The 56,337-nt window shown below is 72.1% G+C and carries 52 protein-coding genes; 14 read left to right on the top strand and 38 right to left on the bottom strand.

Translation table 11 applies throughout. The annotated features are described in order from the left end of the window. Positions 1–71: 71 nt before the first annotated feature. The 3 genes from E0F75_RS38410 to E0F75_RS38400 form a co-directional block, all read right to left on the bottom strand. Positions 72–1,793, bottom strand: a complete 1,722-nt coding sequence (locus E0F75_RS38410) for a bifunctional 3-(3-hydroxy-phenyl)propionate/3-hydroxycinnamic acid hydroxylase (protein WP_229315650.1) — start codon at positions 1,791–1,793, stop codon at positions 72–74. A gap of 105 nt (positions 1,794–1,898) precedes the next feature. Continuing rightward, positions 1,899–2,939, bottom strand: coding sequence for a 3-dehydroquinate synthase (locus E0F75_RS38405; protein WP_229315649.1), 1,041 nt, complete (start codon positions 2,937–2,939; stop codon positions 1,899–1,901). A gap of 5 nt (positions 2,940–2,944) precedes the next feature. Continuing rightward, positions 2,945–3,721, bottom strand: coding sequence for a thioesterase II family protein (locus E0F75_RS38400; protein WP_229315648.1), 777 nt, complete (start codon positions 3,719–3,721; stop codon positions 2,945–2,947). Between the two features lie 424 nt (positions 3,722–4,145). On the opposite strand from E0F75_RS38400, the gene E0F75_RS38395 reads away from it, so the two are divergent. Further along, positions 4,146–4,631: a type II 3-dehydroquinate dehydratase gene (locus E0F75_RS38395; protein WP_229315647.1), complete on the top strand. Its 486-nt coding sequence runs from the start codon at positions 4,146–4,148 to the stop codon at positions 4,629–4,631. Then, positions 4,628–5,971: an FAD-binding oxidoreductase gene (locus tag E0F75_RS38390; RefSeq protein ID WP_229315646.1), complete on the top strand. Its 1,344-nt coding sequence runs from the start codon at positions 4,628–4,630 to the stop codon at positions 5,969–5,971. Before E0F75_RS38395 ends, E0F75_RS38390 begins: the two co-directional genes overlap by 4 nt. A 40-nt stretch (positions 5,972–6,011) precedes the next feature. Here E0F75_RS38390 and E0F75_RS40540 read toward each other — a convergent pair whose 3' ends face one another. From E0F75_RS40540 to E0F75_RS38375, 3 genes are read right to left on the bottom strand one after another with little or no spacing between them, the layout of a single operon-like run. Continuing rightward, the gene (locus E0F75_RS40540; RefSeq protein ID WP_229315645.1) at positions 6,012–7,337 is read right to left on the bottom strand and encodes a helix-turn-helix transcriptional regulator; all 1,326 of its coding nucleotides are present in this window, start codon (positions 7,335–7,337) and stop codon (positions 6,012–6,014) included. A gap of 34 nt (positions 7,338–7,371) precedes the next feature. Continuing rightward, on the bottom strand, positions 7,372–7,683 hold the full coding sequence (locus E0F75_RS38380) for a hypothetical protein (RefSeq protein WP_229315644.1): 312 nt from the start codon (positions 7,681–7,683) through the stop codon (positions 7,372–7,374). Positions 7,684–7,687: 4 nt separating this feature from the next. Further along, the gene (locus tag E0F75_RS38375; RefSeq protein WP_229315643.1) at positions 7,688–7,852 is read right to left on the bottom strand and encodes a hypothetical protein; all 165 of its coding nucleotides are present in this window, start codon (positions 7,850–7,852) and stop codon (positions 7,688–7,690) included. Between the two features lie 280 nt (positions 7,853–8,132). Between E0F75_RS38375 and E0F75_RS38370 the strand changes: the two genes are divergently transcribed. Beyond that, positions 8,133–9,116 carry a helix-turn-helix transcriptional regulator gene (locus tag E0F75_RS38370; protein ID WP_229315642.1) on the top strand — a complete coding sequence of 328 codons (984 nt, stop codon included), beginning with the start codon at positions 8,133–8,135 and terminating at the stop codon, positions 9,114–9,116. A 102-nt stretch (positions 9,117–9,218) separates the two neighbouring features. On the opposite strand, the gene E0F75_RS38365 is transcribed toward E0F75_RS38370, so the two are convergent. The 4 genes from E0F75_RS38365 to E0F75_RS38350 all read right to left on the bottom strand — a co-directional run bounded on the left by E0F75_RS38365 (position 9,219) and on the right by E0F75_RS38350 (position 15,427). Beyond that, entirely contained in the window at positions 9,219–10,277 is a 1,059-nt protein-coding gene (locus E0F75_RS38365) for a methyltransferase (RefSeq protein ID WP_229315641.1), read from the bottom strand. A gap of 76 nt (positions 10,278–10,353) precedes the next feature. After that, positions 10,354–11,328 (bottom strand): isopenicillin N synthase family oxygenase, encoded by a 975-nt coding sequence (locus tag E0F75_RS38360; protein WP_229315640.1) that lies wholly within the window; start codon positions 11,326–11,328, stop codon positions 10,354–10,356. Positions 11,329–11,906: 578 nt separating this feature from the next. Further along, positions 11,907–13,235, bottom strand: a complete 1,329-nt coding sequence (locus E0F75_RS38355; protein ID WP_229315639.1) for a class I SAM-dependent RNA methyltransferase — start codon at positions 13,233–13,235, stop codon at positions 11,907–11,909. A gap of 140 nt (positions 13,236–13,375) precedes the next feature. Further along, a complete protein-coding gene (locus E0F75_RS38350; RefSeq protein WP_229315638.1) occupies positions 13,376–15,427 on the bottom strand; it encodes an APC family permease in 2,052 nt (683 codons plus the stop codon). A gap of 234 nt (positions 15,428–15,661) precedes the next feature. Between E0F75_RS38350 and E0F75_RS38345 the strand changes: the two genes are divergently transcribed. Together E0F75_RS38345 and E0F75_RS38340 are read left to right on the top strand one after the other, a co-directional pair. Beyond that, on the top strand, positions 15,662–16,330 hold the full coding sequence (locus E0F75_RS38345) for a TrkA family potassium uptake protein (RefSeq protein WP_030321520.1): 669 nt from the start codon (positions 15,662–15,664) through the stop codon (positions 16,328–16,330). Next, positions 16,330–17,007 (top strand): TrkA family potassium uptake protein, encoded by a 678-nt coding sequence (locus tag E0F75_RS38340; RefSeq protein WP_030321521.1) that lies wholly within the window; start codon positions 16,330–16,332, stop codon positions 17,005–17,007. The genes E0F75_RS38345 and E0F75_RS38340 overlap by 1 nt, the downstream gene beginning before the upstream one ends. A 213-nt stretch (positions 17,008–17,220) precedes the next feature. Here E0F75_RS38340 and E0F75_RS38335 read toward each other — a convergent pair whose 3' ends face one another. The 8 genes from E0F75_RS38335 to E0F75_RS38300 all read right to left on the bottom strand — a co-directional run bounded on the left by E0F75_RS38335 (position 17,221) and on the right by E0F75_RS38300 (position 24,699). After that, positions 17,221–17,961 carry a DUF3159 domain-containing protein gene (locus tag E0F75_RS38335; protein ID WP_229315637.1) on the bottom strand — a complete coding sequence of 247 codons (741 nt, stop codon included), beginning with the start codon at positions 17,959–17,961 and terminating at the stop codon, positions 17,221–17,223. 3 nt (positions 17,962–17,964) lie between these two features. Next, on the bottom strand, positions 17,965–18,363 hold the full coding sequence (locus E0F75_RS38330) for an OB-fold nucleic acid binding domain-containing protein (RefSeq protein WP_073906407.1): 399 nt from the start codon (positions 18,361–18,363) through the stop codon (positions 17,965–17,967). Between the two features lie 57 nt (positions 18,364–18,420). Further along, complete coding sequence (locus tag E0F75_RS38325; protein ID WP_229315636.1) at positions 18,421–19,107, bottom strand: response regulator; 687 nt, start codon at positions 19,105–19,107, stop codon at positions 18,421–18,423. Positions 19,108–19,249: 142 nt separating this feature from the next. Continuing rightward, positions 19,250–21,796, bottom strand: coding sequence for a sensor histidine kinase KdpD (locus tag E0F75_RS38320; protein WP_229315635.1), 2,547 nt, complete (start codon positions 21,794–21,796; stop codon positions 19,250–19,252). 122 nt (positions 21,797–21,918) lie between these two features. Beyond that, positions 21,919–22,671: an ABC transporter ATP-binding protein gene (locus E0F75_RS38315; RefSeq protein WP_030321529.1), complete on the bottom strand. Its 753-nt coding sequence runs from the start codon at positions 22,669–22,671 to the stop codon at positions 21,919–21,921. Between the two features lie 165 nt (positions 22,672–22,836). Further along, positions 22,837–23,601, bottom strand: a complete 765-nt coding sequence (locus E0F75_RS38310; RefSeq protein WP_229315634.1) for a DUF3710 domain-containing protein — start codon at positions 23,599–23,601, stop codon at positions 22,837–22,839. 1 nt (position 23,602) lies between these two features. Beyond that, entirely contained in the window at positions 23,603–24,115 is a 513-nt protein-coding gene (gene dut / locus E0F75_RS38305; RefSeq protein WP_055601374.1) for a dUTP diphosphatase, read from the bottom strand. Continuing rightward, positions 24,115–24,699 (bottom strand): PaaI family thioesterase, encoded by a 585-nt coding sequence (locus E0F75_RS38300; protein ID WP_229315633.1) that lies wholly within the window; start codon positions 24,697–24,699, stop codon positions 24,115–24,117. Before E0F75_RS38300 ends, dut begins: the two co-directional genes overlap by 1 nt. Positions 24,700–24,757: 58 nt before the next feature. On the opposite strand from E0F75_RS38300, the gene E0F75_RS38295 reads away from it, so the two are divergent. Continuing rightward, positions 24,758–25,261, top strand: a complete 504-nt coding sequence (locus tag E0F75_RS38295; RefSeq protein WP_229315632.1) for a DUF3093 domain-containing protein — start codon at positions 24,758–24,760, stop codon at positions 25,259–25,261. Between the two features lie 22 nt (positions 25,262–25,283). Here E0F75_RS38295 and E0F75_RS38290 read toward each other — a convergent pair whose 3' ends face one another. The 4 genes from E0F75_RS38290 to E0F75_RS38275 all read right to left on the bottom strand — a co-directional run bounded on the left by E0F75_RS38290 (position 25,284) and on the right by E0F75_RS38275 (position 28,947). Further along, the gene (locus E0F75_RS38290; protein WP_229315631.1) at positions 25,284–26,345 is read right to left on the bottom strand and encodes a hypothetical protein; all 1,062 of its coding nucleotides are present in this window, start codon (positions 26,343–26,345) and stop codon (positions 25,284–25,286) included. A gap of 11 nt (positions 26,346–26,356) precedes the next feature. Next, entirely contained in the window at positions 26,357–26,653 is a 297-nt protein-coding gene (locus E0F75_RS38285) for a DUF4193 domain-containing protein (RefSeq protein WP_003955561.1), read from the bottom strand. Positions 26,654–27,049: 396 nt separating this feature from the next. Next, positions 27,050–28,288, bottom strand: coding sequence for a cell wall metabolism sensor histidine kinase WalK (locus E0F75_RS38280; protein WP_229315630.1), 1,239 nt, complete (start codon positions 28,286–28,288; stop codon positions 27,050–27,052). A gap of 5 nt (positions 28,289–28,293) precedes the next feature. Continuing rightward, a complete protein-coding gene (locus tag E0F75_RS38275) occupies positions 28,294–28,947 on the bottom strand; it encodes a response regulator transcription factor (protein ID WP_030146958.1) in 654 nt (217 codons plus the stop codon). 374 nt (positions 28,948–29,321) lie between these two features. Here E0F75_RS38275 and E0F75_RS38270 point away from each other — a divergent pair, with 374 nt between their 5' ends. Beyond that, on the top strand, positions 29,322–29,495 hold the full coding sequence (locus E0F75_RS38270; protein WP_169749507.1) for a hypothetical protein: 174 nt from the start codon (positions 29,322–29,324) through the stop codon (positions 29,493–29,495). A gap of 156 nt (positions 29,496–29,651) precedes the next feature. Here the strand turns inward: E0F75_RS38270 and E0F75_RS38265 are convergent, their stop codons facing one another. Continuing rightward, positions 29,652–30,470 (bottom strand): inositol monophosphatase family protein, encoded by an 819-nt coding sequence (locus E0F75_RS38265; protein ID WP_229315658.1) that lies wholly within the window; start codon positions 30,468–30,470, stop codon positions 29,652–29,654. 48 nt (positions 30,471–30,518) lie between these two features. Further along, a complete protein-coding gene (locus E0F75_RS38260; RefSeq protein ID WP_229315629.1) occupies positions 30,519–31,646 on the bottom strand; it encodes a ferrochelatase in 1,128 nt (375 codons plus the stop codon). Between the two features lie 245 nt (positions 31,647–31,891). On the opposite strand from E0F75_RS38260, the gene E0F75_RS38255 reads away from it, so the two are divergent. Further along, positions 31,892–33,154 (top strand): MFS transporter, encoded by a 1,263-nt coding sequence (locus E0F75_RS38255; RefSeq protein WP_229315628.1) that lies wholly within the window; start codon positions 31,892–31,894, stop codon positions 33,152–33,154. Beyond that, positions 33,093–34,433, top strand: coding sequence for a D-arabinono-1,4-lactone oxidase (locus tag E0F75_RS38250; protein WP_229315627.1), 1,341 nt, complete (start codon positions 33,093–33,095; stop codon positions 34,431–34,433). The genes E0F75_RS38255 and E0F75_RS38250 overlap by 62 nt, the downstream gene beginning before the upstream one ends. A 3-nt stretch (positions 34,434–34,436) precedes the next feature. On the opposite strand, the gene E0F75_RS38245 is transcribed toward E0F75_RS38250, so the two are convergent. Beyond that, positions 34,437–35,267 carry a hypothetical protein gene (locus E0F75_RS38245; RefSeq protein WP_374115511.1) on the bottom strand — a complete coding sequence of 277 codons (831 nt, stop codon included), beginning with the start codon at positions 35,265–35,267 and terminating at the stop codon, positions 34,437–34,439. A gap of 572 nt (positions 35,268–35,839) precedes the next feature. Between E0F75_RS38245 and sepH the strand changes: the two genes are divergently transcribed. Then, a complete protein-coding gene (sepH, locus tag E0F75_RS38240) occupies positions 35,840–36,874 on the top strand; it encodes a septation protein SepH (protein ID WP_229315626.1) in 1,035 nt (344 codons plus the stop codon). 153 nt (positions 36,875–37,027) lie between these two features. Here sepH and E0F75_RS38235 read toward each other — a convergent pair whose 3' ends face one another. Further along, positions 37,028–37,855 (bottom strand): sulfurtransferase, encoded by an 828-nt coding sequence (locus tag E0F75_RS38235; protein ID WP_229315625.1) that lies wholly within the window; start codon positions 37,853–37,855, stop codon positions 37,028–37,030. Positions 37,856–38,028: 173 nt separating this feature from the next. Here E0F75_RS38235 and E0F75_RS38230 point away from each other — a divergent pair, with 173 nt between their 5' ends. Continuing rightward, positions 38,029–38,802, top strand: coding sequence for a VOC family protein (locus E0F75_RS38230; RefSeq protein WP_229315624.1), 774 nt, complete (start codon positions 38,029–38,031; stop codon positions 38,800–38,802). Between the two features lie 118 nt (positions 38,803–38,920). Here the strand turns inward: E0F75_RS38230 and E0F75_RS38225 are convergent, their stop codons facing one another. The 5 genes from E0F75_RS38225 to E0F75_RS38205 all read right to left on the bottom strand — a co-directional run bounded on the left by E0F75_RS38225 (position 38,921) and on the right by E0F75_RS38205 (position 45,843). Beyond that, the gene (locus E0F75_RS38225) at positions 38,921–40,315 is read right to left on the bottom strand and encodes an alpha-2,8-polysialyltransferase family protein (RefSeq protein WP_229315623.1); all 1,395 of its coding nucleotides are present in this window, start codon (positions 40,313–40,315) and stop codon (positions 38,921–38,923) included. Between the two features lie 3 nt (positions 40,316–40,318). Further along, on the bottom strand, positions 40,319–41,284 hold the full coding sequence (locus E0F75_RS38220; protein ID WP_229315622.1) for a glycosyltransferase family 2 protein: 966 nt from the start codon (positions 41,282–41,284) through the stop codon (positions 40,319–40,321). Between the two features lie 142 nt (positions 41,285–41,426). After that, the gene (locus E0F75_RS38215) at positions 41,427–44,045 is read right to left on the bottom strand and encodes a YfhO family protein (RefSeq protein WP_229315621.1); all 2,619 of its coding nucleotides are present in this window, start codon (positions 44,043–44,045) and stop codon (positions 41,427–41,429) included. Positions 44,046–44,308: 263 nt separating this feature from the next. Beyond that, entirely contained in the window at positions 44,309–44,911 is a 603-nt protein-coding gene (locus E0F75_RS38210) for an isochorismatase family protein (protein ID WP_229315620.1), read from the bottom strand. A gap of 41 nt (positions 44,912–44,952) precedes the next feature. After that, positions 44,953–45,843 carry an MBL fold metallo-hydrolase gene (locus E0F75_RS38205; protein ID WP_229315619.1) on the bottom strand — a complete coding sequence of 297 codons (891 nt, stop codon included), beginning with the start codon at positions 45,841–45,843 and terminating at the stop codon, positions 44,953–44,955. A gap of 136 nt (positions 45,844–45,979) precedes the next feature. Between E0F75_RS38205 and E0F75_RS38200 the strand changes: the two genes are divergently transcribed. The 3 genes from E0F75_RS38200 to E0F75_RS38190 all read left to right on the top strand — a co-directional run bounded on the left by E0F75_RS38200 (position 45,980) and on the right by E0F75_RS38190 (position 47,572). Then, entirely contained in the window at positions 45,980–46,669 is a 690-nt protein-coding gene (locus E0F75_RS38200; RefSeq protein ID WP_229315618.1) for a TetR/AcrR family transcriptional regulator, read from the top strand. A 167-nt stretch (positions 46,670–46,836) separates the two neighbouring features. Further along, entirely contained in the window at positions 46,837–47,091 is a 255-nt protein-coding gene (locus E0F75_RS38195; protein ID WP_229315617.1) for a hypothetical protein, read from the top strand. 7 nt (positions 47,092–47,098) lie between these two features. Then, the gene (locus E0F75_RS38190) at positions 47,099–47,572 is read left to right on the top strand and encodes a hypothetical protein (protein WP_229315616.1); all 474 of its coding nucleotides are present in this window, start codon (positions 47,099–47,101) and stop codon (positions 47,570–47,572) included. A 96-nt stretch (positions 47,573–47,668) separates the two neighbouring features. Here E0F75_RS38190 and E0F75_RS40535 read toward each other — a convergent pair whose 3' ends face one another. From E0F75_RS40535 to E0F75_RS38155, 7 genes are all read right to left on the bottom strand, one after another. Then, on the bottom strand, positions 47,669–48,469 hold the full coding sequence (locus E0F75_RS40535; protein WP_229315615.1) for a 4'-phosphopantetheinyl transferase superfamily protein: 801 nt from the start codon (positions 48,467–48,469) through the stop codon (positions 47,669–47,671). Between the two features lie 55 nt (positions 48,470–48,524). After that, positions 48,525–49,940 (bottom strand): MFS transporter, encoded by a 1,416-nt coding sequence (locus E0F75_RS38180; protein ID WP_229315614.1) that lies wholly within the window; start codon positions 49,938–49,940, stop codon positions 48,525–48,527. Further along, the gene (gene argH, locus E0F75_RS38175; RefSeq protein WP_229315613.1) at positions 49,937–51,487 is read right to left on the bottom strand and encodes an argininosuccinate lyase; all 1,551 of its coding nucleotides are present in this window, start codon (positions 51,485–51,487) and stop codon (positions 49,937–49,939) included. Before argH ends, E0F75_RS38180 begins: the two co-directional genes overlap by 4 nt. Then, on the bottom strand, positions 51,484–52,821 hold the full coding sequence (locus E0F75_RS38170) for an ATP-grasp domain-containing protein (RefSeq protein ID WP_229315612.1): 1,338 nt from the start codon (positions 52,819–52,821) through the stop codon (positions 51,484–51,486). The genes argH and E0F75_RS38170 overlap by 4 nt, the downstream gene beginning before the upstream one ends. Then, a complete protein-coding gene (locus E0F75_RS38165) occupies positions 52,818–53,975 on the bottom strand; it encodes a PLP-dependent cysteine synthase family protein (protein ID WP_229315611.1) in 1,158 nt (385 codons plus the stop codon). Before E0F75_RS38165 ends, E0F75_RS38170 begins: the two co-directional genes overlap by 4 nt. Position 53,976: 1 nt before the next feature. Beyond that, positions 53,977–54,894 (bottom strand): kinase, encoded by a 918-nt coding sequence (locus E0F75_RS38160; protein WP_229315610.1) that lies wholly within the window; start codon positions 54,892–54,894, stop codon positions 53,977–53,979. A gap of 297 nt (positions 54,895–55,191) precedes the next feature. Next, positions 55,192–56,337: alpha/beta fold hydrolase (locus tag E0F75_RS38155; RefSeq protein WP_229315609.1), on the bottom strand; the 1,146-nt coding region annotated here is incomplete at its 5' end.

Here is a 56,337-nt window from a genome sequence, read left to right as displayed (position 1 = left end):
CCACGAGGAACGAGAGAAGAGGGGGAAGGGAGAGTCGGAATCGGTACGGGGAGCAGGGCGGGGAACGGAGCTCAGATCCCGAGCCGGGACCGGGGAGCCCGCACCGCTCCGGTGAGCTGGGCCCGCAGGTCGTCGACGAGCGTCGCCGCCTCCGCGGCCCCCTTCGCGGCTCCGAAGACGTGGTAATCGGGCCGGACGAGCAGGGTCGTACCGTCGCAGCGCCGCAGATACGAGAGGTACACGCCGTCCAGATCGGCCGCATCGGCTTCAGCGTCGGCATAGGCATCGGCACCGGTTTCGGTTTCGGCACCACTTCCGGCATCGTCACCGGCACCGGTTTCGGCATCGTCACCGGCACCGGTTTCGGCACCGGCACCGGTTTCGGCACCGGACGGCGAAACGAGGCGGACCACATGGGCGCCCAGGCCCATGAGGAAGGTGAGCCGTTCCTCGCCGAGGGCGACGAGCGGGTCCTCGGTGGTGAGCAGGGCGAAGCCGCGCCCCACCGCCTCGTCGAACAGGCCCGTACGGCCCCGGTACCGGACCCGGCCCTGCGGTACGACGTCACCGGCCGGCGGTTCGGTCACGCCGGTGAAGCGCTGGTAGAGCAGCCCACCGGAGAGCGGCGGCGCCGGCTCGGGCCGGGTACTCGAACCTGACGGGACCCTCGCGAGCATCGCGGCGTCCCGGTCGGCCGCGGCGCCCGGATCGGACACGCAGATGACCTTGCCGAGCTTCACCGAGGAGCGGATCGACTCCTCCACCTGCTTCCGGCGTTCCACGGTGTAGCTGTCGAGCACGGAGGCGTCGGCCAGGCCGCGCGCCGCGAGGTCGAGCTTCCACGCCAGGTTGGCGACGTCCCGGATGCCGGAGCACATGCCCTGGCCCGCGAAGGGCGGCATGAGGTGCGCGGCGTCGCCGGCCAGCAGGACCCTGCCCACCCGCCACCGGTCCGCCCAGCGCGCCTGGAAGGTGTAGGTGGCCGTGCGCAGCAGCGTCGCGTTGGCGGGGGTGACGTCGAAGGGCGCGAGCAGCCGCCATGCCGTCTCGGGCCGCTCCAGTTCCGCGTTGGTCTCGCCGGGCAGGCGCATGAACTCCCAGCGGCGGTGGCCCGGGCCGCTGGCGACCAGGGTCGTCGGGCGGGCCGGGTCGCAGATCTGCACGTTGCTGGGAGTGAAGGTGCGGGGCTCGGCGAGTTCGACGTCGCAGAGGAGCCAGTCGTAGGAGAACCCGAGGTCGGTGACGGGAACACCGAGCGCCTCACGGACGAAGCTGCGGGCGCCGTCACAGCCGACGACCCAGCGGGCGGTGAGGGCGTGCGTCGCACCGTCGAGGCCGGTGGTGGTCACCTCGACGCGCTCCCCGTGGTCGGCGAGGCCGACGACCCGCTCCCCGCGCCTGATGTCCACGCCGGGGAGGGCGGACAGCCGGGCGGCGAGACGGGCTTCGAGGGTGGGCTGGTGCATGGTGTTGGCGTCGGGCCAGCCGTACGGGCCGACGGCCGCGAAGTCGATGTCCAGCAGGGCCTGCCCGGCCGCGTTCTGCCAGCGGTATCCGTCGGCCGGTTCGGTGAACTCGCCGATCTGGGGGCCGATCCCGGTTCCGGCGATGAGACGGGCGGTCTCGCCGTCGAAGCTGGTGGCGCGCGGGAGGAGGTAGGGGCGCGCGCGTTGTTCGAGCACGGTCACGCGCCAGCCGCGCTGGGCGAGCAGGATGGACAGCACCCCGCCGACCGGCCCGTATCCGACGACGACGACGTCCGTGTCGGTGTCGGTGTCGGTGTCCCTGAGCATGCTGGCTGGCCTCCACGGCATCGAAGGAGAAGGAGCGGAAGGAGCGGAGCGAAAGGAAGAGGAGCGGACGGAGAGGGTGAGGGAGTACGGGGAACCCGTCGCCGATCAGCGGCCGTCGCGGGGCATCGCGCGGAGACAGTCCAGGACGGCCGCCTCGTCGATGTCACGGACCAGTTCCGCCCCGGCCGGTCCGTCCAGGACGAAGGCCAGGCCGGAGGTCGCCTTCTTGTCCCGCCGCATCAGCTCGACGAGTTCTCCGGCGTCCACCGCTTCCGGCAGGCGGGTCGGCAGGCCGTAGTGGCCGACGACCTCCAGGTGCTCGGCGACACGCTCCGCGCCGATGCGGCCCAGCGCTCCGGCGAGCCGTCCGGCGAACACCGTTCCGATGGCGACGGCTTCGCCGTGCCGCAGCGCGAAGTCGGTCGCCCGCTCCAGGGCGTGCCCGAGGGTGTGGCCGTAGTTGAGGATGTGGCGCAGGCCGGTGTCGCGCTCGTCGGCGGCCACCACCTCGGCCTTACGGGCCACACTGGCGGCGATCTGTTCGTGCAGGGGCAGCCACCGCAGGTCCCCGGCGCCGATGAAGTGGCAACGGGCGATCTCCCCGTAGCCGTTCAGCCGTTCGCGCGGGGGCAGGGTGTCGAGGTAGTCGGTGTCGCAGAGCACCGCCCGCGGCTGCCAGTAGGCGCCGACGAGGTTCTTGCCCGTGGGGAGGTTGACGCCCGTCTTGCCGCCGATGCTGGCGTCCACCTGTGCGAGGAGCGACGTCGGCAGATGGATGACCCGCGTACCCCGGTGGTACAGGGACGCGGCGAGGCCGACCATGTCGGTGGTGGTGCCGCCACCGCAGGAGACGATGACATCGTCCCTGGTCAGCCCGGACTCGGCGAACGACCGGCAGAGCCCCTCGACGGAGGCCAGGCTCTTGTGCTCCTCGCCGTCCGCGACCTCCACCACGTGGAAGGGGACGCCTGGGTCGGGAACCGCCCCGGGCCCGCGCGCGGTCACGACCACGGCGCGGCGCGCGCCGGTGGCGGACACCTCGCCGGCCAGCAGCATGCGTACGCCGGGCCCGATGTGCACGGCGTACGAGCGCTCGCCGAGCTCGACGTCGATCCTCCGTGAGGACTCCGTGACGCCCTCGGTCACGGCGCTCAACCCGCCACGCCGGAAACGGCGTTCGCGGTCAGCCGGTCGGCGACCAGGGAGACGACGTCCGCGGCGCGGTCGGCGAGGAAGAAGTGGCCGCCGGGGAAGACATGGACGTCCGTCTCACCGGTGGTCTGCTCGCGCCACAGGTCCGCCTCGGCGGGGGTGACCCGTGGGTCCTCGTCTCCGGTCAGCACGGTGACGGGGCAGCTCAGCGGCGTGCCGGACGCGAACCGGTAGGTCTCGACGGCCCGGTAGTCGCTGCGAATCGCCGGCATGATCATGTCGAGGACGTCGGGGTCGTTCAGCATGGACTCGTCCGTGCCGTGCAGGGCCTTCAGTTCATTCAGGATTCCCGCGTCCGAGCGCAGCCGGATGTCCTCGTCGCGGCGGCAGGAGGGGGCGCGCCGGCCGGACACGAAGAGCCGTACCGGGTCGGGCAGCCCCGCGCGCCGCATCCGCAGGGCCAGTTCGTGGGCGAGGACCGCTCCCATGCTGTGGCCGAAGAGGGCGAGTGGCCGGTCCATGAACGGCTGGAGCGCGTCGAAGATCCGGTCCGCCAGCTCCGGCAGGGACTCGATGCCCGGCTCGGCGAGGCGGTCCTGACGGCCGGGGTACTGGATCGCGAGCACCTCGACGGCGGGCGACAGCGCCTTGGAGACCGGGAAGTAGAAGGTCGACGAGCCGCCCGCGTGCGGCAGGCACACCAGACGCATCGGGCTGTCGGGCGCCGAGTGGTAGCGGCGAACCCACAGATCCTCGCGCGTGGACGCTTGCGTCATGGCCGACGACTCTCCTTCTTCGACTTGCTCGACTTGCTCGACTTGCTCGACTTATTCGACTTATTCGACTTGCTCGATGTCTTCGACTGGTCCGACTGGTTCAACTCGTTCAACTGAACCGACTGAACCGACTGGACCGGCCTTTCCGACAGGCCGGGAACGGACCAAGAGTCGTCCGCTGAATTCGGGTGGTCGGGCCGGACCCCCGGACGTGCCTGTGGCGACGCTCCGACAGTAGCGAGCACGCTGTCGGCGCGGCATCCCTCAGCCTGACAGTTCCACCGGGTGGGCGGGCGTGCACTGTCAACCTGCGCGATGTCGAACTCGCCGCACATCACGCAGGATTGCGCGTACATGCGTATGCGGCACAGGCTGCCTGGCGCGCTCCTCGTCGCACGCGCTCTTCCGATACAAGAGGTGGCCCTTGAGCGCAATTCTTCTTCTGAATGGTCCCAATCTCGGGATTCTCGGTGAACGCGAACCGGATGTGTACGGCACGGACACCCTGGCGGACATCGCGGCCGCCGTGGGCGACGAGCTTGCGGAGCGCGGGTGGAAAGTCCATTCGGTGCAGCACGAATCCGAGGGCGATCTGGTCCGGGCCGTGCACGAGCACCGGGCGAACACCGTGGGCGCCATCGTCAATCCGGGTGCCCTGATGATCGCCGGCTGGAGTCTGCGCGACGCGCTCGCCGCGTACCCCCGCCCCTGGATCGAGGTGCACCTCAGCAACGTGTGGGCGCGCGAGAAGTTCCGCCACGAGTCCGTGATGGCGCCGCTGGCCGACGGCGTGGTGGTCGGTCTCGGCGCGTTCGGCTACCGGCTGGCCGCCAGGGCCCTGATGCATCTCAACCCCGTCCAGCACCCCGAAGACACCGAAGGCACCACCCGCTTGGAGCGGAGCTCATGAACAACGAGGCTTTCAACGCACTGGCCGAGGACCTCTCCGGCGAGGTCGTCCTGCCCGGTGACGAGACGTACGAAGAGCACCGCCATGTGTTCTCCCGCAAGGGCGAGCCGGCGGCCGTCGTGCGCTGCCACGGCACGGACGACGTCCGCAGAGCCGTCCTGTTCGCGCGCGAGCAGGGGCTGGAGGTCTCCGTCCGCAGCGGCAAGCACAGCCTGGCCGGCTTCGGCACCAGCAGGGGCGGTCTCGTCATCGACCTGTCGCCGATGAACGCGGTCGAGCTCCTCGACGCCGAGCACCACCGGGTGCGCGTCGCACCGGGCGCGGTGTGGAGCGAGGTCGCGGCGTTCCTGCAGGGCCACGGCCTGGCGTTCTCCTCCGGGGACACGGCGTCGGTGGGCGTCGGCGGGCTGCTGCTCGGCGGCGGCATCGGCTGGACGGCCCGCGCCGACGGCCTGGCCCTCGACAACATGACCGCCGCCGAGCTGGTCACCGCCGACGGACGTGTCCTGCGGGCCAGCGCCGGTGAGAACCCCGAGCTGTTCTGGGCGCTCCGCGGCGGCGGCGGCAACTTCGGGATCGTGACGTCCTTCGAGATCACCGCGCGCCCGCTGGCACGCGTCCGGTACGGCAAGGCCGTCTACCCCGGCGCCGAGGCCGCGCAGGTGCTCAAGGGCTGGGCGCGGCACATGCGGGGGGCGCCCGACGCGCTCATGTCCCATGTGACGCTCTTCCCCACACGCGGCGACACCCCGGCCCCGATCACCGTGATCTTCTGCTACGCGGGGGAGGACGGCGACGAGGCGATCGCACCGCTGCTGGAACTGGGCACGGTCGAGAGCAAGACCGTGGACCTGGTGCCGGTCCCGCAGGTGCTCGCGCCGTCCGGTGGGCTCCCCCCGGGCTGGGAGCCGACGGTGCGCAGCCGGTTCGTCCCCGAGTGCGGCGACGCCTTCATCGACGCCGCACTGGAGGGGGCGGCTGCCTTCCGCACGCTGTTCCTGGAGTTCCGCAGTCTCGGTGGCGCCGTGAACCGTGTGCCGGAGGACGCCACGGCCTTCGCGCACCGAGGCTCCGAGGCTCTGATGAACACGATCAACATGGGGACGCGGGAGGAGAACGAGGCGGCCGCTCCGGCGCTCGCCGCGTTCTGGGAGTCGCTCGCGCCGTACGTGCGGGGTGCGTACAGCAACTTCCTCAGCGAAGCGGACGAGGAGGACATCGCCGCCGCCTATCCGCCGGCGACGTACGCGAGGCTGCGGGCCGTGAAGCGGGCCTACGACCCGGAGAACGTGTTCTCGCGCAATCCCAACGTGAAGCCCGGTCCCGCCGAACAGGTCTGACCGGGCCGGAGTCCGGCCGGCGAGAGGATGGGACGTCAGGTCATATTCCCTCGCCGGCGGCGCCGTCGACGTCCAGGAAGCTCCACTCCCGGGCGAGTTCGACGCGCGAGCAGACACCGACCTTGCGGAAGATCTTGCGCAGGTGGAAGGCGACCGTGTGTCTGGAAAGGAACAGCTGGTCGGCTGCCTGGCCGTTGGTGAATCCCTGCGCGGCGAGTTTGGCGACCGCGTACTCGGTGTCCGTCAGGCTCGGCACACCGCTGCGCGGCCGGCCCGGGTCGCGGGGGTTGGGGTTCGCGTTGATCGAACGCAGGCGGCTCCTGACGCGCGAGGAGTCCCGCAGGGAGCCCGTGTCGAGATAGATCCGCATGGCCTCCTCGTACGTCTCGGCGGCCTCGGCGCGGCCGGACTCCGTACGGGCCAACGCTATGGCGAGGTCTTCGATCGCCGAGGCCCGGGCCCAGGGATCGACGTGCAGCTCCGCGGCCCTCCGGAGTTTCACGACGTCGTTCTCCAGCAGCCCGGCGGCGTGCAGGGCGGCCGAGGCGACCGAGTGCACCCCGGGGTTGCGCTCCGCGAGCCGCGTGGCCGCGCGAACGCCCTCTGCGGCCAGCGCCGTGTCCCCGGCGCTCAGGACGAGCCGTACGAGCCAGGGGGCGGCGGCCGGTTCGGCGATGAAGAGCTGGCGGGTGACGGATCCCGACAGCAGGAGCTCCGCGGCGAGCCGAGCGGTCTTCTCCCGGCCCCGGTCGGCCTCGGCGACCTGGACCACGGCCCATGCCGACTGACCCGCCGGCAGCATCTCGCGGCCGAACACGGCGTCTTCCTGGAGCTGGCGTGCGTACCGGATCGCGGTCGCCAGCTCGCCCTGGCGCAGCGCGGCCGAGGCGAGGACGAAGTGGCCCACCGGGATCCACGCCCGCAGGCCGGCGTCCTCCGCGGCGCCCAGTCCGGCCTTGGCGAGGTCCACGGCCTTCGCCAGGTCTCCGGAGGCCGCGGTCACCTGCGCCCTGACCAGGGTGGAGACGGCGGACTTCCGCCCGTCCTCCCCCATGGCACCGCCGGCACCGCCGGCACCGACAGCGCCGACAGCACCGACGGCGTCGAGGGCCTCCCACGCCTGGTCGAACCTGCGGATCTGGGAGAGGAGAAGCGCCAGCTTCATGTGGGCGTGGAACACACACTCGTGCGTCGGCGCGTCGCACGCGATGCGGGTGGCCGTGCCCGCGAGGGTGATCCCGTCCTCCAGTCGGCCGTCGCGCCAGGCCTCGTCGGACAGGGCCAGCAGACGTGCCGTGTCACATACCCCCGACGCGCAGGGCGAGGGAAACGTCGCGCATCGGTCGATCACTGCGGTTGCTTCCACGAAACGATCAGAGCCCACTTCTCGGTCAAGCCTTTCAACTGGCGTCGGCCCGCGGCCTGTCGAGGTCGGGGTCGCCGGGCGCCTGGTACTTCGACGGCAGGGTTCCCGAAGCGCTGTAGCACCCTCGGATCAAGGCAGCTGCCTGGCGCAAGGGGTCGGGGTGCGATCCCTCCAGGAGGAACATGATGAGATCGACGCGGTCCGCCGCCTGCGCACGGACCAGGACGTGTTCCAGGCCGTCCTCCTGTGCGGCGTGCGCCCACAGGCTGTCGGCCAGTTCGTTCGCGTCGTCCGGTCCGACGACCACCCCGGGCAAGGCGGTCAGGGACGCGTAGACGGCGTGCACCGCGTCAGCCCCAGGACAGGTCGTTCTGAACCTGGACGACCGGAACGTTCACGTCGCTCGCGGACCATCCCCGCACACCCGTCCCCGTGCTCGACTGAGCGGCCAGGAGGGCGGTGAGCGCGGCGGTGCAGGCCGCGACGGAGAGGACGAGACGAGACGAGAACGTCATGAGGGAAACCCTTAATCAAGTGTCGGTAATGAATGTGCAAATTGCGAAGCCGTGTTCTGGCGGTTTATGCCGTCCGGCCTGAGACCCACTCTGGACGCCATCGGGCCGTGGAGGGAAGGCACATCGGGCGACATCATCAGGTCTGACAGCTTGCTGCCAGACGGCAACCTCGCCCCACCCGGCACATACCGCCTGACCTTGAATCATTCAGCCTCTGCTGCCATGATCCTCAGCGCAGGAGACCCCCTACGGGGGCTTCACATCAAGGGGGAACACCAGGGTGCTCGAGACGCTTGGGCTGTCAGTGGAGGCCGACTCGATCTATCGGGTCATGCTGGAGCAGCCCCAGTCGGGCGTCGCAGAGTTGGCAGTTGCAACGTTACTGACCGAGAATCAGGTACGCGCGGCGCTGGACGAGCTCGGCCGGCTGATGCTCGTACGCGTCTCCCGCGACCACCCAGGCGATCTCTGCGTCGTCAGCCCGCAGATCGGCCTCACGAACATACTCCGTCAGCAGGAGGCGGAGCTGGCCCGACGGCAGGCGGATCTGGCGGCCTCGCGCGCCGTCGTCACCGAGCTTTTCGCAGCTCACGCCGACGGCGCACAGACCCACGGAGCCCACGGGGAACGACTCCTGGGGCTGGACGCGATCCAGAGCCGCCTTGAGATCATGGGCCGCACCATGACCGGGGAGTGCATGGGCGTGCACCCCGGCCGCGCCCAGCGCGCCGAGGACCTGCTCGCCAGTCGGCAGCCCAACGCCGAGGCGTTGGCCCGCGGGGTCACGTTCCGCACGCTTTACCAGGACTGCGTACGCAACGACGCCGCCACCGTCGAGCACGCCAACTGGCTTCTGAAGCACGGCGGCGAGGTCCGCACGGCCCCGGTGGTCCCGCAGCGCATGGTGATCACCGACCGCAGCCACGCCCTGGTCCCGCTCGACCCGGCGGACAGCCGCAAGGGCGCGCTCTACATCACCGAACCGGGCATCGTCCTCTCCCTGGTGACCCTGTTCGAGCAGTCCTGGTCGCTGGCGGAGCCCCTCGGCGCGTGCACCCGCCGCGACCCCGAGACCGGCCTCAACCCCGTCGAGCGCCAGCTGCTGCGCCTGTTGGCGTCCGGCCTGACCGACGAGGCCGCGGGTCAGCGCCTCGGGATCTCGGTTCGTACGGTCCGCCGTCAGATGGCGTCCATCATGGAACGCCTCGGCGCGACGAGCCGGTTCGAGGCCGGCCTCAAGGCGGCCCAGCGCTCCTGGCTGTGACGGCCGCCGGGGAGAACGGCGACCTCACCGCCGGCTCCCCGGGGGAACGCGACGAGGTCACAGCCATGCCGCTGTGACCTCGTCACCAGCCCGTCTATGCGATCACTGTGCCCGACTCTGGAACTCCAGAAGGGAGTTGCCGTCCGCGCCCAGCGAGGTCACCGAGACGAGCCGCAGGCCGGCCTCCTCGCCGAGCGCCTCGAACTCGGCGGCGGTGCGTTCCTGGCCGCCGACCATGACCAGCATGCAGAGGTCGCGCTGCGTGCTGATGAACGGCGCCGGATGTCCCTCGAGGTCGACGACCTGGTCCACGACGAGCACCTTGCCGGTGGTCCCCGCCGCCTCGGCGCAGCCCCGCAGGATCTTCGACGCCTCGCCGGTCGGCCAGTTGTGCAGGACGTGGACGAGGAGATAGGCGTCGGCGCCGGCCGGCAGGGGCTCGAAGAAGCTCCGGCCGACGACGTCGGCCCGCTCGGACACACCGGCCGCCTCGAAGATCTCGGCCGCCCGGCCCACGGTGTCGGGCAGATCGACGACTGTGCCCTTCACGTGGGCATGCTCGCGGAGGATGTTGGCCAGCAGCTGGCCACTGCCGCCGCCGACGTCGACGACGCTGTCGACCGCGGCCCACTCCCGGGTCTCGGCCAGTCGCCGGCCCAGGATGTCGGCGTGCTGGGACATGGTCCGGTCGAAGGACGTCGACAGGGCTTCGTCAGCCGCCAGGCTCTCCCAGAGGTTCTTCTCGAAGACGCTCTCCCAGGCCGCGCCACCCGTGCGGATGGAGTCGACCATGGCGGGGATGACCGCGTCGTTGGACCGGATGAACGCGTCGCCCTGGTCGAGGAAGTGAGCCATCTTCGCCGGGTGGGACGAGCGGAGCACCTCGCCCAGGTCGGTCAACCGCAGGCCGTCCGGCCCGACTTCCTCGAACAGGCCCAGGTTGGCCAGGTGCCGGGTGAGCCGGCGCAGGGCATCGGTGTCCGTTCCCGACCGCTTCCCCAGTTCCTCGATGCCGACGACCCCCTCCGGTCCCTCGGCGATCAGGTCGGGAAGCCCCAGTGTCACCGCGGTCCGCAGCGACCACGGCGTGTAGAGGTTCGACATCTCGGCGAGACGTCGAACCTCCGATCTGCCGGCCCCCACTGCTGCTTCTTCCTTCATGAGTCCCCCTCGTGCTTCATGTGTACAACGTCGTGCGATGTGTAGAGCGAGCTGCGCAGACCGCCCGGAATCCGGGCTAGTGCTTCGCCTTCGGGGCGATGGAGGCCAGCCTCGACCGCAGGTACTCGTGCGAGAGGACCGACGGGAAGCCGGTGCGGCCGACGGGCGGCTCCATCGACTCGATGAGAGCGTTGTGGTTCGTCTCGTAGAAGTAGACGAGCGAGATCAGGTCGTCCTCGGGAGCGACCGCCTGCGGAGGCAGGACGCGGTGCCGGGTCGCGTGCCAGCGGTCGCCGGTCCAACGGGCCAGCAGGTCGCCGATGTTCACCGTCAGGGCGTCGGGGTGGTACGGCGCGTCGACCCAGGTGCCTTCGGAGGTGAAGACCTGAAGGCCACCGGGGCCGGGCTCGCGGTCCAGCACGGTGATGGTGCCGAAGTCGGTGTGCGGCGCGACGTTGAACTGCCCGGGCGCCGGCGGCCTGGTGGGATCGACCGGCGGGTAGCGGTTGAAGTTGAACCCGTACGTGGGGTGGTCGAGGTACGGGGCGAAGAACTCCGCACCGAGCCCGAGGGCGACGGCGCACAGCGACATCAGCTCGTCGGACAGTGCGTGCATGCGCTCGATGTACTCACTGACCACCGGGCGCATCTCCGGCACCTCGGCGGGCCAGGTGTTGGGCCGGAACCAACGGGCGTCGACGGCGTCGTCGCCGGTCGCCTTGTCGGCGCCGAAGGAGAACGACTCCTTGAGGTCGGGCGCCATCTCGGCGGTCCCCTCGTACCCCTCCGCCGAGGCGTAGCGGGGCGCGATCCAACCCCGGCCTCCGAAGGCGATGGAGGAACGGGCCTTGACGTCGGCGGGCAGCTTGAAGAACTCCCGCGCCACCGCCCGCGTCTCGGCCCGCAGCCCCACGGGCACCCGGTGCCCGGTGACCAGCAGAATCCCCGATGTACGCAGGGCCTCGTCGACCTGCTCCGCGACCTTGGACCGCGCGTCATGGTCGCCTTCGAACCAGGGCGTGAGGTCGATGACGGGAAAGATTTCCGGCATACGTGAGTCCTTCTCGTTTCTGGTGCCGATCAGCACGCCCGCCAGTCTGCAATGAGCCAAATTGCCTGCCCATCCTCAGAGTTGACGGTCCGTGGGCAAATGGGCGGAACGGGTGAGCGCCAATCCCCGACCGACACCTCCCCCGAACCAACAGAACCGCAGGTCAGACGGCCCCTACAGGGCCACGCCGACGAAGGCGGAGAACAGCCTGCCCGGTCAAGGATTACGGCAGACGACGGGGCCCCTCTCCCGCCCACCACCGAACAATTCCGGACGGTCTCCTTCCGCAACGACGACGGGACGCGGAGACGACGCACTGCCGTCGCGACGGCCCCACACATCCCCGCGAGACCATCGCGACGCACGAATCACCCGCCCGAACCGCGCCTCCAACACGAGACCAGGACTACTCCAGACCGGCCACCACCACCACGGAACGACCTCACGCGCTGCCACATGATGACCCGTCAGAACTGCGCCGCTCGCACGTCAAGCGTGCGCCACGCGCGCCGAACAAGCGTCGAGCCACCGCACCTGGCGCATACGACGCCCATCAAGCACACCCGGAGAACAGCAGGTCAGGCGTCCTTCTTCACCGGCTCCAGGATCGCCACGCACTCCACGTGATGCGTCATCGGGAACAGGTCGAAAGCCCGCAGCGTGCGTACCTTGTAGCCGCGTTCCGCGAAGTACGCGATGTCTCGGGCCAGGGCTGCCGGGTCGCAGGCCACGTAGGCGATGCGGCGGGCGCCGAGGCCTGCCAGGTGGTGGACCGTCTGCTTGCCGGCGCCGGCGCGCGGGGGGTCCAGGACGATGAGGTCGACCTCCGTGATGCCGGTGCGCGGGAGGACCGACTCGACCTTGCCCTGTTCGATGCGGACGCGCGGGAAGGCGGCCAGGTTGTGGCGGGCGTCCTCGACGGCGCGCTTGCCGGACTCGATGCCGAGGACCGCGCCCTGGTCGCCGACGCGGTCGGCGATGGCGCCCGCGAAGAGGCCGACGCCGCAGTAGAGGTCGAGGGCCGTCTCGCCCTTGCGGGGGGTGAGGCCCTGCATGACGGCGAGCATGAGGGTCTGGGCGGCCTTCGGGTGGACCTGCCAGAAGCCGCCGTTGCCGACGCGGTAGGTGCGGTCGTCGGCGCGCTCGCGGACGAAGGCGCGGCCGTGGACGCGGTGGACTCCGCCGTCCTTCTCGTCGACGCGGAGGACGGAGACCGGCTTGTCCAGCTCGACCAGGGGGAGGCGGCCGCCGGGCTTCGGGGTCAGGATGACCTGGCGGTCGCCCGAGCCGGAGGCGGCGATGGCCTCGACCGAGGCCATGTTCTCCCAGTCGTGCTTCTCGATGCCCAGTTCCGAGACGCCCGGCGCCGCGATCATGCAGTGGTCGATCACCTCGACCTCGTGCGAGCGGTGCTTACGCAGGCCCGCGTTGCCGTCCGCGTCGATCGCGTACTGGACGCGGGTCCGCCACTGCGGGACCTCGCCCTGCGGGAGCTTGTCGCCCTCGGCCGGCATGACCGTGCCGTCCCAGCCGGCCTCCTCGGGGGTCAGGCCGGCGAGCCGCAGGAGCTGCTCGGCGATGACCTCGCCCTTGAGGCGGCGCTGGGCGCCGGGCTTGGCGTGCTGCCAGTCGCAACCGCCGCACTTGCCCGGGCCCGCGAAGGGACAGGGGGCCTCGACGCGGTCCTTGGAGGGGTCGAGGATCGTGATCGCGTCCGCGCGCAGGAAGCGGGAGGTCTCCTCGCCCTCGGTCACGCGGGCGACGATCCTCTCCCCGGGCAGCGCGTGGCGGACGAAGAGGACGCGGCCCGCCTCGGTACGGGCGATGCAGTGGCCGCCGTGCGCGACCGGACCGACCTCGACCTCGTACTCTTCCCCGACCAACGACGAAACAGGGGTGTTCTGCATGGTGGGGAAGCTCCAAGGGGACGCGATGGTGGGCTGCCGTTTGGACGGCAGCCCACCAGTCTAGTTGTTCTTTTTGAGATGTTCTTTGCGCCCGGGGTTCCCGGCGCGGGCCCGGCGCGCGGGGCGCGGGCCCGACGGCTCTAGTTGTTCCTCGCCGCCGGTTCCTTGTGGCCCTTCTCCACCGGGCCGCGGCGGACCGAGCCCGGCGCGGTCCACTCCTGGCGCTTCCTGGCCCGCTTCTTCGCGGCCTCGGAGGACTGGAGCTGGTACGGGACGGAGGTCACCATGACGCCGGGGGTGAAGAGCAGCCTGCCCTTGAGGCGGAGTGCGGACTGGTTGTGGAGCAGGTGCTCGTACCAGTGCCCGACGACGTACTCCGGGATGTAGACGGAGACGGCGTCGCGCGGGCTCTCGCGGCGGATGCTCTTGACGTACTCGATCACCGGGCGGGTGATCTCGCGGTACGGCGAGTCGAGGATCTTGAGCGGGACGTTGATGCCGCGCCGCTCCCACTCCTCCCTGAGCGCCTTCGTCTCGGCCGGGTCGACGTTGACTGTCAGCGCCTCCAGCTCGTTCGCGTGCATGAGCTTGGCGTAGGCCAGGGCGCGGAGGGTGGGCTTGTGGAGCTTGGAGACGAGGACGATGGAGCGGACCCGGGAGGGGCGTACGTACTCGTCGGGGCGTTCCTCGGCGGCGGCGATCTCGGCCGCGACCGAGTCGTAGTGCCGGCGGATCGCGGACATCGTCCCGTAGAAGATCACCATGCCGAGCAGGGCGACCCAGGCGCCGTGGGTGAACTTGGTGGCGAGGACGACGACGAGGACGAGGCCGGTGAAGAAGGCGCCGAAGGCGTTGATCGCGCGGGAGCGGATCATGTGGCGGCGCTTGGCGGGGTCGCGCTCCGTCGTCAGGTGCCGGTTCCAGTGCCGGACCATGCCGATCTGGCTGAGGGTGAAGGAGACGAAGACGCCGACGATGTACAGCTGGATCAGCCGGGTCGAGTCGGCTCCGTAGACCCAGACGAGGAGGGCGGCGGCGCCGGCGAGGAGCACGATGCCGTTGGAGAAGGTGAGGCGGTCGCCGCGGGTGTGCAGCTGGCGCGGCAGGTAGCGGTCCTGGGCGAGGATCGAGCCGAGGAGCGGGAAGCCGTTGTACGCGGTGTTGGCGGCGAGGAAGAGGACGAGCGCGGTGGCCGCGGCGAGGAGCACGAAGAAGAACGTTCCGTCGCCGAAGACGGCGGCCGCGACCTGCGAGATCACCGGGTCCTGGACGTAGCTCGCGCCGACCGGGACGCCGTTGACCAGCAGGTCCTCGGCGGGCTTCTCGGCCATCCGGACGTCGGTGGCCATGGCCAGGAAGATGATGCCGCAGAACATGGTGACGGCCAGGCCGCCCATGAGGGCGAGCGTGGTGGCGGCGTTCTTCGACTTGGGCTTGCGGAAGGCGGGGACACCGTTGGAGATGGCCTCGACACCGGTGAGCGCGGCACAGCCGGAGGAGAACGCGCGCAGCAGCAGGAAGACGAGCGCGAAGCCGGCAAGCCCCTGGTGCTCCGGCTTGATCTCGAAGTCGGCGGTGGGCGCCTTCATGGTCTCGTCGAGGACGATGCCCTTGTACGCGCCCCAGGCGATCATGATGAAGACGCCGGCGACGAAGACGTACGTCGGGATCGCGAAGAGCGAGCCCGACTCCTTCACTCCGCGCAGGTTCATCACGGTGAGCAGCACGATCACGCCGACCGCGCAGGCCACCTTGTGCTCGACGACGAAGGGGACGGCCGAGCCGAGGTTCTCGATGCCCGAGGAGATCGACACGGCGACGGTCAGGACGTAGTCGACGAGCAGGGCGCTCGCGACGGTCAGTCCGGCCTTCGGCCCGAGATTGGTGTTGGCGACCTCGTAGTCGCCGCCGCCGCTCGGGTACGCGTGGACGTTCTGCCGGTACGAGGCGACGACCGTGAACATCAGGACGACGACGGCGAGCGCGATCCACGGGCTGAAGTGGTAGGCCGACAGACCGGCCACGGACAGAACGAGCAGCACCTCGCCCGGTGCGTACGCCACCGAGGACAGCGGGTCGGAGGCGAAGACGGGGAGGGCGATCCGCTTGGAGAGGAGAGTCTCTCCGAGCTTGTCGCTGCGCAGGGCCCGCCCGATCAGGATCCGTTTGGGAAGGTCGGTCAGTTTGGACACGGAGAGGATCGTAAGCGTTCGAAAACAGCCACGTGCACCGGCACCCCCGATAGGCACGGAATCTCCCTGAGTACCACCTCGGATGCGGTCCCGGCCAGCGTTGCCGCTTAAGCTCGGACCGGGTGACCCGGCAGGGTGTTACCCGCCGCGACCCGGGCGCATCGGGTGAGGAAAGTTGTGAGCAGGGTGTTTTCGCAGGTCAGTAAGACGATCAGGAGTGCGGGGTAAGGGGACGTGCACATCGTCATCATGGGCTGCGGGCGAGTGGGAGCCGCTCTCGCGCAGACCCTGGAGCAGCAGGGGCACACCGTCGCGGTCGTGGACCAGGACCCGACGGCCTTCCGTCGTCTGGGGTCGGGTTTCGGCGGTCGGCGCGTCACGGGAGTGGGCTTCGACCAGGACACGCTGCGTGAGGCCGGCATCGAGGACGCGGGGGCCTTCGCCGCGGTGAGCAGCGGCGACAACTCGAACATCATCGCGGCGCGGGTCGCCCGCGAGATGTTCGGCATCGAGAACGTGGCGGCGCGGATCTACGACCCGCGGCGCGCCGAGGTCTACCAGCGCCTCGGCATCCCGACGGTCGCGACGGTCCGCTGGACCGCCGACCAGATGCTGCGGCGGCTGCTGCCCTCGGGCGCGGAGCCGCTGTGGCGGGACCCGAGCGGTGGCGTGCAGCTCGCGGAGGTGCACACCTCCCCGGCCTGGATCGGCCACAAGGTGAGCCGGCTCCAGGAGGAGACCGGCGTGCGTGTCGCCTTCCTCACCCGGCTGGGCGAAGCGATTCTGCCCACCTCGCAGACGGTGCTCCAGGAAGGTGATCTGGTGCACGTGATGATGCGTACGGACGAGATCGCGAAGGTCGAGGAGGCCTTCGCCGAGGGTCCAGAGGAGGGCGGTCACTGATGCGTGTCGCTATTGCGGGCGCGGGTGCGGTGGGCCGTTCCATCGCGGGCGAGCTCCTGGAGAACGGTCACGAGGTCCTGCTCATCGACAAGGCGCCGACCGCCATCTCGGTGGAGCGGGTGCCGCAGGCGGAGTGGCTGCTTGCCGACGCCTGTGAGATCACCTCGCTCGACGAGGCGGCGCTCCAGCGCTGCAACGTGGTGATCGCGGCGACCGGCGACGACAAGGTGAACCTGGTCGTCTCGCTGCTCGCCAAGACCGAGTACGGCGTGCCGCGGGTCGTCGCCCGGGTGAACAACCCGAAGAACGAGTGGCTGTTCAACGAGGCCTGGGGCGTGGACGTGGCCGTCTCGACCCCGCGTCTCATGTCGGCCCTGGTGGAGGAGGCGGTGAGCGTCGGCGACCTCGTCCGGCTGCTGCGCTTCAGCCACGGCGACGCGAACCTGGTCGAGCTGACGCTCCCGCCGGAGTCGGCGGTCGCCGGCACCGCGGTCGGGGACGTGGCCTGGCCGCAGGACACCTCGCTCGTGACGATCATCCGCGGTTCGCGGGTGCTCACGCCGAGCGCCGAGGAGACCCTGGAGGCCGGTGACGAGCTGCTGTTCGTGGCCGCGCAGGCCCGCGAGGAGCAGCTGGAGGACCTGCTGCAGGTCCGCCGCGAGCCGACGGAGTCCTGAACACCGGTCGTACGAGGACCTGAGCGCGGTCGTACGAGGGCCTGAGCACCGGTCGTACGAGGACCCTGAGCGCGCTCGTCGTACGAGGACCTGAACGCTGGTCGTACGAGGGCCTGCCTGAGCACCGACGGCTATGTGCCAGGGCCTGAGCACCGGGTGTACGAAGAAGGGCCCGGACCTGTTCGTCAGGTCCGGGCCCTTCCTCGTGCCGTCTCAGGCCTCCGGGTGGGTCTGCGCCGCGGCGGCGGCCGCCTTGCGCTCCTTCTCCGCGAGCTCCTCGGCCTCCATCTCGGCGAAGACGTCGATCGGCGGCGGAGCCTTCGCGAGGAACACCCAGGTGAGGTAGACCGCGAGCAGGAACGGCGGGATCTTCAGCGCCACGAGCACCCAGCCGAACTTGGTCGTGTCGGCCCACCAGTACATCGGGAAGAGGATCGCGCACTTGCCGAGCAGGATCAGGCCCCAGGCCAGGCTCGCCTTCGTGTACGCCTTCTTGCGGCCCGGGTTACGGGTCCGCCAGGAGAGGTTCTCCTTGAAGACCGGGCCCAGGATCAGGCCGATCAGCGGGACCCCGGCGAGCGCGGTGATGAGGTACGCGAGGGCGAGGCCCAGGGTGTACAGCATGCCCGGCAGGTAGAAGTCCTTGGCGTTGCCCGTCATCATCGCGAAGACGACGCCGAAGGCGACGCCGAAGACGCCGCTGAACGCGTGCTTGACGGTGTCCCGCCGGATGAGCCGGACGGCGACCAGGACCAGCGACACCGCGAGGGCGGCGATCGCCGAGATCTGCAGGTTCTTGTTGATCGTGAAGATCGTGACGAACAACAGGCCCGGCACGACCGTCTCGATCATGCCCCGCAGGCCGCCGAAGGCCTCGAACAGCGCGGCCTCGGTGACCTCCTTCGATGCCCGGGCGTCCTGGTCCGTGGTGGTCGGCTTGTCGAGGGACGTCACCGGCTACTCCTGTCCGAGCGGTCGGAGCTCGTATTTGGGGTTGAAGAGGACCCGCCGGCCGTGGCTCATGGAGATCCGGCCGGAGGCGATCAGCTTGCGGCCCGGCTCGATGCCCACGATGGAGCGCCGGCCGAGCCACACGACGTCGAGCGGTGCCGTGCCGTCGAAGAGTTCGGCCTCCAGCGCGGGCACACCGGCCCGGGGACGCAGCGTGACCGTGCGCAAGGTACCAGTCACCTTGACTATCTGTCGGTCGGAGCAGTCGCAGATACGCGTGCACCCCGACGCCTCGGCGTCCTCCTGGAGCTCCTCCGACTCCAGGTCCTCCGGCGAGGAGGAGAGCCGGTCGAGCATCCGGCGGAACCTACCGGCCGGCTTCTCTGTACGCGGTGCAGCACTCATACAGAAAGCGTACCGGCCACCGCCGTCCCCGGGACCTGCCCCCGAACGGGCACTGGATCAGCGTTCGAAGCGGTAGCCCATGCCCGGTTCGGTGACGAAGTGCCGCGGGTGCGAGGGGTCGCTCTCCAGCTTGCGGCGGAGCTGCGCCATGTACACCCGGAGGTAGTTGGTCTCCGTGCCGTACGAGGGTCCCCAGACCTCCTGGAGCAGCTGCTTCTGGCTGACCAGACGGCCGCTGTTGCGGACCAGGACTTCGAGCAGGTGCCACTCGGTGGGGGTGAGCCGGACGTCCCGGCCGTCGCGGTGGACCTTCTTCGCCGCGAGGTCGACGGTGAAGCCCTCGGTCTCGACGACCACCACCCCGTCCTCGGCGCCGCCGACCGGCTCGGCGCGGCGCACGGCGGCGCGCAGCCGGGCGAGCAGCTCGTCCATGCCGAAGGGCTTGGTGACGTAGTCGTCGGCGCCGGCGTCGAGCGCCTCGACCTTCTCGTCGGAGGTCTGCCGGGCCGAGAGGACCAGGATCGGCACCCGGGTCCAGCCGCGCAGGCCCTTGATGACCTCGACGCCGTCCATGTCGGGGAGGCCGAGGTCGAGCACGACGACGTCGGGGTGGCGTTCGGCGGCGAGCCGGAGGGCGGTGGCACCGTCGGGTGCGGCGTCGACCTCGTACTTCCGCGCCTTGAGGTTGATCACCAGGGCGCGGACGATCTGAGGCTCGTCGTCGACCACGAGAACCCGGGTCATGGAGGGGGACCTTCCTTCTTCGGTCGCCCGTGCGGGCGGGAGCAAGACAGTACGGGAACGAACGGGGCGCGCGCCTCGGGACGGCGGCGGTGGTGCTTCGGGACGGAGTCGGAGGCCGCTCCGGCGTTCCGGGACGCCGGCGTCAGGTCACGGCGTGCGCCGGCAGGTCGGGGGCCTGCGCCGGCGGGCCGCCCCGTGCGGCCTTGAGGGTGAGCACCATCGTCAGGCCGCCGCCCGGGGTGTCCTCGGCGCCGAGCGTCCCGCCCATGGCCTCGACGAAGCCGCGGGCGACCGCCAGGCCCAGGCCGACGCCGGAGCCGCGCGGGGCGTCGCCGAAGCGCTGGAAGGGCTCGAAGATGCCGTCCTTGGCCTCGTCGGGGACGCCGGGGCCGCAGTCCACGACCCGGAGCTCGACGCGGTCGCCGAGGGTGCTGGCGGCGACGGCCACGGGCACGCCCTCGGGGCTGTACTTGACGGCGTTCTCGACGATGTTGGCCACCGCCCGCTCCAGGAGGCCCTTGTCGACGTCGACCATGGGCAGCGTCTCGGGGATGTCGAGCTCGGCGCTTCCGTCGGGCACTCCCCCGAGGGCCATCGGGACGACCTCGTCGAGGTCGACGGTACGGATCAGCGGGGTGACGGTGCCGGTCTGGAGGCGGGACATGTCGAGGAGGTTGCCGACGAGGTGGTCGAGGCGGTCGGCGCCGGCCTCGATGCCCTCCAGGAGTTCGGCGCGGTCCTGCTCGGACCATTCGACGTCGTCGGAGCGGAGGGAGGAGACGGAGGCCTTGATGCCGGCGAGCGGGGTCCGCAGGTCGTGGCTGACGGCGGCGAGCAGGGAGGTGCGGATCTTGTTGCCCTCGGCCTGCTTGCGGGCCTCCTCGGCCTCGCCCACGAGCCGCTGGCGGTCGAGCACGACCGCGGCCTGGGCGGCGAAGGCGCCGAGGACGCGCCGGTCCTCGGCGGGCAGCACCCGGCCGGACAGGGCGAGGGCCAGATGGTCGCCGACCGGCATGTCCACGTCCGCGTCCTCGGGCCGGGCCGCCGGGTGGGGGCCGACGCTCGCGGCCCGGGTCCAGGGCTCGACGTCGTCCACCCGCTCCAGAAGGGCGACGGACTCCATGGAGAAGGTCTCGCGGACCCGTTCGAGGAGGGCGTCGAGGCTCGTCTCGCCGCGCAGCACGCTGCCGGCGAGGTAGGAGAGCACCTCGGACTCGGCGCGCAGCCGGGCGGCCTGATGGGTGCGCCGGGCGGCCAGGTCGACCACGGAGGCGACCGACATGGCGACGCCGAGGAAGACGGCGATCGCCACGATGTTCTTGGGGTCGGCGATGGTGAGCCGGTGGACGGGCGGGGTGAAGAACCAGTTGAGGAGGAGGGAGCCGGCCGCGGCGGAGGCGAGCGCCGGCAGGAATCCGCCGAGCAGGGCCGCCGCGACGGTCAGGGCCAGGAAGAGCAGCATGTCGTTGGCGAGACCGAGGTCGGCGTCGACATGGGTGAGGAGCAGCGCGAGGAGGACGGGTCCGGCGACGCCGACCACCCAGCCGCCGATGATCCGGGAGCGGCCGAGGCGGGCGCCCCGGGCGACCGGGAGGCCGCGGCCCTTGGCGACCTCGCCGTGGGTGACGATGTGGACGTCGAGGTCGGGCCCGGATTCACGGGCCACGGTCTGGCCGACGCCGGGGCCGAGGATGTACTGCCAGGTGCGGCGGCGGCTGGAGCCGAGGACGATCTGGGTGGCGTTGACCCCGCGGGCGAACTCCAGGAGCGCGGAGGGGATGTCGTCGCCGATGACATGGTGGAACGTTCCGCCCAGGTCCTCGACCAGGGTGCGCTGGACGGCCAGCTCCTTGGGCGAGGCGGCGGTGAGGCCGTCGCTGCGGGCGATGTAGACGGCGAGGACCTCGCCTCCGGCGCCCTTCTCGGCCAGCCGGGTGGCGCGCCGTATGAGGGTGCGGCCCTCGGGACCGCCGGTCAGACCGACGACGATGCGCTCACGGGCCTGCCAGGTGGAGCGGATGTTGTGCTCGCCCCGGTACTGCTGGAGGTACTCGTCGACCCGGTCGGCGGTCCAGAGCAGGGCCAGCTCGCGCAGGGCGGTGAGGTTGCCGGGGCGGAAGTAGTTGGAGAGGGCCGCGTCGACCTTGTCCGAGGTGTAGACGTTGCCGTGGGCCATCCGGCGGCGCAGTGCCTCCGGAGACATGTCGACCAGCTCGATCTGGTCGGCCCGGCGGACCACCTCGTCGGGGACGGTCTCCCGCTGGCGTACGCCGGTGATCGCCTCGACCACGTCGCCCAGCGACTCCAGGTGCTGGATGTTGACGGTCGATATGACGTCGATGCCGGCCGCGAGCAGCTCGGCGACGTCCTGCCACCGCTTGGGGTTGCGGGAGCCGGGCACGTTCGTGTGGGCGAGCTCGTCGACGAGCGCGACGGCGGGACGCCGCTCCAGGACGGCGTCGATGTCCATCTCGGTGAAGGTGCTCCCCCGGTACTCCAGGATGCGGCGCGGCACCTGCTCGAGGCCGTGCAGCATGACCTCGGTGCGCGGCCGTCCGTGGTGCTCCACGAACGCCACGACGCAGTCCGTGCCGCGCTCCACCCGCCGGTGCCCCTCGGAGAGCATCGCGTAGGTCTTGCCGACGCCCGGCGCAGCGCCGAGGTATATCCGAAGCTTGCCGCGTCCCATGGGACGACCATACGTCCAGCCAATCGGACATTCCGTACGCGCAGAGTGGGCCGGAGCGGTCTTGACGTGTTTCTGATGTCGGGACCGCGCCGGCCTCCGCGGTGGGGACCGGCCGGGCCGCGTCAGTGCTCGATGATCTCGCCGTCGCTGAGTTCGAGGACCCGGTCGGCCAGGCCCAGGAGCTGCGGGTCGTGGGTGGCGACCAGGGCCGTACAGCCCTCGCTGCGCACGACCGCGCGCAGCAGCTGCATGACGGCGAGGCCGGTCTCCTGGTCCAGCTGGCCCGTCGGCTCGTCGGCTATGAGCAGCGCCGGCTTGTTGGCGAGGGCGCGGGCGATGGCGACGCGCTGCTGCTGCCCGCCGGAGAGCTCGCCGGGCCGCTGGTTCGCGTGGTCGGCGAGGCCCACCAGGCCGAGGAGCAGGGCCACCCGCTCCTCCCGCTCCTTCGGGTCGGCCTTGCGCAGCCGCATGGGTACGCCGACGTTCTCGGCGGCGGAGAGGATCGGGAGCAGTCCGAAGGACTGGAAGATGAAGCCGATCCGGTCGCGGCGCAGCTCCAGGAGCCCGTTCTCACCGAGGGTGGCGAGGTCGACGCCGTCGATGACGATCGAGCCGCCGTCCGCGCTGTCGAGGCCGCCCACCAGGTTGAGCAGCGTCGTCTTGCCGGAGCCGGAGCGGCCCTTGAGCGCGACGAGCTCGCCGCGCGGGATGTCGAAGGAGACCCCGCGCAGGGCGTGGACGGCTGCTTCCCCGGTGCCGTACGAACGGCGCAGGTTCTCCACGCGGACCATCGGCAGGCCGGCCGGGTCCTCGGCGACGGCCGTCGCGGACCGCGTGCTGCTCTCACTCACCCTGTGCTCCCCCTCCTCGAACATGTGCCCGCCAGTATGGTCCGCGGCCGGGTCCGAGGGCCAGAGCCCGCGGGCGGAACCTGTGGAAAACGACCGATGGGCCGCTTCCCGTACGTGTCGTACGGAAAGCGGCCCATCGGCCCAGGCGGATACGCGGCGGACCCGGAGGCCCACCGGTCAGAGCGCGGACTAGCGGATCTCGGAGATCTCCGGACCGCGCTGGAGCTGGCCCATGCCGCCGGAGAAGCGGGAGTTCTCCTGCTCCTCCTGCTGCACGCCGTCCGGCACCATCTGCGCGTCGTTCGGCAGCTTGAGGACGATCGGGTCGCGCGGGGCCATCGGGCCGTCGCCGCGGACGACCACGGTGTCCCGGACGATCTGCTCCAGGAGACCGGCCGCCTCGGGCTGGACCGCGCCCTGCCCGGAGATCACTCCGCGCAGGAACCAGCGGGGTCCGTCGACACCCACGAAGCGGACCAGCTGCACACCGCGGTTGCCGTCCGGCAGCTGCACGGGGACCTGCGCGCGCAGCTCCCAGCCCAGCGGGCCCTCGACCTCGTCGATGACCCCGCCCTGCTGGACGATGCCCGTGGCGATCTCGTCGCGGACCTCGCCCCAGATGCCCTCGTTCTTGGGGGCGGCGAAGGCCTGCAGCTGCACGGCGCTGTCGCGCAGGACGACGGTGGCCGCGACGATCGCGTCGCCCGCCACCTCCACCCGCAGCTCCATGCCCTCGACCCCGGGGACGAAGACGCCACCCAGGTCGACACGGCCGTCCTCGGGCTTGCCGACCTCGGAGATGTCCCAGGGTCCGTCGGGCCGGGGCGCCGGCGGAAGGTTCACACGGCGCGGGGCCGCGTCGTCCGCGTCCTCGCCGTCCACCGCGTCGACGACCTGCTCGGCCTCGCCCGCCGCGTCCTCTGCGGCACCGCTCTTCTTGCGACGTCCGAACACGTCACTGTCCTTCCCGGTCGGATACGACCGAAGCGTATCGATTCCCACCCGTTGTGCCGTCCACGGCGGCATGACCGCCGGTGGACCCGAAGCCCCCCTCGGCCCGCGCCGAGCCGGGAAGCTCCGCCACCTCGTGGAAGCGCACCTTCTCGACCTGTTGGACGACAAGTTGGGCAATCCGGTCGAATCGTTCGAACCGCACACTCTCGCGCGGGTCGAGATTGACCACGATCACCTTGATCTCTCCACGGTACCCGGCATCCACCGTCCCCGGGGCATTCACGAGTGCCACTCCGCAGCGGGCGGCGAGCCCGGAGCGGGGGTGCACGAAGGCCGCGTACCCGTCCGGGAGCGCGATGGAGATCCCGGTGGGCAGCACGGCGCGCTCCCCGGGGGCCAGCACGGCGGCCTCCGTGGTGACCAGGTCCGCCCCGGCGTCACCGGGGTGGCCGTAGGCCGGGATCGGCACGTCCGGGTCCACACGCCGGATCAGTACGTCTACAGGGTTGCTCATCAGGGGTTCACCTCGAAGGCGCGAGCGCGCCGGACCTGGTCGGGGTCGGACATGGCGGCCTGGATCTCCTCCGGGCGGCCGTTGTCGATGAAGTGGTCGACCTTGACCTCTATGAAGAGTGCCTCGGCGCGGACGGCGACGCGGCCCTCGGGCCCGCCGATCCGGCCGACGGCGGTCGAGAAGATCTTGCGGCCGTGCACGGCGGTGACCGCGGCCTCCAGATGGAGCACGGTGCCCACCGGGACGGGCCGGACGAAGTCGGTCTCGAGCCGTCCGGTCACGGCGATGACCCGCAGCAGCCAGTTCAGGGAGCCGAGGGTCTCGTCGAGCGCGGTGGCGAGCACGCCGCCGTGCGCGAGGCCGGGGGCGCCCTGGTGGTCGGGGGTCACCGTGAACTCGGCGGTGACGGTCACGCCCTCGCCCGCGCGCGCCTCCAGGTGGAGGCCGTGGGACTGCCCGCCGCCGCACCCGAAGCAGTACTCGTAGTGCGAACCGAGCAGCTCGCCGGGGGCCGGCGCGTCGGGGTGGCGTACCGGCGGTATGGCGTCGGCCGGCGGGGTGAGGGCGGCAGATGTTCCAGTCACAGCCGCAGACCTTACCCGCGCGGATGGCCGCAGGTCGCGCCGTGCCAAGCTTGGACGTATGCAGCCTTCCGCATCGTCCCCCGCCCCCTCCCCCGTGCCCTCCGCCGCACCGCTCTTCGACGAGCGGCTGACGGCGCCCCGCTCCTGGTGGTTCATCGCGGGTCTGCTCGGTCTCTCCGGCGGCCTGATCATGGTCCCGCTGGGTACGGTCCCGATGATGGGCGGTCTGATCGTGGTGGCGGTGCTCGCCGGTGCGGCGGTCTCCTCGTACGGCTCCGCCCGGATCCGGGTGGTGGCCGGTTCGCTCGTGGCGGGCGACGCGCGGATCCCGGTCTCGGCTCTGGGCGAGGCCGAGGCGCTCGACGCGGAGGAGGCGCGCGCGTGGCGCACGTACAAGGCCGACCCGCGCGCGTTCATGCTGATGCGCGGCTATGTGACCCGGGCGGTGCGGATCGAGGTGACGGACCCGTCGGACCCGACGCCGTACGTGTACCTCTCAAGCCGTGAGCCGGAGGCGCTGGTGGCGGCCCTGGACGCCGTCCGTACGGACGCCCAGGACTGAGCGGGCCGGGGAGGGAGGCCGGCTAGAACCCGAGCTCCTTCGGGTTCTCCGGCTGTTCCAGCGGGGGCAGCTCCCGGAGGGAGTCCCACGGGACCTGGCGGTTCCGCAGGTCCTTGCGGATGTGGCCCGCGAGCTTCTTGGTGTCGCGGCGGTTCATGACCGCGCCGACCGCCGCGCCGACCATGAACGGCGTGAGGTTCGGCAGGTTGCGCACCATGCGCTTCATGATCTGCTGGCGCAGCTCGCGCTTGAGCTGTCCGCCGAGCGCCGCGTTGACCGTGGTGGGCTTGGTGGGGTCGATGCCCCGCTCCTCGGCCCAGGAGGTCAGATAGGCCGCCGAACGCTGGGTGAGCCGACCGGGCGGCCGCAGCCCGTAGACCTCGTGCAGTTCGGCGATGAGTTTGAGTTCCACGGCGGCGACGCCGGTGATCTCGGCCGCGAGCTCCGCCGGCATGGCCGGGGGTACGGGGAGCATGGCGGCGGCACCGATGCTGGCGCCCACGGTCGAGCTCGCGTTCGCCGCACCCGCGACGAGCTTGTCGGCGAGCTCCTCGGGGCCGAGCCCGGGAAACTGCTTGCGCAGGGTCGCCAGATCGCGGACGGGGATCCGCGGGGCGAGGTCGATCAACCGGTCGGCCAGATGGCCGATGCCGGCTTTGGCGCTGTCTCCGCCGCGCTTCACGCCCTGGCGGACGCCCTGCGCGACGCCGCGCCGGACGGCGTCGATCCGGTCGGAGTCGATCCTGATCTTGTCGAGCTGGGCGCGCGCGGGATTGGCGAGCCGCTTGACGGCGCCGAAGCGCCCGTCCCGCTGTGTCTCGTCGTTCCCCGCTTCGTCCAACGCGTCGGTCCGTCCCGCTTCCCGCTCCGCCGGCAACTGCGCCGGGTCCGGCTCGGTGACGGCCTCGAGCGAGGCCGTTAGGCCTCGCTCGTCGTCACGTACGCCGAGGGAGGGCGGGGAGGCGGCGTGCTCGGCTTCAGAGGCCTCCTGGGCGCCCTCTGCCGGGCCTGAGCCGCCCTTGTACGTCTTCGGGCTCCCAGGGAGCCTTAGACGCCGCTTCCGGGACGGTGTGTCGCCTGCCACGACCGAGGGTCTCAGTCGCAGTCGCGGCAGATGGGCTGGCCGTTCTTCTCCCTGGCCAGCTGGCTGCGGTGGTGCACGAGGAAGCAGCTCATGCAGGTGAACTCATCGGCCTGCTTGGGCAGGACCCGGACGGCCAGCTCCTCGTTCGAGAGGTCGGCGCCGGGAAGCTCCAGGCCTTCGGCGGCCTCGAACTCGTCGACGTCGACGGTCGAGGTCGACTTGTCGTTCCGGCGGGCCTTCAGTTCCTCAAGGCTGTCCGAATCGACGTCGTCGTCGGTCTTGCGTGGGGTGTCGTAATCCGTTGCCATGTCGCTCTCCCCCTCTGGGTGGTTGCGGTGTCTCCAGCGCACGTAACGCGTGAGAGGTCGGACTTGTGCCCGACCTGAGGCGGAGATTTTGCCTCACATCAAGGTCTGTTACTCAATCGACACCCGTTCCGTCCTCTCGCGAGTGATCGGCTTCGGGTGGCGAACCGGACCGTACACGGTCCTACGGGCGCCCCTTGCAGGCGCCACCCCGTGTACTTCCCGTCAATCCGGGTCCGGGAAACCCGGACTTTTCCGGGTTTTCACGGGGATTTCTCCGTTACGGAGAGTGGATGTCCGGACACCCTCTCCTGTGATCGATCACACATGAGCGTCTCAGAATCGGGCCCCCGGAATTCCGCGCAAAGCGAACGGAACCGGGTCGGCTCGTGCAGTCTGTCAGATCGGCAGAGTGACGCGCATCACGAGACCGCCACCGTCGCGGGGCTCCGCGATGATACGGCCGCCGTGGGCGCGGGCCACGGAGCGCGCGATCGACAGTCCGAGGCCGACGCCCTTGTCACTGCCGGTCCGCTCCTGCCGGAGTCGCCGGAACGGCTCGAAAAGATTGTCGATCTCGTACGCGGGGACCACGGGTCCCGTGTTCGAGACGGTCAGGACCGCCTGGCCGTGCTCGGTCGCGGTCGTCACCTCCACCCATCCTCCCTCCGCCACGTTGTACCGGACGGCGTTCTGGACCAGGTTCAGCGCGATCCGTTCGAGCAGGACGCCGTTGCCCTGGACGACCGCGGGCTCGCGCTCGCCCCGGATCTCGACGCCCTTGGCCGCCGCCTCGGCGTGGACCTGGTCGACGCCCCGCGAGGCGACCTCGGCGAGGTCGACGGGTTTGCGTTCGATGATCTGGTTGTCGCTCCGGGCGAGCAGCAGCAGACCCTCGACGAGCTGTTCGCTGCGCTCGTTGGTGGCGAGCAGCGTCTTGCCGAGCTGCTGGAGTTCCACCGGCGCGCCCGGGTCCGAGAGGTGCACCTCCAGGAGGGTGCGGTTGATCGCGAGCGGGGTCCGCAGCTCGTGCGAGGCGTTCGCGACGAAGCGCTGCTGGGCGGTGAAGGCCCGCTCCAGGCGGTCCAGCATCTCGTCGAAGGTGTCGGCGAGCTCCTTGAGCTCGTCGTCGGGGCCGTCCAGCTCGATCCGCCGGGACAGATCGGAACCGGCCACCTGGCGGGCGGTCCGGGTGATCCGGCCGAGCGGCGAGAGCACCCGCCCCGCCATGGCGTAGCCGAAGGCGAAGGCGATGATGCTCAGTCCGAGCAGGGCGAAGAGCGAGCGGCGCAGGAGGTCGTCCAGGGCCTGGTCGCTCTGGTACCGGAGGCAGACGGAGACCGCCTGGTTGAGCTGCTCCCCGGTGCCCTGCGCGGGCAGCTCGCACCAGGACGTGGTGGGCTGGACCTTGCCCTCGACGACCTTGAAGGGCAGCTCCGAGACGCTGTGGGTGAGCGCCTGCGCGGTGAAGAGGTAGATGATCGAGAGCAGCAGGATGCCCGCGATCAGGAACATCCCGCCGTACAGCAGCGTGAGACGTATCCGGATGGTCGGGCGCAGCAGGGGCCGGACCGGGTCCCGGGGGTCCCAGGCCGGCTTCGGGGGCGCGTGGGGGTGGGGTACCGAAGTGGCGGGCATCGGGTTCAGATCCGGTACCCGGAGCCGGGCACGGTCACGATGACGGGCGGCTCGCCGAGTTTGCGGCGCAGGGTCATGACGGTGACACGGACGACGTTGGTGAACGGGTCGGTGTTCTCGTCCCAGGCCTTCTCCAGGAGCTGCTCGGCCGAGACGACGGCGCCCTCGCTGCGCATGAGGACCTCCAGGACGGCGAACTCCTTCGGCGCGAGCTGGACCTCCTTGCCCTCGCGGAAGACCTCGCGGCGGTTCGGGTCGAGCTTGATGCCGGCGCGCTCCAGGACGGGCGGGAGCGGCACGCTGGTCCGCCGGCCGAGGGCGCGCACGCGCGCGGTGAGCTCGGTGAAGGCGAAGGGCTTGGGGAGGTAGTCGTCCGCGCCGAGCTCAAGGCCCTCGACCCGGTCGCTGACGTCGCCGGACGCCGTGAGCATCAGGACGCGGGTGGGCATGCCCAGCTCCACGATCTTGCGGCAGACGTCGTCACCGTGGACGAGGGGAAGGTCGCGGTCGAGGACGACGACGTCGTAGTCGTTCACCCCGACGCGCTCCAGGGCCGCGGCGCCGTCGTACACGACGTCGACGGCCATGGCCTCCCGGCGCAGTCCGGTGGCCACCGCATCGGCGAGCAGCTGCTCGTCCTCGACGACGAGTACGCGCACGTCGTACATCCTTCCCGTTGAGCTGCGGTCCTGAGGCGGACCTGCTGAAGACCTGAGCACTGACTGTGCGTGTCCATCCTGCCCCGTACGCGCGTAAACCGGCTGTAAGGCGGCGGTGCGGGGCCCAGGGCGGGCGGGCGGTGAACGGGGGCGCGAGGCGGGGCGCGTGGCCCGGATCGAAGAATTCACCGGATTCACGGGCCAGTTGAGGTTTCTCTGAGGAAGGGGCTGGGGAGGACGACTGCACACCCCGTGATCACGCCCTGTATGTGGCGCGCCACCTACCGCTCTCTGTCCCCCAGAGACCGCAGTGTGTGATCCACCCACCCTCGGCACACCCCCGTGCCACCGGACCCATGACGAGGGGGCGCACGATGGACGCTTTCACCGCAGGCCTGCTGCACCGCATCAGGACCACGCAGACGGACCTCACGCGGGCTCGTGAGACGGGCGACGACTACCTGGCGGAGGTGGAGCAGGCGGAGCTTGAGGACCTGCACCGGCTGGCCGCCGAGCACGGCGTGGAGGTAGCCGCGCAGGGCGTCTGACCCGACCGACCCGCTGCCCGATCCGACCCCGACCGACCCGCAGACCGGCCGACCCGCAGCCTGGCCGTTCGACCGATCCGGCCGTTCGACCGATCCGACCCGTACACGCGTGAGGGCCCCGGCGCCGTTCCCGGCACCGGGGCCCTCACGCGTCCGTCAGTCGTGCCAGGCGCCCAGTCCCTCCAGGATCTCCTGGAGGGGCTCGAAGAGGCCCGGAGGGGCCGCCAGGGCCAGTTCGCCGGACTCCGGCTCCCCCGGGCGGCCGCCGGTCAGCGCGCCCGCCTCGCGGGCGATCAGGGCGCCCGCGGCGAGGTCCCAGGGGTTGAGGCCCCGCTCGTAGTAGGCGTCCAGGCGCCCGGCGGCGACGTCGCAGAGGTCGATGGCGGCGGAGCCGCCGCGCCGGATGTCGCGGACGCGCGGGATCACCTGCTGGGCGACGTCGGCCTGGTGGGCCCGCCGGGCCTGGACGTATCCGAAGCCGGTGCCGAGGAGGGCCTGGTCGAGCGGGGGCGAGGGGCGGACGGCGAGGCGCCGCTCGTCCGCCCGGGGGCCGCCCGCGGCGTACGCGCCGCCGCCGAGGACCGCCCGGTAGGTCTCGCCGCGCATCGGGGCCCCGACGACGCCGACCACGGTCTCGCCGTCCCGTTCGGCGGCGATCGAGACCGCCCAGGTGGGCAGCCCGTAGAGGTAGTTCACGGTGCCGTCGAGCGGGTCGATCACCCAGCGGACCCCGCTGGTGCCGGGGCTCGACGCGCCCTCCTCGCCGAGGAATCCGTCCTGCGGGCGGTGGTCGGCGAGGAAGCCGGTGATCAGCTTCTCGGCGGCGATGTCCATCTCGGTGACGACGTCGATGGGGCTCGTCTTGGTCTTCGCCACGGCCAGGTCGTCCGGCCTGCCGTCGCGCAGCAGCGCTCCGGCCCGCCGTGCGGCCTCCAGGGCGAGGTCGAGCAGTTCGGTGAGCAGCGGGTCGGTCACGTCGTTCCCTTCGGTCACGTCGTCGGCCATCTCGGTCACGGGGGTTCCTTACGCGTACGGGCTGTCGGCGCCGGCCGCCGCCGGGCGCTCCGCCCTGGCCGGGCAGCAACCGATCGGGCACAGGTCGTGGGAGGGGCCGAGGGCGCCCAGCGCGCACCGCTCGACGCGGGCCCCCCGCTCGTGCGCGGCCCGTTCCAGGAGGAGTTCGCGGACGGCGGCGGCGAAGCGCGGGTCGGCGCCGACGGTGGCGGAGCGCCGGACGGGCAGGCCGAGTTCGGCGGCCTTGGCCGTGGCCTCGGTGTCGAGGTCGTAGAGGACCTCCATGTGGTCGGAGACGAAGCCGATGGGGACCATGACGGCCGCGGGCGCCCCGGCGCCGTGCAGCGCCTCCAGGTGGTCGCAGATGTCGGGCTCCAGCCACGGGATGTGGGGGGCGCCGCTGCGGGACTGGTAGACGAGCTCCCAGGGGTGGTCGTTCCCGGTCCGCTCGCGGACGGCTTCGGCGATCACCCGGGCGACGTCGAGGTGCTGGCGGACGTAGGCGCCGCCGTCGCCGTGCTCGGTGACCGGTCCCGAGGAGTCGGCGGCGGAGTCGGGGATGGAGTGGGTGGTGAAGGCGAGGTGGGCGCAGGCGCGGACGGACGGGTCGAGTTCGGCGAGGGAGGCGAGGACGCCCTCGACCATGGGCTCGACGAAGCCGGGGTGGTTGAAGTAGTGCCGGAGCTTGTCGACCCGGGGCAGCGGGAGCCCCTCCGCTTCGAGGGTGGCGAGCGCGTCGGCGAGGTTCTCGCGGTACTGGCGGCAGCCGGAGTAGGAGGCGTACGCGCTGGTCGTGAGGACGGCGATATGACGTCGGCCGTCGGTGATCATCTCGCGGAGGGTGTCGGTGAGGTACGGGGCCCAGTTCCGGTTTCCCCAGTGGACGGGCATCCCCAGGCCGGCGCCGGCGAAGTCCGTCCGCAGCGCGTCGAGGAGCGCGCGGTTCTGGTCGTTGATCGGGGAGACGCCGCCGAAGAGGAAGTAGTGCTGCCCCACTTCCTTGAGCCGTTCCTTCGGGATGCCTCGGCCGCGCGTCACGTTCTCCAGGAACGGGACCACGTCGTCCGGGCCCTCGGGGCCGCCGAACGAGAGCAGCAGCAGGGCGTCGTACGGGGCGGGATCGTGCTGATCGGACATGGCACCGATCCTCCCACCCGCCCCCGGCGCGGAAGGGCGCGGCCCGTCCGACGGCGCCCGACCGGCGGTCTCTTGCGGCGGTTCCACCCGACGTCCGGCGGTCCCGTCCGGCGGGGCTCGTCCCGCGCTCGTCCGAAAAAGGGGGATGCCCCATCGACTTCAACACCGTAGGCTTTAGCTATTAATTACACGTGTTGAGTCGTCGTGCGGAGCCCGCTCCGAAGCACGGAGATCCGGAGAACCCCTTGCCCAGTCCCTACCGCGCGATCTTCAAGGCGCCCGGCACCGCGTCGTTCTCCGTCGCAGGCTTCCTCGGCCGGATGCCGCTGTCCATGATGGGCATCGGCATCGTGACCATGATTTCGCAGGTCACCGGCCGGTACGGGCTCGCCGGCGCCCTCTCGGCGACGCTCGCGATGTCCGCCGCCGTCCTCGGCCCCCTGGTCTCCCGGCTCGTCGACCGGCACGGCCAGCGCCGGGTGCTCCGCCCGGTGACCCTGGTCTCGCTCGTGGCCGCCGCCGGCCTCCTCCTCTGCGTGCAGCAGCAGGCTCCCGACTGGACGCTCTTCGTGTTCACGGCCGTGATCGGCTGCGTGCCGAGCGTCGGCGCGATGACCCGGGCCCGCTGGGCGGAGATCTACCGGGGCGACGAGCGGCACCTGCACACGGCGTACTCCTGGGAGTCGATCGTCGACGAGGTGTGCTTCATCTTCGGCCCGATCCTCTCGATCGGTCTGTCGACGGCCTGGTTCCCCGAGGCCGGACCGCTGTTCGCCGGGGTGTTCCTGACCATCGGTGTCTTCTGGCTGACCTCGCAGCGCGCCACCGAGCCGGTCCCGCACCCCCATCAGGGCGGCAAGACCGGTTCCGCGCTCCGCTCCCCCGGCCTGCAGGTGCTGGCCCTCGCGTTCGTCGCCACCGGCGCCATCTTCGGCTCGGTCGACGTGGTGACCGTGGCCTTCGCCGAGGAGCAGGGCCACAAGGCCGCCGCCAGTCTCGTGCTGGCCGTCTACGCGCTGGGTTCCGGTCTGGCCGGCGCCGTCTTCGGACTGCTCCACCTCAAGGGCGAGCCGTCCCGTCGCTGGCTCCTGGGCATCTGCGCGATGGCCGTGAGTATGATCCCCCTCCTACTGGCCGGGAACTTGCCGTTGCTGGCCGTGGCGCTCTTTGTCGCGGGCCTGTCCATCGCACCGACGATGGTGACCACCATGGCCCTCGTCGAAGCGCACGTACCGCGCACCAAGCTGACCGAGGGCATGACCTGGACGGGTACTGGCCTCGCGATCGGTGTGGCGCTCGGCTCCTCGGCCGCCGGCTGGGTGGTCGACGCGTCGGGGGCCGAGGCGGGGTACGTGGTGCCCGTCGTCTCGGGCGCGCTCGCGGTCGCGGTGGGTCTCCTCGGACACCGCCGGCTGCGCAGGCCGGCGCCGAACCGGGAGGGGCAGCGTGAGCGGGACGACAACAGCGGGGTCGGGCAGCACCAGGACGGCGGACAGCCCGTGGCGTAACTGGGCGGGGAACGTCACCTCCCGCCCCGTGCGGGAGGTGAGCCCGGCCTCGGCCGAGGAGCTCGCCGAGGCGGTGCGCCGGGCGGCCGAGGACGGGCTGCGGGTGAAGACGGTCGGCACCGGCCACTCCTTCACCTCGATCGCGGCCACCGACGGCGTCCTCATCAGGCCGGGGCTGCTGACCGGGATCCGGCGGATCGACCGCGAGTCGATGACCGTGACGGTCGAGTCGGGCACCCCGCTCAAGCGGCTCAACGTGGCGCTGGCCCGGGAGGGCCTTTCGCTCACGAACATGGGCGACATCATGGAGCAGACCGTCGCCGGTGCCACCTCCACCGGGACGCACGGCACGGGCCGCGACTCGGCCTCGATAGCCGCGCAGATCCGCGAGCTGGAGCTGGTGACGGCGGACGGTCAGCTGCTGACGTGTTCGGAGAAGGAGAACCCGGAGGTCTTCTCCGCCGCCCGGATCGGGCTGGGCGCCCTCGGCGTCGTCACGGCGATCACCTTCGCGATCGAGCCGGTCTTCCTGCTCACCGCGCGCGAGGAGCCGATGACCTTCGACCGGGTCACCTCGGAGTTCGACGCGCTGCACGCGGAGAACGAGCACTTCGAGTTCTACTGGTTCCCCCACACGGACAACTGCAACACCAAGCGCAACAACCGCAGCGCTGGCCCCGCCGCTCCCCCCGGCCGGGTCAGCGGCTGGGTCGAGGACGAGCTGCTCTCCAACGGGCTCTTCCAGGTGGCGTGCTCGCTGGGCAAGGCGGTGCCGCCGGTCATTCCCTCGATCGCCAGGCTCTCCAGCCGGGCGCTGTCGGCCCGTACGTACACCGACATCCCGTACAAGGTCTTCACCTCGCCGCGCCGGGTGCGCTTCCTGGAGATGGAGTACGCCCTTCCGCGTGAGGCGGCGGTGGCCGCGCTGCGCGAGCTCAAGGCGATGGTCGAGCGCTCGCCGCTCAAGGTGAGCTTCCCGGTGGAGGTGCGGACGGCGCCGGCGGACGACATCACGCTCTCCACGGCCTCGGGCCGGGAGACCGCGTACATCGCCGTCCACCTCTACAGGGGAACGCCCCACCGCGCGTACTTCACGGCGGTGGAGCGCATCATGACGGCGCACGGGGGCCGCCCCCACTGGGGCAAGGTCCACACCCGTGACGCCGCCTACTTCTCCGAGGTCTATCCGCGCTTCGCCGAGTTCACGGCGCTGCGGGACCGGCTCGACCCGGACCGGCTCTTCGCCAACGACTATCTGCGCCGGGTCCTGGGCGACTGACGGTCACTCGGCTCCCGTGCCGGCTCCGTCCCCGGCTCCCGCCGGGGTCGGGGCCGAGGGGGGCTCCGGCGTGACCGTCCCGGTGGTCGGTTCCCGGGTCGGGGTGGTCGGTTCCGTCGTCGGAGCCGTGGGCGTCGGGGTGGGCGTCGGCTCGCCGCCGGTCGAGTCGGAGGGCGTCGGCTCCGGCGAGGGGGTCGCGGTGCCGTTCTGCCCGTCGTCCTGGTCGCCCGGGGTCGGGGTGGCGCCCGTCGAGGGGCTGCCGGCGCCGTCGTCCGGCCGCCCGGTGCCGTCGGCGGACCCGGCGGGCGCGGTCGAGGGGCCCATGTCCCCGGCCGGCGGCGCCTCCTGGCTCGAACCGCCACCGCCTCGGACGACGGATCCGAACGTGGTGGTGCCCTGCTTGCCGCTGAAGTCCTGCCCCGAGACGAGTTCGTAGGCGGTGATGCCGCCCATGGTGACGCCGAAGACGAGCGCGGCCGCGATCGCCGGGCGCTTCCAGCCGCGGACCCGGGTGCCGTGGGTGGTCGCCGTGCCGAACTCCTCGTCGAGCTCCTCGGCGTACGGGGCGGGTGCCCGGACCGTGCCCGGCATCAGGGTGTGGTCGTCCGGGGGGCCCGGGGCGAACGGCACCTGACGGGCCTTCGGCTTGGCGGCGACCGTCGCGTCGCGGACCTGCTCGCCGGTGCGCCGGAAGAGGTGCTGGAAGAGCGGACCGCCGCAGGTGGCGATGACACTGATCACACCGGCGCCGAGGATCGTGCCGTACACGCCGAGGGTGGAGGCGAGTTTGGCGGCGATGACCGCGGCCAGGGCGCTGCCCGAGACCTGAGCCACACTCAGGTCGATCCTTCTCTTCCCGCTCTCCGTCTCCTCCGGCTCGTCCGTGTCGGTATCCGGCCTGTGACGCATCTCCAACCCCTGATCCAGCCCCTGATGGCTCATCTGTTCGCCTTGCACCCAGAAGGGACAAATGGGCGAAGGGATTAGTTCCGCTTCTGCTCGTTCTGTGAAGAGCGACACGTACGGGGGAAGATCGCGGAGACTCAACTCCCGTACCGCCCGCAAAGTTGGGCGGCGCGCCGGTCCACCCAGGTGGCCCGAATGGAGTACATTGACGAACCCTGGGTCCGGACGCCTTCACGGGTGCCCGGGATCAAGGGGAGGGGGCCGGTACACGGCGCTCGCCCGGCGGCGCCCGGCATCGCACGGAAACCGACTGCACAGAGTGACAGCCTGTCACTCCAGGTAGTCAACAGGTAACCGTGTCATAACGGCGTTCCAGGGTCCACGCCCGACACGCCGGGCAACTCGGCAAGGTAGTGGCAGGCTGCACCCGGGCAGGCCACACTCGACTAGCGGAAGCAGCGACGCACGTGACGTCGGCAGGCACCACCCGGGAGGTCCCCATGCCCGAACTGCGTGTCGTGGCCGTCTCCAACGACGGCACACGACTGGTGCTGAAGGCTGCTGACAGCACGGAGTACACACTTCCGATCGACGAGCGGCTTCGCGCCGCCGTGCGCAACGACCGTGCGCGCCTCGGCCAGATCGAGATCGAGGTGGAGAGCCACCTCCGCCCCCGCGACATCCAGGCACGGATACGAGCCGGTGCCTCCGCGGAGGAGGTCGCCCAGATGGCCGGGATCCCCGTCGACCGCGTGCGCCGTTTCGAGGGCCCCGTACTGGCCGAGCGTGCCTTCATGGCGGAGCGGGCCCGCAAGACCCCGGTCCGCAGGCCCGGCGAGAACAGCGGCCCCCAGCTCGGCGAGGCGGTGCAGGAGCGACTGCTGCTGCGCGGCGCCGAGAAGGACACCGTGCAGTGGGACTCCTGGCGGCGTGACGACGGCACCTGGGAGGTGCTGCTCGTCTACCGCGTCGCCGGCGAGGTCCACACGGCCAGCTGGACCTACGACCCGCCCCGGCGGCTCGTCCAGGCCGTGGACGACGAGGCCCGTGCCCTGATCGGCGAGACGGACGACACGATCGCCGCCGCGCCGGAGCCGAGCTTCCCGTTCGTGCCGCGCATCGCCAGGCTGCCCCGGGACAGGCCGCTCGACCGCGCCCTGGACCGCCAGCTCGACCACCGCCAGCTGGAGCGGGCGTCCGCGTCCGCCGAGCCGGAGGAGGAGCGGGACTCCCTGACGAGCCTCCTGGAGGCCGTGCCGAGCTTCCGCGGCGACATGGTCGTGCCCCAGCCCCCGGACTCGGAGCCCGCGGAGGACGCCGAGGCGGAGGAGCCGCCGGCCCCGGCCGCTTCGGCGGGTGCCGGTTCCGCGTACGCCGACGTCCTCATGCCCCGCGCGGTCTCGGGCCACCGGGACCGGCTCACCGGCACCACCGACCGCCAGGCCGAGGCGGACGGCGTCCGCCCGGGCCGCCGCGCGGCGGTGCCGAGCTGGGACGAGATCGTCTTCGGGACCCGCAGGAAGAAGCAGGACTGACGGCCGCGGCCGTACGAGGAGGGGGCCCGCGCCGGATCGGCGCGGGCCCTCTTCCGTGTACGGAGGACCCGTGCGGGTCTCCGGGTACGGAGGACTACCGCGGGTTGCGTCTACGGAGGACTGCCGCGGGTTCCGTCTGCCGTCTGCCGAGGGCTACTGCGGGTCCGGGCCCGTGGCCACCGGGCGGGCGGGATCGGCGGACCAGTCCGACCACGAGCCCGCGTAGAGCGCGGCCGGGATGCCCGCGATCTCCAGGGCGAGGACCTCGTGCGCGCCGGAGACGCCCGAGCCGCAGTAGACCGCGACCGGGGTCCCCTCGGCGGCGCCGAGCGAGGTGAAACGGTCCCGCAGGGTGTCGGCGCCCAGGAAACGCCCCTCCGCGTCCACGTTCTCCGTCGTCGGGGCCGAGACCGCGCCCGGGATGTGCCCGCCGACCCGGTCGATCGGCTCCACGTCCCCGCGGTAGCGCTCGGCGGCCCGCGCGTCCAGGAGCAGCCCCGAGCGGGCGAGCGCCGCCGCCCCGTCGGCGTCGAGCAGCCCGAGCGCGCCCGGCTCCGGCCGGAAGTCGCCCGGCTCCGGCGCGGGCACCTTCTCCGTGAGCTCCCCCGTCCAGGCCGCGAGACCGCCGTCCAGGACCCGGACGTCCGGGTGGCCGGCCCAGCGGAGCAGCCACCAGGCGCGGGCCGCGGCCCAGCCGAGGCCGCCGTCGTAGACGACGACCGGGGTGCCCGCGGAGACACCCGCCCGGCGCATCGCGGCCCCGAAGGCCTCCGGGTCGGGCAGCGGGTGGCGTCCGCCGTTGCCGGGCGGGCCCGCCAGTTCCGTGTCCAGGTCGACGTAGACCGCGCCGGGGAGGTGCCCCGCCTCGTACGCCGGACGTCCGGGCGGGCCGCCCAGCGTCCAGCGCACGTCCAGGAGAACCGGCGGCCGGGCCCCGGCCGACTCGCTCAGCAGTTCGCTTACGACGATGATGGGGTTCATGGGTGCCATCCTCGCGCAGCCGCGCGGGCCGCGGGGACCAACCCGGCGTCCTCCCCGCGTCGTCGCAGCGGGTTCGCGCCACTCTTTGGTGCGACCGGGGCGCGCCACGGCCCCGTCGGTGACACCATCGGACGGGGACACGGGCACGACGATGGTCCGAGGAGAGAGTCACGATGACCGAGGCGACTCGGCGCACACCCGGCACACCCTGCTGGGTGAGCTTGATGGTGCACGGGCTTGACGCCACCCAGGAGTTCTACAACGCACTCTTCGACTGGGAGTTCGAACCCGGTCCGCAGCATCTCGGCCCGTACGTGCGCGCGCTGCTCGACGGCAAGGAGGTGGCGGGCATCGGCCAGCTGCCGCCCGACCGGCACCTGCGGATCGCCTGGACCCCCTATCTGGCCACCGCCGACGCCGACGAGACCGCCGAGAGCATCCGCTGCTGCGGCGGCACCGTGGCCGTGGGCCCGCTGGACGCGGGCGAGGCCGGCCGGATGGCGGTCTGCTCCGACCCGGTGGGCGCGGTCTTCGGTGTCTGGCAGGCGGAGGCGCACCACGGCACGGCGACGGCGGGACCGCCCGGGACCCCCGTGTGGAACGAGCTCCTCACGTACGAGACGTCCTCGGTCGGCAAGTTCTACCGGACGGTCTTCGGCTTCGAGGTCGAGCCGGTCGTGTCCGCCGACCACGACTACGCCACGCTCCTGGTGGACGGACTCCCGGTGGCCTCGCTGCACGGCGTCGGCAACGCGCTGCCCCGGGACCGGGGCCCGCACTGGATGACGTACTTCGAGGTCGCCGACACGGACGCGGCCGCCCGGCTCGTCCTGCGGCTCGGCGGTCATGTGCTGCGCCCGCCGCGCGATGCCACGGCGGGGCGATCGGCCCTGGTGACGGACCCGGAGGGTGCGGTCTTCACCCTCGTCAGGTCCCCCGGGGTGTGACCCCGGGAGACCGCCGCCGGCACGGGTGACGCGGCGGCCTCGCGCCGGTGGACCGGCCGGGTCGGCCCTGCCGGGCCCGGGTCGGCCGGATCAGCCGCGTCCGACCGGGGCGGCCGGTTCAGCCCCGTCGGGACCGTACGAGACTCCGGCGGAGCCGCGACTGCATGCCGCCGCCCTGCGCCGGCGTCTCCGTGCCGCCCGGCAGTCCGAGCTGGGTCAGCCGCTCGCCGTCGAAGTGGTGCGCGATCCCCGGGTCGGCGTGGTGCACGGCCAGGAAGAGGGCGGCCTCCTCGCGCATCCCCGGGTGGCTCTTGTGCCGCATGCAGTAGCCGACGGCGCGGACGAGCGGGGTGAGCGAGTCCGGCGCCGCTCCGGGGACCGTCGGCTCCCCGCCCTGCTCCAGGTCCGCGACCAGGTGGTCGACGACGGTGAGCGGGATCCGGTTGCTGTTCTCGAAGGGGGTGAGCCGTTCGAGGACCTCGGCCGTGCCCACGCGCGCGATGGGGACGCCGTAGTAGACGGCGGCGGTGAACATCGCGGTCGAGAAGCAGCCGACGACGAGCCGGGGCCTGCACCGCTCGTAGAAGGTCTCGGCGAGCAGCGGTCCGTCGAGGACGGTGAGCCGTACCCCGGACCGCTCCGCCTCCTCCTGGAGCGCCGTCGAGTAGCCGGCGGGCGCGGACGGGTGCGGCTTGAAGACCACCGAGCGGTGTCCGGCGGCCGTGACGCCGCGGAGCATCCGTACGTGCAGCTCTTCCTCCTCCTCGGCGGTGAGGAGGTTGAGGGCGGCGAGGTACTGGCCGAGCATCAGGGCCGTGGGCTCGGCGGCGGCCGCCCGGACGATCTCGGGGTCGTCGGCCGCCTCCTCGGCGATCTCGGCGAGGACCGCGCGGAACGCGTCGTCGGGGACGAGCTCCGGCGCCACGCCGTACTCGCTCAGGAGGAGGGGGCGCAGGCCCGGCACCAGGTCGAGGTGGAGGACCCGCCGGATGCGGCAGGCGATCGACTGCGCGAGGTCGTTGCGGGTCGGGCCGTAGCTCATGAGGCCGTCCGCGTAGACGTGGAGGGCGCTCTCGGGGAAGCAGCCGGCCAAGGCCTTGGCGGGATTGACCTGGATGGATTCGACGATCAGCTCCACCGGGGCGGTGCCCAGGTCCCACGCGGTGCGCATCACGCGCTGCCAGAGCGGGGCGTCCTCGGGGCGGGGGGCCCAGGCGGCGGGGTGGTACGGGTGGATCGTCTCGTTCCAGTCGAGGACGCCGTCGAAACGGGCGGCGATCCGCTCGTAGCCGGTCATCGTCTCCATGCGCAGCGCGGTCTCCGGGATCTCGGCGTTGCGCGAGATCAGCAGGAGCCGGCGGTGGTCCTCACGGGGGCCGAACTGGCCGGCGTCCAGCGAGGCCGCGAGGGTGGCGGCGCCGTACAGGGTGGACACCTGGAAGATCTGGACCGGACGGCCGTCGGTGGCCGGGTCGAGCGCCGGTGCCTGGTCGGCGGCGGGGGCGGGGGCCATGGGTCAGGCGGTCCTTACGGTGTCGCGCAGGCTCCGGAGGAGGGTGCTGCGGGGGGTGTCCATGGTGGAGAGGGTCTCTTCGAGGACCTGCTGCGGCATCCGGTGCAGCGCGTCGCGCACGTCGACGCGGAGCCGCTCGGCGACGGCGGGCTCGTACTTGCCGACCTTGCCCATGTGGAAGGCGATCATCGCGCAGTAGGTGCGGACCGCCTTCGGGAGGAACCGGTCCGCCTCCGCGTCCCGGGAGACGTCGGCGAGCAGGGTGTCGTACGAGGGAATGAAGTCCAGCTGCCGGTTGTCGGTGATCTGGGTGAGCGAGGTGGTGACGCCCCGGCGGTAGAAGACACCGTGCAGGGAAAGCGCCGCGAAGGTGCGTGCCTTGAGGTGGAGGCGCCAGACCCAGAGGCGGTCCTCGGCCGTTCTCAGGGACGTCTCGAAACGGGATTCGCCGTTCTGGAAGAGACGGGAGCTGTAAATGCCGAAGGGGACGAAGGGATAGTCCACCATCGTCACCATGCTGGCGGGCGAGATTCCGTCACGGGGGTCCATCACGGTGTCGCGGCGCTTGGCGGGGGCATAGCGGATGTTCCGCTTCCGGCCCTCCGAGAGGACGTGGTCGGTACGGGCGAAATCGCAGTCCAGGCTCTCGATTCCGGTCACCATGGCCTTCAGGTGGCCGGGCGCGTACCAGTCGTCGCCGTCGAGGAAGGTGATGTGGTCACCGCGCGCGGCGTCGATTCCCGTGTTGCGCGCCTGGGCGACACCGCTGTTCGTCTCGTGCCGGATGACGGTGGCGTTCGGCAGTCGGTCGCGCCAGCGGTCGAGGATTTCCGGGGTGTCGTCCGTCGAGCAGTCGTCGATCAGCAGGAACTCGAATTCCGGATCCGCGTTGTTCGCGAGACTGCGCAGGGTGTCGGGCGCATAGGCCCCGACATTGTGGAACGGTACGACGACGGACAGTTTCGGCACTCGAAATCCCCATACTGAATCGAACAATTAAACGCCGCTACGGCGGGAACGGTAACGCTCCACTTTTCCGGGCGAACGATCCGCGTGTGCACTCCGGGTGAACTCTTGGCGTCCCCCGTGGAAAGCCCGTGCGGAAGCGGCCTCACGCGAGGGCCGGTCCGTCGGCCGGCTGTTCCGCCCGCCGCCCGGCCCGTCGGTGCAGGACCCCCGTCGCGATCAGGGCGAGGAGGGCGGTCAGGCCGACGGCGCCGCCGAGCGTGAGACCCGGCGGGCGGAAGGAGCAGGTGACCGTGTTCGCGCGGCCGTCGAGCGGGATCGCGACGAGACCCCGGTACGCGCGCGCGGGGCGCGGCTCCGCGTCACCGGCGGCGCAGCGCCAGCCGGCGGTACGGGGCACGGCGAGCACCGCGGTCCCGGTGCTGCCCGGGGGCAGCTCGGCCGTGACGGTGTGGCCGGTGGCGCGCACCTCGACGGCCCCGGTGGCGGTCAGCTGCCGCACGGCGGAGTCGAGCCGGGCCCTGACCAGGCAGCCGACCGGCTGACGCGGCAGCCGGACCGTGCGCTCGGGGCTCAGCTCGATCCGTACCTCGCCGGACCCGGGCACCGTGCCGAGGGCCCGCATCGGGGCCCGGACGGCAGGCGCCTTGCCCTCGAAGTCCACGCGCGGCTCCCCCGCGAGGGTCGCGCCGCCGCGGTACTCGGGGGCCCAGAACCAGGCCTGGGAGCCCGCCGGGCAGCGGGCGCTGACGGTCCGTCCGTCACGGGTGACGGCCGGCAGCTCGTACACGTCGGCACCGAGGAGCCGTTCCTGCTCGGCGAACGCGGAGTCCCCGGGGTGGGTGGCCGGCCGCTTCGCCGGACGGACGGTGACCAGCGGCGGTACGGGCGTGGTGGCGACGGACACCGTCGCCCGGGGCAGCGCGTCCTGCCGTACCGGTGCGGAGGGCACCGAGCGGACCCGGGTGCCGATGGAGAACAGGGCGTCGGTGACCGGGTTGTCGAGGGTGACCGGGTGGCGGCCCTTGGCGTAGTAGCCGAAGCCCAGGGAGGCGAGGGTGCGGGAGGTGACCTCGGCGGTGAGGCTGCTGTAGTAGTCGGCCCCCTGCCCGCCGACGATCAGGACGTCGTTGCCGCCGGGGACCTCTCCGGGTTCCGTCCGGTACTTCGGCCAGGCGTCCGCGCGGGCCACCTCGTCGGCCACGGCGGTGTGCCAGGGGCCGATCCGGGGCGACCAGGCGACCTTGTCGCGCTGCTGCTCCTCGATCCGCTTCCCGGTGACGGCCGCCTCGCCGGCCTGCGCGGCGACGAGGAGGACGACGGCGAGGACGGGCAGGAGGCGCGCGGTGGTCAGGGCGCGCGCGGGAGAGACGGGTGCGGGTGGTTCGCCGGCCGTCGTCCTGCGGCTGTGCAGGAGGGCCACCAGGGCGGCGGCGACCGCGAGGGCCGCGGCCACGCCGAAGGCCGGGTAGGTCCAGCGGTCGATGTCGATGCTGTCGCGGGCCGCCCACGCCAGGAGCCCCAGCAGGGTGCCGCCCGCGAGGAGCGCGGTCGGGCGCGGCACGCCCCGGGCGGCCGAGAACCAGCCGGCGACGATCAGCAGCCCGCACAGGACGAAGGTCTGCCGGTACGGGCCGCCGTTGGGCGAGGCGCCCGCGTGCCAGAGCAGATGGGTCGGCTCCCACTGGAGGGAGAGCGTCACCAGGACGACCGCGGCCGACCAGCCGGCCCGGACGCGCGGGGCGACGGCCCCGTTGAAGGGCAGGGTGAGGGCGAGCGCGAGCGCGGGCGTACCGATGAAGAGGGCGGGGCTCGCGAGGCTCGCGGTGGCCGGCAGGAACCTGGCGAGGACCTCCACCCAGGCGGCGGGCGCGAAGGTGGACTCGGGGGTGGGGTCGGCGACCTTGGTGCCGAGGAAGACGACCACGACGAGCGGTGCGGCGAGGCCGATGCCGATGAGCACCCCGCGCGCGGCACGCAGCGCCCCCGCGAGGCGCTGCCGCGCGCCGGCCGTCTCCTCGGCGGTGAGGAGCCGTACGAGCAGGACGACGGCGGCGCCGATGGTCGCCATGTACGCCGTGTAGAAGTTGGCGGTCCAGGCCAGGGCGACCACGACGGGGCCGAGGACGGGGCGGCGCCCGGTGCGGGCCCACTCGCCGACCAGGCAGAGCAGCGGGAAGGCGACGAGTCCGTCGAGCCACATCGGGACGGTGGCGCCGAGGTTGAAGGTCCAGCCCGACAGGGCGTACGCGCTGCCCAGCACGGCGGCGACCGGCCAGGGACCGGGGCGCATCCGCAGGAGGAGCAGCGCCATCGCCGCCCCGGCCGCGGTGATCTTGACGGCGGTGACGACGTACAGGGCGAGTTCGATGCGGTCCGCCGGGAAGAGCACGACGAGCAGGTCGAAGGGGCTGCTCAGATAGGTGCCGATGTCACCGAGGAAGTTGGCGCCGAAGCCGGAGTTCCAGTTGAGGAAGGCGTCTCCGTGGGTCTCGCCGAGGAGGAACGAGCGCCAGTACGCGTGGAACGGCAGGTACTGCTGGCCCAGGTCGACGATGTTCCTGGTCACCGGGCCGAAGGGGGAGCTGCGCGAGAGCCGGGTGGCGAGGGCGAGCAGTACGGCGGTGAGCAGGGCGGCCGAGAGCGGACCGGCGACGGCCGGGGAGCGCAGCCGGCGCCGCGGGGAGCCGGTCGGGAGCTTCGAGCCGCCCGTCCCCTCCTCGCCGTCGACCTCGTCGAGCACGGTCTCGGCGGCGGGGGGCACACGTCCTCCAGGGGGCGTACGGAACAGGAGCGCCCGGGCGATCCGTCACGGGCCGACCGCCATTACCGCCGAGTCGGGCGACCCGTGACCGATCATCAGGCGGTGTTTCGGTGCACCTCGGGTGAACTCCCGGTGTCGAGGGGCCGGGCGGGGGTGGGACGGGGCGGTCACGGGTAGGGCGGGGGCCGCCGGACGGGGCGGCACCCCTTGCCGGTCGGGGGGCCGCCGGAGGGGCGGCGCCCCTCGCCGGCCGGGAGAACCCGTTACGCGACGAGCTCGTCGACCGTGCGGGCCACCGTGCCGAAGAGGTCGGTGACCGTCGTCAGGCTCGCGGCCTGGAGCGCCTCCGACGCCGTGACGGTGCCGTCGGGGGCCTCAAGGGAGCGGGTCGCGGTGGCCTCGGCGACCACGGTCGGGCGGTAGCCGAGGTTGAAGGCGCCCTGTGCGGTGAAGAGGACGCACATGTGCGTCATGAACCCGGCGACGACCAGGTCACCGGTGACGCCGAGGTCCTTCAGGGTCTCTTCGAGGTCGGTGGCGTGGAAGGCGTCGGGGAACTGCTTGACGACGACCTTCTCGCCCTCGATCGGGGCGACCTCGTCGCTGATCGCGCCGATCTCGGCCCGGATGTCGTAAGGAGTGCCCTCGCCGCCGTCGTTGACGACGTGCACGACGGGCGCCCCCGCGGCGCGGGCGGCGGCGAGCAGCCGCGCGCCGGCGGCCACGGCCCTCTCGGCCTCGTCGAGCCGCATGACGCCGGTGCGGTAGGTGTTCTGGAAGTCGATCATGATCAGCGCCGACTCGCTCAGGCGGGGCAGGTCCTGGGGAAGGCCGATCACGTCGCGGAGGGTGGTGGAGGCGGTCATGGCGGTTCCTTTCGTAGGGGTGCGGAGGGAGAGAGCGGGGTTCACGAGAGGTTCTTCGGGGTGCCGTCCGGCGCGAGGTCGACGAGCTCGCCCTCGATCCCCCGGTCCTCGAACGCCTTCACGAGGGACCGCATGTCCTCGGAGTAGATGTTCCAGCTGTCGGTGTGCACCGGAACGACCTTGCGCGGGGCGAGGCTCTTCGCCACGAGGGCGGCGTTCGCGGAGGTCAGGGTCAGCGGCGCGTTGTCGAGGATCGCGGGGGTGCGGGCGGCGCCGGCGAAGAGGACGACGGTGTCGATGGGGCCGATCTCCTTCTCGACGCGGTCGCCGACCTCCTCGGCGACCTTGACCGAGGCGTTGTCGCCGGAGACGTAGGTGGTGGGGACGCCCTTGCCGCTGAGGACGAAGCCGGTGACCTCGCCGTCCGCGCCGCGGTCCACGCCGTCGGGGCCGTGCAGGGCGGGCACGGCGGTGACCTTGACGGTGCCGCCGGCCGTCTTCAGCTCCTGGGAATCCCAGCTCCTCATGGCGGTGACGTGGTCGCCGAGACGCTTCCGCGCGCCGGGCGTGGAGAGCACGACGGGCACGTCCTCCAGCAGGGCGCGGCCCGAGTCGTCGAGGTTGTCGTCGTGCTGGTCGTGCGAGAGCAGTACGGCGTCGATCGTGCCGAGCCCGTCTACGCCGAAGGCGGGGGCCCGGAGCTTCTCCAGGCCGCTCCTGTACTTCTTCGGCGCGTCGAAGGTCGGGTCGAGCAGGATGCGCAGGCCGCCGATCTCCAGGATCGTCGTCGGCCCGCCGACGTGCGTGGCGGTGAACGGCCGTGCGGGGTCGGCGGTGTCCTCGTCCTCGCCGCCGCAGGCGGCGAGGAGGGCGACGCCCACGGTGGCCGCCACGGCCCCTGAGGCGACGCGGCGGAACGTCGAACGGTTCATGGGGGAACACCAGCTCTCTCGTTGCGAACGGTCGGACGGCCCGGAGGCGGCGCCCGACCCCCGAGACGTTTTCAACGCTAACACAGCTTGTAAGCATTGATTACGAGGGACTGTTAGCGCTGTTATCGTGGGAGGCATGTCGACCGCACGCGCGCGCATCCTGGAAGCCACCGAGGAACTCCTCGCCACCAAGGACGCGCCGGCGATCTCGACCCGCGCCATCTGCGACCGGGCGAAGGTCGGCATGCCCGAGATCTACCGGCAGTTCGGCGACAAGCAGGGCCTGCTCACGGCGGTCGCCGACATCGGCTTCGAGCGCTTCCTGGCCGAGAAGCGCAAGAACCCGCTCACCGACGACCCGGTGGCGGACCTGCGGACGGCCTGGGACAGCCACGTCGCCTTCGCGCTCCGCAACCCGCACCTCTATCGGCTGATGTTCACGCCGACCGGCGACGCCAAGCCGGGGGCCGTCAAGGAGGCGCAGGCGATCCTCCTGAAGGCGGTGGAACGCTGCCGTGACGCCGGGCGGCTCCGGACGACCCCGGAACTCGCGGGGCGCTCGATCCTCTCCGCCAACGTGGGCGTGTGCATGATGGCGCTGTCGTTCCCCGACCTGTTCGGTGACTCCGACACCTCTCCGGCGGTACGGGACGCGGTGATCGGGAAGGTCACCGGCGACGAGCGCGAGGACAGCCGGATCGGTACGGCGACCGTCCTCGCCCAGGCCCTGGTCGGCACCCTCACGGGCACGGCCACCCCGGACGGCGCCGCCCTCGACCGGCTGGCCGACGCACTGCTTCCGCCTGGGCCGCCCTCGGAGACGTAGGCGGCGATCCCGCCTTCGGAGACGTGGACAGGGATCTCCCTCGGAGTCGTTCCCGCAGGTCCCGCCCTCGGAGACGTAACCGCCGGTCGACTGCCGCCGCAAAGTTCCGGCCATGGCTCTCCACCGGCCTACGCTCGCAACTCCCATACCAGGAGGAGGAGTACGCCATGGAGAACCCGACTCGTAAGGTGGCCGCGGCCGGTGCCGCCGCACTGCTCGCCGCGGGACTCGTCGTCGCCGGTGCCGGTGCCGCGAGCGCGGCGGAGACCGGCCCGGACCAGCGCATCACCTCGGCGGCCCAGCTCAAGGACAGCATCCGACTCGCCGTCGCCCAGGAGGAGCAGGCCGGGGAGCAGGGGCTGAGCCAGAGCGTCGGCGGCCGGGTGACGAAGGTCGCCGGCGCCCAGTCCGGCACCTGCTGAGGCCGAGGTGACCACCGTGGGCGAGGACGGCTCCTCGCAGACCTGGTGCCCCAGCGGAGCGGCGCACGCGCCGGAGTCCGTCGTCCTGGGCGTACGGTCCGGACTGGACGGGCGCGTCGTGTACCTGGCCGATCCCGCACCGGCGGCCGAGGTGCTCGGCGAGGTGCCGGAAGGTGTCGAGCCGCGGCGCGTGCTGCGGTTCGCGTCGCACTGTGTCAGCGACTGCGTCAACCGCAGGGGCGGCGACTGCACGCTCGTCGAGCGGGTGCTCTCCCGGCCCGTCGCGCAGGAGGACGGTCCCGTCCCGCGGTGTCACCTCAGGGCGCGGTGCCAGTGGTGGAAGCAGACCGGGGTCGCCGCGTGCGCGCGCTGCCCCGCGGTCGCGACCCGCCATCACGCCGGCGACGAGCTGGCCGAGCTGGTGGCCGATCCGGCCACGACGCAGGAACAGCTCGACGAGTGGATCGCGGTGGCCGGCTGATCTCCGGTCGTCCGGTCACCGGCTGTCGAGTGACACGCGGAAGGTCCCCGGACGATCTGTCCGGGGACCTTCCGCGTGTGCCGGGGCTGAGGCCACTCACTCACGGCCGGGCGGGTCTCCCCTGATGTCCCGCTCCGACAGGCGGTTCACCCGGGGCGACGGTGTGGTCAGTTCGCCGTGGACGGCCACCGCCGCCGCGTACCCGCGGTCGACGGGGATGTCGAGCAGGGTCCAGCCCGCGGGCGGCAGCGTTCCGTCGGGGCTGCCCGAGCCCACGTAGTCGGCCGCCGGGTCACGGCCGAGACCGGTGCCGAGCCCCTTGAGGTAGGCCTCCTTGCGGGTCCACAGCCGGGCCAGCGCCCTGGGGCGGCGCGGGGGCGGCAGCGCCTCGATCTCGCGCTGTTCGGCGGGGTGCAGCATGGCGGCGAGTTCCGCGGCGCCGCCCGGGTCGGCGACCAGGTCGACGTCCACGCCGATGGGCGCCACCGCCGTCCCGACGAGGACGAGGTCCCCGCGGTGGGAGAGCGAGAAGTGCAGCCCGCGCGAGGCGCCCAGGACGGTCGGCCGCCCGTGGGGGCCGCCGCAGCAGGGGCAGGTCTCCCGGCCGTAGCGGATGTCCTGCGGAAGCGTGTCGAGGTACGTGCCGAGCAGCCGGCGCAGCGCCAGATGGGCGGCGGTGAAGCGGACCCGGTCCTCCGCGTGCGCCAGACCTGCGGCGCGCTGCCGCTCGGTGGCGTCCAGGACACCGGCGTCGAGGCCGGTGCCCCGGGCGTCGGAGACCCTGAGCAGCCACAGGTCCAGGGAACCTGGTCGTGGCAGGGCACGCGGCGGTGGCAGGGGGGCGAGCAGCAGGGTGCCGCTCGCGGAACTCCAGGGACCGCTTCTGGGATCACTCACGGGACCCCTCCTGTTCGATGACGGATGCGCGGACGCGGGTGGCCGTCGGGACGGATCAGCCTTGTTCGGGAACGGCGTACCGGAGGGTCCGCCGATCGGCCGGACCGGGTGAATCCGCCGGCTCGGGTGAACCTCCCTGCTCGGTGGACTCGGCGGACGGTCGGGCGGGGCGCCGGACGGGTGGATGGACAGGTGGATGGACGGGTGATGGGGCGGGTGGTTGCGTCGGCGGTTCGGTGGGCAGGTCCCGGCGGGCCCGCAGGGGGCCGGCCAGCAGCAGTGCGGAGCTGACCGCGAGGCCGGCGGTGAGCAGCCACAGCGCGGGCCGCAGTCCGAGCACCCCGCCGAGCACCCCGCCGAGCAGCGAACCGACGGGAATGGCACCGAAGTTGGCGACCGAGACGCTCGCGGTGACCCGGCCGAGCAGCTGCGGCGGGCAGTACTGCTGGCGGAACGCGCCCTGGATGACGTTGGCGGACACGACGCCCAGGGCGAGCACGGCGCCGCCGACGGGCAACAGCACGACCCGCCAGCCCGGTTCGGCCAGCGGGATGAGCAGCCCGAACGGGGCCGTGGCGAACTTGCAGAGCAGCATGCCGCGCGCGGTGCCGAAGCGCCGTGCCATGGGGGTGGCGACGATGGCGCCGAGCAGTCCGCCCACGCTGCTGCCGGCCAGCAGCCAGCCCACCGTGGCCTCGCCGACGTGGAGTTCCCGCACGAGGAACACGGTGAGGATGGCCTGGTAGCCGGTGAGCAGCAGGTTGGTGACGGTGCCGTACGTGGTCAGGACGCGCAGGTACGGGTCGCGGACGGTGTGCCGCAGGCCCTCCGCGACGTCCTTGCGCAGGGCCTGGGGCCGTTCGGGTCGCTCCGGCGCCGGTTCCTTCCCACGGATGCCGAGCAGGCACAGGGTGGAGACCAGGAAGGTCGCGGCGTCGGCGAGGAGTCCGTTGACGGCTCCGAACGCGCCGGCCAGGACACCGCCGCCGCCGAGCCCGGCGAGCTGCGCGGCCGATTCGCTGCCCTGGAGCTTGGCGTTGGCCTCGGTGAGGTGCTCGCGGGGGACGACGAACGGCACGTACACCCGGTAGGCGATGGAGAAGAAGACGTTCGCGACCCCGGTGAGCAGGGAGACCACCAGCAGCTGCGTCATGGTCAGCACATCGAGCCACGCGGCGGCCGGCACGCTGAGCAGGAGCACCAGGGAGCCCACGTTGCAGGCGACCATCAGCGGGCGGCGCGGCAGCCGGTCCACCCAGGCGCCCGCCGGCAGCCCGAGGAAGAGCCAGGGCAGCCAGGCGGCGGCCGCCAGGGTGCTCACCCAGAAGGTGCTCGCGTCCAGGGTGACCACGGCCACCAGCGGCATGGCGACACCGGTGATGTTGCTGCCGAAGCGGCTGGTGGTCTCCCCCGCCCACAGGAGCCGGAAGTCGCGCTGCCGCAGCAGCCCGTCCCGGCGCCGCGCGTTCATCGGACGGCCACCACCTTGGCGGCGGTCTCCTCGGGCGGCACGTCGTCCGACGAGACGGCCACCACCTTGGCGGCCTCGGCCGAGAGGCGCTCGGCGGCGTCGGCCCAGCGCGTACGGCGGGCCGCCGACTCGGCGGTGAGGGCGGCGAGTTCGGCCCGTGCCCGGGTCAGGGCCTCGGCCGGTCCGGTGCCGCCGGGGCCACCGCCGTGGGCGCAGGCGGCGGCCACGGTCTCCGGGTCGAGCCAGTCGGCCGGGTATCCGGCGGCGGCCGCGGCCACGTCGGGCTGGGCGCGGGCCGCCTCGGACAGCGGCGTACCGCTGTCGAGGGCGGCGAGGACGGTCTCGCCGACCAGGTGGTGGGCGGTGCGGAAGGGGATGCCGTCGACGACGAGGCGTTCGGCGAGGTAGGTCGCCGAGGTGAAGCCCTCCCGGGCGCGGTCGCGCATCCGGTCGCGGTCGGGTTCCGCCCCGTCGACGACGAGCCGGAGCAGGGTCACGGCCCGGGTGGTGTCGGCGAGACCGGGCCACAGATGGCGGGCGGCCTCGGTGCCGACGGCGATGGCGTTGGTGTAGCCGGCGGTGGACATGGCCGCCGCGGCGCCGGTGAACCCGGCGAGGGCGGCGGTCGAGCGGCCCTGGATGTGTTCGAGCAGGAAGGGGTTGCGCTTCTGCGGCATCATCGAGCTGGAGCCGACCAGGTCGTCGGCCATCCGGAGCAGCCCGAACTCCTCCGTCGTCCACCAGGTCAGGTCGCGGGCCACCCGGGCCATGAGGACGCCGAGGACGGCGGCGGCGGAGAGCATCCGCAGCACGAAGTCGCGGGAGGCGACCGCGTCGACCGAGTTGGGCACGGCGGCGGTGAAGCCGAGGAGGTCCGCGGTACGGGCCGGGTCCACCGGCACGGAGGTGCCGCCGACGGCTCCCGCGCCGAGCGGGTTGACGTCGATCTCCCGCCCGGCGTCGAGCAGTCCGGCGAGCGAGCGCAGCACGCCGCCCGCGACCCCGGTCAGATAGTGGCCGTAGCTGATGGGCACGGCGGGCTGGCCGTGGGTGTACGCGGGCATGGTGACGTCCCGGTACTCCTCCCCCTTGTCGAGCAGGACCCGCGCCAGCTCGGCCACTTCGTCCAGGAGCTGCCCGTAGGGGCCGCGCACCTTGAGTCGTACGGTGGTGGCATTGAGGTCGTTGCGGGAGCGCCCGGTGTGCAGCACCCCGCCGGTCTCCTGGCCGAGCCGGTCGACGAGCCAGCCCTCGTACGCCAGGTACAGGCCGCGCGGCATGGGGCGGGCCCGTACGGGGGCGAAGTCCTCGGCGCGCAGGGCGTCGACGGTGTCGAGGAGGGCTGCGGCCCGGCTCGCGTCCACGATGCCGCGTTCGGCGAGCATCACCAGATGGGCCCGGTCGACCTCGCTGATCAGCCGCAGTTCGTCGCCCACCGGGTCGCCGTCGTCGGTGCGGTACTGGTCGTAGACGATGCGATGGGCGCGCGGGTCGAGCCCGGTGCGGAGCCGGCCGGTGTGGACGCCTGCCTCCTGCGCGCCGCTCATACCGGCACCGCCTCCCTCGCGGGCGCGCCGCTCGCGGGCACGCCGGGCGCATCGCTCATCGGCACGCTCGCCGTCACCGGCGTCACCGGCGTCACTGCCGTCAGCGCCGTCAGCGCTGTGGCGAGTCCCAGCGTGAGCGCGGTCTCGGCCGCCTCGGCCGACTCCTCCGGAGCCGTACCGGCCGCGATCACATGACCCACCCGCCCCCTGAAGTCCTCGGCCGGTACGACCGTGGTTCCGGCCGGGCGGTAGAGGGCGGTGTCGACGACACCGGGTACGGCGCGGGCCGCCGCCTCGGCGGCGGCGACGTCCGCGAGGACGCTGTCGGTGCCGGCCGTCAGGAAGCGAATGGAGGCCGCGCCCGCGGCGTCCGGCGCACCGGAGAGGTCGACGGGCTCGCCGAGTGCGGCCCGCACCTGGGCGCCGACCAGGTCGACGCCGCGGGCCCGGCGCACGAGTTCCGGGATCATGCCGCCGGCCAGCCGCGGATTGACCTCGATGACGCGGGCGACGTCGCCGTCGAGCCGCAGCTCGACATGGGCCGCGCCCCAACCGAGGCCGAGGGCCCCGACGGCGCGTACGGCCGTGTCGACGAGCGCGGCGGCCTGTGCGGCGGGCAGAACGGCGGGCACGTCGTGCCCCGTCTCGACGAACACCGGGGGCGCGCCGACGTGTTTGGCGACCGTGACGACGGCCTCCTCGCCGAAGACCTCCACCGAGAACTCGCGCCCGGTCAGGTACTGCTCGACGAGGACCACGCCCGGGGTGCGCAGACCGCGTTCGTTGACGGTGGCGGCCAGCAGCCCCTTCGCGTGGCCGGCCACCTCGTCCCGGTCGCGGCACAGGCGTACGCCCAGGCTCCCCGACCCCTGCACCGGCTTGACGACGACCGGGCCGCCGAGCCACTGGGCGGCGGCGATCGCCTCGGCGACCTCGCCGGCCACCGAGAAGCGGGGCACGGGCACCCCGGCCTCGGCCAGGGTGCGGCGCTGCGCGGCCTTGTCGCGGCAGGCTCGGACGGCGTCGGCGGACGGGCCGGGAAGCCCGAGGCGCGCGGCGAGTCCGGCGGCCGTGGCGACGTAGTACTCGGAGCTGGAGAGCACTCCGGCGACCGGCGCGGCGGCGGCGAGGCCGGTCACGGCGAACCACAGGGCGTCGTCGTCCGCGGTGTCCACGACGACGGTGCGCAGCCCGTCCTCGGCGGCGTACGGGTAGCGGGCGGGATCGGCGCTCAGGAGGACGGGTACGACTCCGAGATCGCGGGCCCGCGCGGCGAACTGGCGCCCTGTGCCGGTGGTGTTGGACTCGACGAGAAGCAGCAGCGGGGTGGTCACGACCGGGCCTCCGGCGTCGTCAGGTCGCCGAGGTCGTGGACCTCCTGGGTCAACACGTCACCGAGGTCGCGGACCTCCGGCGTCATCACGTCACCGAGGTCGTGGACCTCGGGCGTCATCACGTCGTCGAAGCCCCGGCGGGCCCACACCAGACGGGTCCACGAGGACGGGGCGTCCAGCGGGTGGTCGACGGTGACCGGGCCTCCGGGGGTCGGCGCCGGCTCGATGCCCTGCTCGCGCAGCCACTCGGCGTGGTAGACGGTGGACTGGTAGCGGTAGCCCTCGTCGGGCAGCACCATGACGACCTTGCTGTCCGGGTTGCGCGCGGCCCACCAGGAGGCGACCTGGAAGGAGGCGCCGCTGGTGGGGCCCATGAACAGCCCGTGGTTGCGGAAGAGTTCGTGGGTGGCGTGGAAGGCCTCGGGGGCGGTGACCCAGTGCACCTCGTCGTAGGCGCTGTGGCGCACGTTCCCCGGGTGGATGCTGCTGCCGAGGCCGCGCAGGGTGCGCGGTCCGTCGGGCGAGCCGAAGATGATCGAGCCGTGGGTGTCCACCCCGACGAGGTGCAGCGCCGGGTCGGCGGGGCGCAGGGCGGCGGCGAGGCCGCCGGTGGAGCCGCCGGAACCGACCGGGCCCACCAGGCAGTCGACGGAGCCGACGGTCTCCCCGATGAGGTCGGCGACCACGGCGTACGCACCGGGGTTGTCGGGGTTGTCGTACTGGCCGGGCACGAAGCTGTCGGGGTGGATCCGGCGCAGTTCCTCGACACGGGCGAGGCGGGCGCCCTGGATGCCGCCGCTCTGCCCGGCGTACTCGACGATCTCGACGGTGGCGCCCAGCATCTCCAGCCGGTTGCGCAGGTCGCGGTCGATGGCGGAGTCGCCGACGATGGTCAGGTCGTAGCCGCGCAGCCGGCACACCATCGCCAGGCCGAGCGCGAAGGTGCCGGAGGAGGTCTCGATGACCCGGCTGCCGGGCCGCAGCAGTCCGGCGGCCTCGGCCCGGTCGATGATGAAGCGCGCCGGCAGCAGCTTCATCAGGCTGAACGCCGCCGCGTAGAGGTTGTCGGTCACCTGGATGATGCGGGGCAGTTCGGTGGCGTCCACCACCGAGTCGTGCAGCCTGCCGACGCCCGCGATCGTGGTCGTAGTCATGTCAGTCACCCGTCGTGAAGATCCACTGCTCGTGGATGCCGATGTTGTGCAGGAGTCGCTGGGCGTGCTCGGTGCGGGCCTCGACCTCGGGGTCGTCGCGGTCGTAGAGGAGCCCGGCGATGTCCCCGCTGTGCGCGGCCTGGATGCCGAGGGCGCCGGTCTCGCGGACGATGGAGCGCAGACCGTCGAGGCGGGGGATGGGCAGGTGCCGCTGGTTGATGTCGGTGCTGGCGGTGGCGACGGCGCCGACGAGGGCGACGTCCTTGGTGTGGATGGCCTCGCGCAGCATCACCTGCAGTTCGGCGAAGAGTTCGAGTTCGGCGCTGCCGTACTCGGCGGGCGGGAAGGCCAGCGTGTCGACGCCCTTGCCCTCGTTCTCGGGCCGCGAGCCGAAGCCGAGGACCCGCACGGCCGGCATGCGGTACCCGAAGTCCTCGATGACCTTGCCCTCGCGCTGCGCGAACAGCACCGAACTCTCGTTGAACATCAGGGAGTCGGACGCCGTCTCGGCGCGCACCGCGATCCTCGCGATCTCCTCGGGGGGCAGCGGGGACACCAGGGCGTCCTGTACGGCCCAGACCGCGGCCAGGACGTCGCTCGTGGAGGAGCCGAAGCCGCGGCAGAGCGGCACGTCGCCGGTGAGTTCGAGATGCCCGCCGACCGGTCCCTCCCCGGGCGGGAGGCAGGCCTCGGCGGTGAGCTGGGCGGCCCGTCGCGCCTTGGTCTTCCAGGTCGGGTAGACGGTCAGCTCCTCGCCCCGAGCGGGGATGAACGAGGCCCGGGTGGTGTAAACGGTGCACGGCAGGGTGACCAGTCCCCGGGTGAGCTGGCCCTGGTGCGGAAAGACGCCCTGGAGAATTTCGCCGTGATGTATCGGGGCCGAGGCGACGCCGACCCGCCAACCGGAATGATCCACCATGTCCTTGACTTCCTCTGGGGGCCGGACCGCACCACTCACAGGGCCTGGCCGATCGTGCGGACACCCACACGCTAGGCAGCGCGGGGGCCCGGATCCGGCTGGTCGGGCGGCAGTATGCGGGCAGTTCGGCGCGCGGCCGGCCGGCGGGGGACGCGCCGGGGCCGTCGCGCCGGGGCGCGGAGACAGCTCCGCCGAGGGTGCCTGGCGGGCGAGCCTCGGCCGGTACGACGCCGAACGCGCCGGGGCCCGTACGGCGGTGGTGCTGCCGTACGGGCCCCGGGCGTCCAGGTGTTCAGATCAGATACGGGCGATACGGGCAGGCCGCAGGCGCCGGGCCAGGACCCGTCCGATCGCGCGCAGCGGCTCCGCCTCGGTCATCCGGGCGTGCTCGCAGTCGACGGCGAACTCCTCGACCCGTCCGGTCACGTACGGCGCCCAGGCCTCGGCCCCCGACGCGGGAGCCGGAGTGCCGGTGGCGTCGAAGAACACCGCGTCGCCGCCGAACCGGACGTCCGGCACGTACCGGTACCGCATCCGCAGGTTGTCGAGGGTGGCCGCCACGACGGCCGCCGCCTGCGCGTGCTCGAGGGCGCCGAGCACCGGGTCCGACCGGCGCAGCGCGTCGGCGAGTTCGCCGATGTCCGGCGTCGTGTCCGCGCAGCGCACCTCCACCGTCTCGCCGGCGGAGCCGAGCAGGGCGGTCAGCACGTGCCGGCCGTCGATCTCCGGCGCACGGAACCCGTCGGGCAGCGGATAGGAGTCGAGCAGGGCCAGCAGCGCCACGTCCTCCCCCGCCGCCTCCAGCCTGGCCGCCACGGCGTGCGCGACCAGACCGCCGAAGGACCAGCCGAGCAGGTGGTACGGGCCGTGCGGCTGGATCCGGCGGATCTCGGCGAGGTAGTCGTCGGCCATCTCCTCGATGGAGGACGGCGCGTCGTGCGGGCCGCCGAGCCTGCGGGCCTGGAGCGCGACGACCGGCCGGTCCTGGTCGAGGTGGGGCAGCAGACCGGCGTACCCCCAGCTCACCCCGGACACGGCGTGGACGCAGAACAGGGGCGGTTCACCGGAGTTCGTCTCCGTGACGGCCCGGATGGGCAGCACGGTGCCGAGGGGGTCGTCGCCGCTGCCGGCCGCGATCTGCTCGGCGAGGAGGGCGGGCGTGGGGCTCCGGAACAGGTCGCTGATGGTGATGCGGGTGTCCCAGACGGCGCGGATGCGGCTGATCAGGCGGGTGGCGCGGAGGGAGTGTCCGCCGCGGTGGAAGAAGTTGTCGTCGATGCCGACGGATTCGAGTCCGAGGTTGTCGGCGAAGAGACCGCAGAGGATCTCCTCAGCCGGGTTACGGGGTGCCCGTCCCCCTTCCGAAGCGGTGGTGTCGTCGGGTGCGGGGAGGGCACGGCGGTCGAGCTTGCCGTTGACGGTACGAGGCAGGGCGTCGAGGAC

The sequence above is a fragment of the Streptomyces sp. CB02980 genome (assembly GCF_014451325.2).
In the GTDB taxonomy this organism is placed as follows: Bacteria; Actinomycetota; Actinomycetes; order Streptomycetales; family Streptomycetaceae; genus Streptomyces.
The sequence above is the reverse complement of the archived record's forward strand: the minus strand, read 5'-3'. Positions and strand labels throughout refer to the sequence as shown.

Bases quoted from the DNA above. Each gene is read 5' to 3' on its own strand.
- E0F75_RS38235 (WP_229315625.1), bottom strand. From the start codon at position 37,855: ATGAACCCCATCATCGTCGTAAGCGAACTGCTGAGCGAGTCGGCCGGG.
- E0F75_RS38390 (WP_229315646.1), top strand. From the start codon at position 4,628: ATGAACAACGAGGCTTTCAACGCACTGGCCGAGGACCTCTCCGGCGAG.
- E0F75_RS38320 (WP_229315635.1), bottom strand. From the start codon at position 21,796: ATGGGACGCGGCAAGCTTCGGATATACCTCGGCGCTGCGCCGGGCGTC.
- E0F75_RS38225 (WP_229315623.1), bottom strand. From the start codon at position 40,315: ATGGCCCCCGCCCCCGCCGCCGACCAGGCACCGGCGCTCGACCCGGCC.
- argH (WP_229315613.1), bottom strand. From the start codon at position 51,487: ATGAGCGGCGCGCAGGAGGCAGGCGTCCACACCGGCCGGCTCCGCACC.
- E0F75_RS38340 (WP_030321521.1), top strand. From the start codon at position 16,330: ATGCGTGTCGCTATTGCGGGCGCGGGTGCGGTGGGCCGTTCCATCGCG.
- E0F75_RS38315 (WP_030321529.1), bottom strand. From the start codon at position 22,671: ATGTTCGAGGAGGGGGAGCACAGGGTGAGTGAGAGCAGCACGCGGTCC.
- E0F75_RS38195 (WP_229315617.1), top strand. From the start codon at position 46,837: ATGGAGAACCCGACTCGTAAGGTGGCCGCGGCCGGTGCCGCCGCACTG.
- E0F75_RS38210 (WP_229315620.1), bottom strand. From the start codon at position 44,911: ATGACCGCCTCCACCACCCTCCGCGACGTGATCGGCCTTCCCCAGGAC.
- E0F75_RS38360 (WP_229315640.1), bottom strand. From the start codon at position 11,328: ATGCCGGAAATCTTTCCCGTCATCGACCTCACGCCCTGGTTCGAAGGC.
- E0F75_RS38375 (WP_229315643.1), bottom strand. From the start codon at position 7,852: ATGACGTTCTCGTCTCGTCTCGTCCTCTCCGTCGCGGCCTGCACCGCC.
- E0F75_RS38205 (WP_229315619.1), bottom strand. From the start codon at position 45,843: ATGAACCGTTCGACGTTCCGCCGCGTCGCCTCAGGGGCCGTGGCGGCC.
- E0F75_RS38295 (WP_229315632.1), top strand. From the start codon at position 24,758: ATGCAGCCTTCCGCATCGTCCCCCGCCCCCTCCCCCGTGCCCTCCGCC.
- E0F75_RS38325 (WP_229315636.1), bottom strand. From the start codon at position 19,107: ATGACCCGGGTTCTCGTGGTCGACGACGAGCCTCAGATCGTCCGCGCC.
- sepH (WP_229315626.1), top strand. From the start codon at position 35,840: ATGCCCGAACTGCGTGTCGTGGCCGTCTCCAACGACGGCACACGACTG.
- E0F75_RS38180 (WP_229315614.1), bottom strand. From the start codon at position 49,940: ATGAACGCGCGGCGCCGGGACGGGCTGCTGCGGCAGCGCGACTTCCGG.
- E0F75_RS38160 (WP_229315610.1), bottom strand. From the start codon at position 54,894: ATGGTGGATCATTCCGGTTGGCGGGTCGGCGTCGCCTCGGCCCCGATA.
- E0F75_RS38365 (WP_229315641.1), bottom strand. From the start codon at position 10,277: ATGAAGGAAGAAGCAGCAGTGGGGGCCGGCAGATCGGAGGTTCGACGT.
- E0F75_RS38280 (WP_229315630.1), bottom strand. From the start codon at position 28,288: ATGCCCGCCACTTCGGTACCCCACCCCCACGCGCCCCCGAAGCCGGCC.
- E0F75_RS38230 (WP_229315624.1), top strand. From the start codon at position 38,029: ATGACCGAGGCGACTCGGCGCACACCCGGCACACCCTGCTGGGTGAGC.
- E0F75_RS38410 (WP_229315650.1), bottom strand. From the start codon at position 1,793: ATGCTCAGGGACACCGACACCGACACCGACACGGACGTCGTCGTCGTC.
- E0F75_RS38165 (WP_229315611.1), bottom strand. From the start codon at position 53,975: ATGACTACGACCACGATCGCGGGCGTCGGCAGGCTGCACGACTCGGTG.
- E0F75_RS38355 (WP_229315639.1), bottom strand. From the start codon at position 13,235: ATGCAGAACACCCCTGTTTCGTCGTTGGTCGGGGAAGAGTACGAGGTC.
- dut (WP_055601374.1), bottom strand. From the start codon at position 24,115: ATGAGCAACCCTGTAGACGTACTGATCCGGCGTGTGGACCCGGACGTG.
- E0F75_RS38285 (WP_003955561.1), bottom strand. From the start codon at position 26,653: ATGGCAACGGATTACGACACCCCACGCAAGACCGACGACGACGTCGAT.
- E0F75_RS38260 (WP_229315629.1), bottom strand. From the start codon at position 31,646: ATGTCCGATCAGCACGATCCCGCCCCGTACGACGCCCTGCTGCTGCTC.
- E0F75_RS38270 (WP_169749507.1), top strand. From the start codon at position 29,322: ATGGACGCTTTCACCGCAGGCCTGCTGCACCGCATCAGGACCACGCAG.
- E0F75_RS38400 (WP_229315648.1), bottom strand. From the start codon at position 3,721: ATGACGCAAGCGTCCACGCGCGAGGATCTGTGGGTTCGCCGCTACCAC.
- E0F75_RS38330 (WP_073906407.1), bottom strand. From the start codon at position 18,363: ATGAGTGCTGCACCGCGTACAGAGAAGCCGGCCGGTAGGTTCCGCCGG.
- E0F75_RS38200 (WP_229315618.1), top strand. From the start codon at position 45,980: ATGTCGACCGCACGCGCGCGCATCCTGGAAGCCACCGAGGAACTCCTC.